The 43,959-nt window shown below is 60.7% G+C and carries 43 protein-coding genes (1 of these 43 only partly in view); 14 read left to right on the top strand and 29 right to left on the bottom strand.

Features of this window, described 5'->3' with window-relative positions:
• A protein-coding gene (locus QRN38_RS25270) for a C13 family peptidase (protein WP_057417915.1) crosses the window boundary here: on the bottom strand, positions 1 to 448 show its start. Its footprint begins 1,280 nt before the window's first position; the window shows 448 of its 1,728 coding nt (coding positions 1-448); the start codon lies at positions 446 to 448; its stop codon lies beyond the left edge, outside the window.
• Positions 449 to 588: 140 nt separating this feature from the next.
• The gene (locus QRN38_RS25275) at positions 589 to 1,044 is read right to left on the bottom strand and encodes a MaoC family dehydratase (protein WP_057417914.1); all 456 of its coding nucleotides are present in this window, start codon (positions 1,042 to 1,044) and stop codon (positions 589 to 591) included.
• Between the two features lie 197 nt (positions 1,045 to 1,241).
• Between QRN38_RS25275 and QRN38_RS25280 the strand changes: the two genes are divergently transcribed.
• The 3 genes from QRN38_RS25280 to QRN38_RS25290 are packed head-to-tail and all read left to right on the top strand — an operon-like array spanning position 1,242 to position 2,921.
• Entirely contained in the window at positions 1,242 to 1,604 is a 363-nt protein-coding gene (locus tag QRN38_RS25280; RefSeq protein WP_057417913.1) for a CidA/LrgA family protein, read from the top strand.
• A complete protein-coding gene (locus tag QRN38_RS25285) occupies positions 1,601 to 2,317 on the top strand; it encodes an LrgB family protein (protein WP_057417912.1) in 717 nt (238 codons plus the stop codon). The genes QRN38_RS25280 and QRN38_RS25285 overlap by 4 nt, the downstream gene beginning before the upstream one ends.
• A gap of 13 nt (positions 2,318 to 2,330) precedes the next feature.
• Positions 2,331 to 2,921, top strand: a complete 591-nt coding sequence (locus tag QRN38_RS25290; RefSeq protein WP_005770107.1) for an LON peptidase substrate-binding domain-containing protein — start codon at positions 2,331 to 2,333, stop codon at positions 2,919 to 2,921.
• 129 nt (positions 2,922 to 3,050) lie between these two features.
• On the opposite strand, the gene QRN38_RS25295 is transcribed toward QRN38_RS25290, so the two are convergent.
• The 6 genes from QRN38_RS25295 to QRN38_RS25320 all read right to left on the bottom strand — a co-directional run bounded on the left by QRN38_RS25295 (position 3,051) and on the right by QRN38_RS25320 (position 7,711).
• On the bottom strand, positions 3,051 to 3,614 hold the full coding sequence (locus tag QRN38_RS25295) for a DUF4136 domain-containing protein (protein WP_005770105.1): 564 nt from the start codon (positions 3,612 to 3,614) through the stop codon (positions 3,051 to 3,053).
• Between the two features lie 29 nt (positions 3,615 to 3,643).
• Positions 3,644 to 4,282 (bottom strand): DUF4136 domain-containing protein, encoded by a 639-nt coding sequence (locus QRN38_RS25300; protein WP_011103259.1) that lies wholly within the window; start codon positions 4,280 to 4,282, stop codon positions 3,644 to 3,646.
• Positions 4,283 to 4,301: 19 nt separating this feature from the next.
• Positions 4,302 to 5,051, bottom strand: a complete 750-nt coding sequence (locus QRN38_RS25305; RefSeq protein ID WP_007245519.1) for a methyltransferase domain-containing protein — start codon at positions 5,049 to 5,051, stop codon at positions 4,302 to 4,304.
• Positions 5,048 to 5,353, bottom strand: coding sequence for a MazG-like family protein (locus QRN38_RS25310; RefSeq protein WP_005770099.1), 306 nt, complete (start codon positions 5,351 to 5,353; stop codon positions 5,048 to 5,050). The genes QRN38_RS25305 and QRN38_RS25310 overlap by 4 nt, the downstream gene beginning before the upstream one ends.
• A gap of 114 nt (positions 5,354 to 5,467) precedes the next feature.
• Positions 5,468 to 6,325 (bottom strand): MaoC family dehydratase, encoded by an 858-nt coding sequence (locus QRN38_RS25315; protein ID WP_057417911.1) that lies wholly within the window; start codon positions 6,323 to 6,325, stop codon positions 5,468 to 5,470.
• 30 nt (positions 6,326 to 6,355) lie between these two features.
• Positions 6,356 to 7,711 carry a 3-oxoacyl-ACP reductase gene (locus tag QRN38_RS25320; RefSeq protein WP_005770094.1) on the bottom strand — a complete coding sequence of 452 codons (1,356 nt, stop codon included), beginning with the start codon at positions 7,709 to 7,711 and terminating at the stop codon, positions 6,356 to 6,358.
• 108 nt (positions 7,712 to 7,819) lie between these two features.
• Here QRN38_RS25320 and QRN38_RS25325 point away from each other — a divergent pair, with 108 nt between their 5' ends.
• The 3 genes from QRN38_RS25325 to QRN38_RS25335 all read left to right on the top strand — a co-directional run bounded on the left by QRN38_RS25325 (position 7,820) and on the right by QRN38_RS25335 (position 10,938).
• Positions 7,820 to 9,097: an acetyl-CoA C-acetyltransferase gene (locus tag QRN38_RS25325; RefSeq protein ID WP_057417910.1), complete on the top strand. Its 1,278-nt coding sequence runs from the start codon at positions 7,820 to 7,822 to the stop codon at positions 9,095 to 9,097.
• A 132-nt stretch (positions 9,098 to 9,229) separates the two neighbouring features.
• Positions 9,230 to 9,508, top strand: a complete 279-nt coding sequence (locus QRN38_RS25330; protein WP_005614458.1) for a hypothetical protein — start codon at positions 9,230 to 9,232, stop codon at positions 9,506 to 9,508.
• Between the two features lie 32 nt (positions 9,509 to 9,540).
• The gene (locus QRN38_RS25335) at positions 9,541 to 10,938 is read left to right on the top strand and encodes a DUF726 domain-containing protein (RefSeq protein ID WP_044391333.1); all 1,398 of its coding nucleotides are present in this window, start codon (positions 9,541 to 9,543) and stop codon (positions 10,936 to 10,938) included.
• A gap of 7 nt (positions 10,939 to 10,945) precedes the next feature.
• Here QRN38_RS25335 and QRN38_RS25340 read toward each other — a convergent pair whose 3' ends face one another.
• A complete protein-coding gene (locus tag QRN38_RS25340; RefSeq protein ID WP_057417918.1) occupies positions 10,946 to 12,046 on the bottom strand; it encodes a bile acid:sodium symporter family protein in 1,101 nt (366 codons plus the stop codon).
• Between the two features lie 371 nt (positions 12,047 to 12,417).
• Here QRN38_RS25340 and QRN38_RS25345 point away from each other — a divergent pair, with 371 nt between their 5' ends.
• Entirely contained in the window at positions 12,418 to 13,314 is an 897-nt protein-coding gene (locus tag QRN38_RS25345) for a PA4780 family RIO1-like protein kinase (protein WP_005770085.1), read from the top strand.
• A 119-nt stretch (positions 13,315 to 13,433) separates the two neighbouring features.
• Here the strand turns inward: QRN38_RS25345 and cueR are convergent, their stop codons facing one another.
• The 3 genes from cueR to QRN38_RS25360 form a co-directional block, all read right to left on the bottom strand.
• Positions 13,434 to 13,835, bottom strand: a complete 402-nt coding sequence (gene cueR, locus QRN38_RS25350) for a Cu(I)-responsive transcriptional regulator (protein ID WP_024666459.1) — start codon at positions 13,833 to 13,835, stop codon at positions 13,434 to 13,436.
• Positions 13,832 to 16,030, bottom strand: coding sequence for a heavy metal translocating P-type ATPase (locus tag QRN38_RS25355; protein WP_057417909.1), 2,199 nt, complete (start codon positions 16,028 to 16,030; stop codon positions 13,832 to 13,834). The genes cueR and QRN38_RS25355 overlap by 4 nt, the downstream gene beginning before the upstream one ends.
• A gap of 69 nt (positions 16,031 to 16,099) precedes the next feature.
• Positions 16,100 to 16,480 (bottom strand): hypothetical protein, encoded by a 381-nt coding sequence (locus QRN38_RS25360; protein WP_005770079.1) that lies wholly within the window; start codon positions 16,478 to 16,480, stop codon positions 16,100 to 16,102.
• 146 nt (positions 16,481 to 16,626) lie between these two features.
• Between QRN38_RS25360 and QRN38_RS25365 the strand changes: the two genes are divergently transcribed.
• Both QRN38_RS25365 and QRN38_RS25370 read left to right on the top strand, forming a co-directional pair.
• Complete coding sequence (locus QRN38_RS25365; protein ID WP_024666461.1) at positions 16,627 to 16,824, top strand: heavy-metal-associated domain-containing protein; 198 nt, start codon at positions 16,627 to 16,629, stop codon at positions 16,822 to 16,824.
• A gap of 146 nt (positions 16,825 to 16,970) precedes the next feature.
• Complete coding sequence (locus QRN38_RS25370; RefSeq protein WP_005770075.1) at positions 16,971 to 18,167, top strand: multidrug effflux MFS transporter; 1,197 nt, start codon at positions 16,971 to 16,973, stop codon at positions 18,165 to 18,167.
• 52 nt (positions 18,168 to 18,219) lie between these two features.
• Here QRN38_RS25370 and QRN38_RS25375 read toward each other — a convergent pair whose 3' ends face one another.
• The gene (locus QRN38_RS25375) at positions 18,220 to 19,233 is read right to left on the bottom strand and encodes a zinc-binding alcohol dehydrogenase family protein (protein WP_057417917.1); all 1,014 of its coding nucleotides are present in this window, start codon (positions 19,231 to 19,233) and stop codon (positions 18,220 to 18,222) included.
• A gap of 112 nt (positions 19,234 to 19,345) precedes the next feature.
• On the opposite strand from QRN38_RS25375, the gene vimR reads away from it, so the two are divergent.
• Both vimR and QRN38_RS25385 read left to right on the top strand, forming a co-directional pair.
• Entirely contained in the window at positions 19,346 to 20,269 is a 924-nt protein-coding gene (vimR, locus tag QRN38_RS25380; protein WP_005770071.1) for a transcription regulator VimR, read from the top strand.
• 436 nt (positions 20,270 to 20,705) lie between these two features.
• Positions 20,706 to 21,398, top strand: a complete 693-nt coding sequence (locus tag QRN38_RS25385) for an ArsR/SmtB family transcription factor (protein WP_005770069.1) — start codon at positions 20,706 to 20,708, stop codon at positions 21,396 to 21,398.
• 304 nt (positions 21,399 to 21,702) lie between these two features.
• Here QRN38_RS25385 and QRN38_RS25390 read toward each other — a convergent pair whose 3' ends face one another.
• From QRN38_RS25390 to QRN38_RS25420, 7 genes are all read right to left on the bottom strand, one after another.
• A complete protein-coding gene (locus QRN38_RS25390; RefSeq protein ID WP_005614495.1) occupies positions 21,703 to 22,656 on the bottom strand; it encodes an adenosine deaminase in 954 nt (317 codons plus the stop codon).
• 78 nt (positions 22,657 to 22,734) lie between these two features.
• Positions 22,735 to 23,700: a 2-oxoglutarate and iron-dependent oxygenase domain-containing protein gene (locus QRN38_RS25395; RefSeq protein WP_011103268.1), complete on the bottom strand. Its 966-nt coding sequence runs from the start codon at positions 23,698 to 23,700 to the stop codon at positions 22,735 to 22,737.
• 77 nt (positions 23,701 to 23,777) lie between these two features.
• Positions 23,778 to 24,872: a BMP family ABC transporter substrate-binding protein gene (locus tag QRN38_RS25400; protein WP_005614499.1), complete on the bottom strand. Its 1,095-nt coding sequence runs from the start codon at positions 24,870 to 24,872 to the stop codon at positions 23,778 to 23,780.
• A 229-nt stretch (positions 24,873 to 25,101) separates the two neighbouring features.
• Positions 25,102 to 25,893, bottom strand: coding sequence for a Fe(3+) dicitrate ABC transporter ATP-binding protein FecE (gene fecE, locus QRN38_RS25405; RefSeq protein WP_057417908.1), 792 nt, complete (start codon positions 25,891 to 25,893; stop codon positions 25,102 to 25,104).
• A gap of 3 nt (positions 25,894 to 25,896) precedes the next feature.
• Positions 25,897 to 26,865, bottom strand: coding sequence for an iron chelate uptake ABC transporter family permease subunit (locus QRN38_RS25410; RefSeq protein ID WP_007245537.1), 969 nt, complete (start codon positions 26,863 to 26,865; stop codon positions 25,897 to 25,899).
• Positions 26,862 to 27,851, bottom strand: a complete 990-nt coding sequence (gene fecC / locus QRN38_RS25415) for an iron-dicitrate ABC transporter permease FecC (RefSeq protein ID WP_057417907.1) — start codon at positions 27,849 to 27,851, stop codon at positions 26,862 to 26,864. Before fecC ends, QRN38_RS25410 begins: the two co-directional genes overlap by 4 nt.
• Positions 27,852 to 28,772, bottom strand: coding sequence for a Fe(3+) dicitrate ABC transporter substrate-binding protein FecB (locus QRN38_RS25420; protein ID WP_057417906.1), 921 nt, complete (start codon positions 28,770 to 28,772; stop codon positions 27,852 to 27,854).
• A gap of 246 nt (positions 28,773 to 29,018) precedes the next feature.
• Here QRN38_RS25420 and QRN38_RS25425 point away from each other — a divergent pair, with 246 nt between their 5' ends.
• Positions 29,019 to 30,116: a calcium:cation antiporter gene (locus QRN38_RS25425; RefSeq protein WP_007245540.1), complete on the top strand. Its 1,098-nt coding sequence runs from the start codon at positions 29,019 to 29,021 to the stop codon at positions 30,114 to 30,116.
• Positions 30,117 to 30,282: 166 nt separating this feature from the next.
• On the opposite strand, the gene QRN38_RS25430 is transcribed toward QRN38_RS25425, so the two are convergent.
• The 9 genes from QRN38_RS25430 to QRN38_RS25470 form a co-directional block, all read right to left on the bottom strand.
• Complete coding sequence (locus tag QRN38_RS25430; protein WP_057417905.1) at positions 30,283 to 31,638, bottom strand: 8-oxoguanine deaminase; 1,356 nt, start codon at positions 31,636 to 31,638, stop codon at positions 30,283 to 30,285.
• Positions 31,639 to 31,761: 123 nt separating this feature from the next.
• The gene (locus QRN38_RS25435; protein ID WP_046463381.1) at positions 31,762 to 32,451 is read right to left on the bottom strand and encodes an SDR family oxidoreductase; all 690 of its coding nucleotides are present in this window, start codon (positions 32,449 to 32,451) and stop codon (positions 31,762 to 31,764) included.
• Positions 32,452 to 32,737: 286 nt separating this feature from the next.
• On the bottom strand, positions 32,738 to 33,664 hold the full coding sequence (locus tag QRN38_RS25440) for an ABC transporter permease (protein WP_005770049.1): 927 nt from the start codon (positions 33,662 to 33,664) through the stop codon (positions 32,738 to 32,740).
• On the bottom strand, positions 33,664 to 34,764 hold the full coding sequence (locus QRN38_RS25445) for an ABC transporter permease (RefSeq protein ID WP_007245542.1): 1,101 nt from the start codon (positions 34,762 to 34,764) through the stop codon (positions 33,664 to 33,666). Before QRN38_RS25445 ends, QRN38_RS25440 begins: the two co-directional genes overlap by 1 nt.
• A gap of 11 nt (positions 34,765 to 34,775) precedes the next feature.
• Entirely contained in the window at positions 34,776 to 36,329 is a 1,554-nt protein-coding gene (locus QRN38_RS25450) for an ABC transporter ATP-binding protein (RefSeq protein WP_057417904.1), read from the bottom strand.
• Between the two features lie 523 nt (positions 36,330 to 36,852).
• Positions 36,853 to 37,446 carry an IMPACT family protein gene (locus QRN38_RS25455; RefSeq protein ID WP_057417903.1) on the bottom strand — a complete coding sequence of 198 codons (594 nt, stop codon included), beginning with the start codon at positions 37,444 to 37,446 and terminating at the stop codon, positions 36,853 to 36,855.
• A 32-nt stretch (positions 37,447 to 37,478) separates the two neighbouring features.
• Complete coding sequence (locus QRN38_RS25460; protein ID WP_005770041.1) at positions 37,479 to 38,135, bottom strand: TetR/AcrR family transcriptional regulator; 657 nt, start codon at positions 38,133 to 38,135, stop codon at positions 37,479 to 37,481.
• 98 nt (positions 38,136 to 38,233) lie between these two features.
• Complete coding sequence (locus QRN38_RS25465) at positions 38,234 to 39,631, bottom strand: uracil-xanthine permease family protein (protein ID WP_007245545.1); 1,398 nt, start codon at positions 39,629 to 39,631, stop codon at positions 38,234 to 38,236.
• Between the two features lie 185 nt (positions 39,632 to 39,816).
• A complete protein-coding gene (locus tag QRN38_RS25470) occupies positions 39,817 to 40,737 on the bottom strand; it encodes a LysR family transcriptional regulator (protein ID WP_007245546.1) in 921 nt (306 codons plus the stop codon).
• Positions 40,738 to 40,864: 127 nt separating this feature from the next.
• Between QRN38_RS25470 and aptA the strand changes: the two genes are divergently transcribed.
• Complete coding sequence (gene aptA, locus QRN38_RS25475) at positions 40,865 to 42,211, top strand: omega-aminotransferase AptA (RefSeq protein WP_003383172.1); 1,347 nt, start codon at positions 40,865 to 40,867, stop codon at positions 42,209 to 42,211.
• Between the two features lie 93 nt (positions 42,212 to 42,304).
• The gene (locus QRN38_RS25480) at positions 42,305 to 43,798 is read left to right on the top strand and encodes a CoA-acylating methylmalonate-semialdehyde dehydrogenase (RefSeq protein WP_057416435.1); all 1,494 of its coding nucleotides are present in this window, start codon (positions 42,305 to 42,307) and stop codon (positions 43,796 to 43,798) included.
• Positions 43,799 to 43,959 lie beyond the last annotated feature (161 nt).

Raw genomic sequence — 43,959 nt, forward strand, 5'->3', positions numbered from 1 at the left:
GGTGCTGGCTGCCGTCTTCCAGTTCCAGACGTCCGGGGCCGTCGTACTGGCCTGCCTTGAACTGGCCACGGTAAAGCACGCCCTTGTCTTTTTGCGTCCCTTCGCCGTCACGCAGCCCGAGTTTGAAGTTGCCGACATAACTCGCGCCATTGCGCGTGGTCAGTCGACCCTGGCCTTGATACAGGCCCTGCTCGAAGCTGCCTTTATAGACGTCGCCATTGCTGGCGTGCCATTCCCCCTGACCTTGCCACAGCCCGTTTACAAACTGGCCGGCGTACCACCTGCCGTTGGGGTAGTCGATCCGCCCCTCGCCTTGCAACAGTCCGTTGACCACGTCGCCACGGTAGCGTCCGCCATCGGGCAGGCGGCCGTCTGGCGGCAAAAGTGATTCGCCATCACCGCAGCCTGCGATCAAGAGTGTCAAAGCCAATGGAGCAAGCGCGCGCATGTGAGATCCCGGAAGAGTGATTCAGTGGCGAGCCCGGCTCTGCTTGAGCAGATGTTATGGGTCACGACTGCAGGGGAGTATGCCGCAGCGAGTAAGCGGGATGAAACAGTCTGTTACGACTGTTTCATGTTTTAAACGTGTTACACGAAACACAAGGTCAGGGGGTCGGCCACAAAAGCGGGTTTTGCCTGGCCTTCGATCTCAAGCGTAGCGGTTGCCTTGAGCAACCACTGGCCCGGTTTCTTCTCGGTTACTTCCGTCAACTCGACCTTGAGGCGCACGCGCGAGTTGACCACCACCGGCTGCACGAAACGCACGCTGTCCATGCCATAGTTCACCGCCATCTTCAGCCCTTCGGGCAGCACCATGATGCCTTCCATGAGCTTGGGGATCAGCGATAACGACAGAAAACCGTGGGCGATGGTCGCGCCAAACGGGGTTTGCGCCGCTTTGACCGGGTCGATGTGAATGAATTGATGATCACCCGTGGCTTCGGCGAACAGGTTGATGCGTTCCTGGTCAATTAACAGCCAGTCGGAACATCCCGGTTCCTTGCCAATGTAGTCCTTGAGCTCTGTAACAGGTACAAAAGGCATGTCGCGCTCCTTGTCAGGTCTGGTTTTGCAGCATTGGCCGCAGCGGCTTTCCCCGCCAGGCGAACCTCAAGATCAGCAGACGGTTGCCGGTTGGTCAAGCGACTGCATGGATGCGAATACCCACGCATAGTCTCTGGCGCGGCGTGTTTATAATGGCGCGGTGAATTCGCCGGATTCGTTTATTTGCTGGAGTCCTCATGTTGTTACGGGGTTTGACATGGCTGGTGCTGTTCCAATTGTTGGGCACGGCGCTCAACCATCTGTTTCTATCGATATTGCCGGGGCCGATCATTGGCCTGGTGCTGCTGATGGCTTACCTGATGCTGCGCGGTGAAGTCAGCGAGCCAATCAGCGTGGCCGCCAGCAGCCTGTTGCGCTATCTGCCACTGTTACTGGTGCCGCCAGCCGTCGGCGTGATGGTGTATGCGTCGGCCATTGCCCAGGACTTCTGGGCGATCTTTGGCACCCTGGCCCTGTCGCTGATGATTTCCCTGACCTTCGTCGGCTGGCTGATGCAGAAGCTCGTCAGGCGTCAGGCTCGCCGCCAGGAGTTGTCATGACTCTGGACTGGCACGGCGCATGGATGTCGGTGATTCATCACCCGCTTTTCGGCATCGCGGTCACGCTCGGTGCCTATCAGATGGCGATGGCCGCTTACGAAAAAACCCGCTGGCTGTTTCTCCAGCCGGTACTGGTTTCAATGGTGGTGGTGATCGGCGTGGTACTGGTCTGCGACCTGGAATACACCGAGTACCGCAAAAGCACCGAGATTCTCAGCACACTGCTGGGGCCGGCGACGGTTGCGCTGGCCGTGCCGCTTTATCTGAATATGCGGCGCATTCGGCAGTTGTTCTGGCCTGTATTGACTACGCTGGTGATCGGCGGAGTATTTGCCACCGGGCTGTGCGTGGGCCTCGGGGTGCTGTTTGGGGCCGATCACATGATTTTGATGACGATGGCACCGAAGTCGGTGACATCACCCATCGCCATGCTGGTCGCCGAGCAGATTGGCGGAGTGGCGGCGCTGGCGGCGGTTTTTGTATTGATTACAGGTGTATTCGGTGCCATTTTCGGCCCGTGCCTGCTGTCGCTGGCCGGCGTGGACAATCCTGCGGCGCGGGGCATGGCCCTGGGCCTGACCGCCCATGCGGTGGGAACGTCCGTGGCGTTGCAAGAAGGTGAGGAATCGGGGGCTTTTGCTGCGTTGGCAATGAGTCTGATGGGCGTTGCAACGGCACTGTTTCTGCCGCTGGCAATGTCGCTGGCCATTTAAAGGAGGCTTTTCTATGACGTTGCCTTTGTTTCCACTGAACGCTGTGCTGTTTCCGGGTTGTGTGCTTGATCTGCAACTGTTTGAAGCCCGGTATCTGGACATGATTGGCCGCTGCATGAAGCAGGGCGAAGGGTTTGGCGTGGTGTGCATCACCCAGGGCAGTGAGGTCGGCATCGTGCCGGACGGCTACTCGCGAATCGGCTGTGAAGCGCTGGTCGAGGATTTTCAGCAGCAGGACAACGGTTTGCTGGGCATTCGTGTTGTGGGTGGGCGCCGCTTCCGCGTTATTGCAACCGAGGTCCAGCGCGATCAACTGCTGGTGGCCGAGGTTGAATGGCTGCAAGAGCCTGAGGAACGGCCGTTACAGGAAGAAGACGCCGACCTCGTTGCGCTGCTGGAAGCCCTGGCCGAACACCCGATGGTCGCCTCCTTGAACATGGGCGTGTCCGCCGAGGGGCAGTATTCGCTGTCCAACCAGTTGGCCTATTTGCTGCCATTTACCGAGAAAGACAAAGTCGAACTGCTGGAAATCGACGACCCTGAAGAACGCCTCGACGCGATTCAGGAATTGCTCGATGAAATGCAGGGCGATATGCAGGCTTGAGCACGGGATTCTGCTTTACGCCATTCATTGTGCACGACTGAACATCTGTGACGCGGAGCGTCACTCAATGCATGCCACCGCGGAGCACTGGCACGATAGTCAGTGCTGCCACATCACGGCCAGGCTCAATCAGCGCGGCGGGTACTGCTCCAGGATTTTCGCAACGGTGCTGCGCATGGCCTGGTCGCGTTCAGCGGGGTTGCCGGCGTTGTCGTTGAGGATGCGCTCGGTGCTGCCGCGCCAGACCAGTTTGCCGTCCTTGCCGTCAAACAGGTCGATCTGCAGGGTGCTGACCTTGTAGTCAACACTGCGGGTTTCGGTGTTCATCGGCCCGTTCCAGTAGCCATAACCGCCCCACGGGTTCCAGCCGCCGCCATAGTTGGTGCTAACCGTCTGCTGGCGATTTTCGACGATCAGCCAGGCCTGCACGTTCAAGTCCGCACGCGCACCGCCCGCGGCCATGCGCAAGCCGCGCTGGTCCAGTTGTTCGCCGATCGACTGGCGAATGCGTTGCTCGGTCAGGTCACTCCTGAGCCGTGGATCATCCGGCTGGTACTGCACGCCGGGCTCTTTCCAGCTCCAGCTTCGATAGCCTGCGAAATCGCGCTTGGCATCGAAATCGCGGTTGATCGAGTTGCTCTGGCAGGCGGCCAGCAGCAGGGCACAGGACAGCAGGGCGATACGGCGGAACATGGCAGTTCTCCGAAGGAGTTACAGACGAGCTAAGAAGGAGGATAAGCGCTCAGCGCCTGTTGCACGGCCTGACGCAATGCGCTGCTGCGGTCTGCCAGATTGTTGCTGGCGCGTGCATCGGCACTGGCGCTCCAGACCGGCTGGCCGGTGCGCGCATCAATCAGGTTGATCTGCACCACCATCACGTTTTCCTGATAAGTGCGCACCACCGGTACGCTGGCGTAGCCGCCGTAACCGGGTCGATAGCCATCGTAACGGCCATAGCCCGAGCCGCCTCCATAATACGGATCGTAATCCTCACGCACCTGGCGCAGCCGGGTTTCCTGCCGGGTAGTGGCGCTTACGTAAAGGTCGGCAGGCTGATTACTACGAGCCGGGCGCAAGCCGCGCTGATCCAGGCCATTGCTCAACGCTTCGACCACTTGCGCCGAGTCCACCCAGGCTGTACCCGGCGGCAGTTGGCCGTTGAGCCAGCCCCAGGTCCGGTACTTGCCATAGTCGCGTGGCGGCGCAGGATAAGCGCTCAAGTCCAGCGTTTTGGCTGCCTGCGGCGGCGCAGGCGGCATGGGCAGCGAGCTGGCCACGTAAGGGTTATCGCTCTGGCAGGCGCTCAGCCCGATAACGCTCAGGCCGAGCAACAGGACAAACGAGGCAGCACGGTAGGTCATGTGGGTCTCCGCAATGATGTCAGACCGGACGGCACATCCAGTGCAGGTATCGACCCAGCCCGGCAAACGCCGGATGACGTCGATGCGCCAGCTCCATTTCCAGCAGGTCCGTCAGCTCGGCCCGGGCCTGGAATTCAAGCGGCATGTAATCGTGAAACACCCGCACGCCGCTACGGGTTTCGACTTGCCACAGCCCTTCAAGTTGCGTCGCCAGTTCCCGAGGGTCGAGCGGTTGCTGGGGCGTCAGGCTCTGCTTTTCTCCGGCCATGTCGTTTTTACGCATCTTGCGGAAATGGCCCTTGAGCAAGTTGCGATAAATCAGCGCATCGCGGTTGTAAAACGCCAGCGACAGCCAGCCATCGTCCTGGGTGAGCCTGCGCAGCACCGGAAGAATCGAGTACGGCTCGGCCAGCCATTCCAGCACGGCGTGGCACAGCACCACATCGTAAGTGTCGCTCAGTAAGTCGGGCAGCGCCTGCCACGGGGCCTGAATGAAGGTTGCCGTCTGTCCGGCGTCGGCAAAACGCTGACGTGCGCCTTCAAGCATGGGCTCGGCGGGCTCGGCCAGCGTCACCTCATGACCTTGCTCGGCCAGCCACAGCGACATATGCCCCAACCCTGCGCCGATATCCAGCACGCGCAACGGCCGCTTGGGCAGCGTCTCGGTCAGATCGGCCTGCAACACGGCCAGACGAATGGCCCCTTTGGCCCCGCCGTAGATCTTTTCCGCAAAGCGCGTCGCCAACTGGTCGAAATGGCGATCACTCACTTGGCAAATCTCCGCTCGCTGTCTGCCAGCTTGTTGCGCACGACCGTTTCCATGTCCAGCCCCAGTTCGCTGCACAGCAGCAACAGGTAGAGGATGATATCGCCGACTTCCTGCCCTGCATGCTCAAGCTGATCGGCAGGCAGCTCGCGTGACTGGTCTTCGCGCAGCCACTGGAATATCTCCACCAGCTCGGCCATTTCCACGCTGGCAGCCATGGCCAGGTTTTTCGGGCTGTGAAATTGCTTCCAGTCGTTCTGGTCGCGGATGCGGTGCAGGCGTTGGGTCAACTCGTCGAGGTTCATCGTGCTCTCCTGAAGACGCATAGCTTCAGGGGGATCGGGTCGCCAGGCAAGTGGGCGTTGCAGTTTGTTCAGACGTTGAGGGGAGCAGCGCTCCCGACACAGTACGCAATGACATCAATCCGTAGCCGGTTGCCAGCTACCGATCATGTGCACGATACCTTCCTGGCCTTCGACACGAAACTCACCGTGGGAACCGGCGGCGCTGGCCGACAGCGTGACATCGGCGGGCAGGCGTACCGGCTTCTGGAACTGCACGCTGATCTGGACGTTCGAGGCGGGCAGGTGATCTTCCAGTGCTGCGAGCGCACGTGCCTTGAGCCACATGCCGTGGGCAATGGCGCGCGGGAAGCCGAATAGCTTGGCGCTGGCGGCGCTGAGGTGAATGGGGTTGTAGTCGCCAGACACCTTGGCGTACTCGCGGCCGATCTGTGCAGACGCCCGCCAGCGGTCCAGCTCGATGAGCGGTCGCAGGTACGCTTCGGGCATTGGAGCAGGCGCGTCCTCAAGATGAACGGCGGTGCACAGCAGGGTGCTTTCTTCTTCCCATAGCAGGCCCATTCCGTCCTCGGCCTGCGTGAGCAAGGTAAACGTCGCGCCTTTGGGGTGCGGGCGCAGGTCGGTGGCCTGCACGCTGATGTACAACTGGCTCACGCCGCCGAGCGGGCGAAGGGTGCGAATCTGATTGCCCAGATGAATGAGCCCCAGTAGCGGGAAGGGAAACTCCGGTGAGGTCATCAATTGCATCTGCAACGTAAAAGCCAGCGCATGCGGGTAAGTCGGCGGCAGCAGGCTGCTGTCTGCAAACCCACAGACCTTGCGGTACGCTTCAAGCTTGTCGTTATCGACCGCGATCCAGCTGCGCAACCCAAGATCGGGTAGCTGTGTGCCGGTTACCTTGCGCCTGAGCGCCGCCTGAATGAACAGGTTGGACAGCGGTTGCAGCGAATTGAGGTAGCGCCAATGAGCCGTCATCATCCATCTCCTTGAACTCAGTGCGGGACCTCAGGCCCCGATCACGTTTTGACCACATACGCGTAAAACCTGGCCACTGACGGCGCCGCTGCCCGGCTGGCTGAACCACGCCACCGCTTCTGCGACATCCTGTGGCGTACCGCCCTGGCCCAGCGAACTCATGCGCCGGCCCGCTTCACGCAAGGTGAACGGCATGTGGGCGGTCATTTTCGTTTCGATGAAACCCGGCGCAACAGCGTTGATGCTGATGCCGCGGGCCTTGAGCCCTGGCGCCATGGCCTTGGCAAAGCCGATCAGGCCGGCCTTGCTGGTGGTGTAGTTGGTTTGCCCGCGATTACCGGCGATGCCGCTGATCGAGGCCATGAGCACGATTCGGGCGTTGTCTTTCAGCGCGCCGCCATCAAGCAGCACCTGAGTGAGCACTTGCGGCGCGCCAAGGTTGACGGCCAGCACCGAGTCCCAGAAATCTTCCGGCATATTGGCCAGCGTCTTGTCGCGGGTGATGCCTGCGTTGTGCACCAGAATGTCGACGCCATCGGGCAGGTGTTCAAGCAGTTGCGCAGGTGCATCCGCCGCGCAGATATCCAGCGCCAGGGCCTGACCACCGAGCCGCGAGGCCAGTGCTTCCAGTTCTTTGCGGGTTTGCGGCACGTCCAGCAAAATGACCTGTGCGCCATCGCGGGTCAGGGTTTCGGCAATCGAGGCGCCGATGCCCCGCGCGGCACCGGTCACGACGGCTTTGCGCCCGGCCAGTGGGCGCGTCCAGTCCTGCACTTTGCTCGGGCAGGCGCTCAAATGGACAAACTGACCGGAGATGAATGCCGCCTTGGGGGTCAGGAAAAAGCGCAATGCGCCCTCCAGTTGGTCCTGCGCGTCTTCGTCCACCTGCAACAGCTTGACCGTCGCACCGTTGCGCACTTCCTTGGCCAGCGAGCGGCTGAAGCCCACGATGGCTTGCTGCGTGCTGGCCGCCAGCGGGTCGTCGAGCGTCTCCGGTGCGCGGCCAAGAATCACCACGTGTGCACAGTGGTCGAGGTTGCGCAGCAACGGTTGAAAGAAATCCCGGAGCTGTCTGAGCTGCTCGGTACGCAGAATCTGACTGGCGTCAAAGACCACTGCTTTCAGGCGCGGCCCCTGATTGGCGACCCAGGCGGTTGCGCCGGGCATCTCGCTGCCGAAGCTGTAAAGCGAGTCGGTCAGGCGGCTGGCGAACTGCCTGACCTGATCGCCCAGCGGCCCGGCGCTGATCAGCAGGGTGCCTTCGACCGGGCGCAAACGCCCGGCCTGCCAGCGCTCCAGGTGGGTGGGGGCGGGCAGACCGACGGCGTTCACCAGACGCCGACCCATGTCGGAATTGGCGAAATCAATATAGCGATCTGACGGCATGGAACACTCTCCTGAAGTCGGGGTTCAAAGGAATGGACCACGGTGGCATGACGTTTGTTCTTGCGATCGACACGGCTCATCCATTCGTATGCATAAAGGGAGTTTTCCATGACGCAACCTCGTCGGGTCGCCATCGTTGGCGGTAACCGCATTCCGTTCGCCCGCTCCAATGGCCCGTACGCCAATGCCAGCAATCAGGACATGCTCACCGCAGCACTTGAAGGTCTGATCGAGCGCTTCAACCTGCACGGGCTGCGCATGGGTGAAGTCGCGACGGGCGCGGTGCTCAAGCACTCCAGAGACTTCAACCTGACCCGCGAATGCGTGCTCGGCTCGCGGCTGTCCGCGCAGACTCCCGCTTACGACATTCAGCAGGCCTGCGGCACGGGGCTGGAAGCCGCATTGCTGGTGGCCAACAAGATCGCGCTAGGGCAGATCGAGTGCGGCATTGCCGGCGGCGTGGACACTACGTCGGATGCGCCAATCGGCGTCAATGAAGGTCTGCGCGCCATTCTGTTGCAGGTCAACCGCTGCAAGACCCCCGCTGACAAGTTCAAGGCGTTGCTGCAGTTGCGCCCGCATCACCTCAAGCCGGAGCTGCCGCGCAACGGTGAGCCGCGCACGGGGTTGTCGATGGGCCAGCATTGCGAACTGATGGCACAGACTTGGGGCATCGAGCGTTCAACGCAGGATCAACTGGCGCTGGAAAGCCATTTGAAAATGGCCGCCGCTTACGCCGAGGGCTGGCAGGATGATCTGATGACGCCGTACCTGGGGCTGATCCGCGACAACAACCTGCGCCCGGACCTGACGCTGGAGAAACTGGCCAGCCTCAAACCGGCCTTCGAGCGCAGCGCCAAAGGCACGTTGTCGGCAGGCAATTCGACACCGCTGACCGATGGTGCGTCGGTGGTGTTGCTGGCCAGTGAAGACTGGGCTCGCGAACGTGGTTTGCCGGTGCTGGCTTACTGGCGCGATGGCGAGGCAGCAGCGGTGGACTTCGTCAAAGGCACGGAAGGCTTGCTGATGGCGCCGGTCTACGCCGTTCCGCGTCTGCTGGCCCGCAACGGGCTTACGCTTCAGGATTTTGATTACTACGAAATCCACGAAGCGTTCGCCGCGCAAGTGCTGTGCACGCTCAAGGCCTGGGAAGACGCCGATTACTGCAAGACCCGCCTGGGGCTTGATGCGCCGCTTGGGTCGATTGACCGCAGCAAAATGAACGTCAAAGGCAGCTCACTGGCCGCGGGCCACCCGTTTGCTGCTACCGGAGGCCGCATCGTCGCCAACCTGGCCAAACTGCTGGCGGCGGCAGGCAGCGGACGTGGCCTGGTCTCGATCTGCGCAGCAGGCGGACAGGGCGTGACGGCGATTCTTGAGCGTTAGGCAAATGGCGGCGGTCATGGGCATAATCCGCTGCCAGCGCAGTCAAGATCGGACGCAGAGCTTCCAGGACGGCGCTACCACGGCCTTCGGCCAGAATCAAAAGCGGATTTTTTTGTAACGTCGAGGTAAAACATGGGGCTCATCATTGGGATATCGGTCCTTCTGATTCTGATCGGCACTGTGCTCTATCTGTTCGATAAAGGCGCGCGAACCCGCTGGTTGCGGCCTTACATTGGCCTGGCGCTGATCGGTTTGCTGATCTTCGGCATGGGGCTGCTGGTGGGGCTGGTTTCCGATGAGATCGAAGGTTATTTTGTGCTGGTTGCCAAATGGGTGATCGCCGTGACCGGTATCATGTTTTGCCTGCGGCTGATCATGCTGATCGCCAAACGCTTCATCGTCAGAAATTGAGCGCGCAACCCGCCCGTGCGTGACAGGACAACGTGGAAAATCATTTCAAATTTCTGACCTTGCCCAAGACCTCGGGCGAGGTCGCCAACGTCTTCATTCATGGCTACTCCTCAGGGCACGATCTGGATGACCGGCGCATGCTGGCCAGCAGCATTCCCGCAGCCTTGCGCCACAGCGTGAATATCCTCGCTTTCTGGCCGTCGAGCCATTTCACCCAGATGGATAACCGCTCCCGTGGCCTGCTGATGGCCGCCGCTCGTGTGCATCCGCTGGCCGGTGCGGCGGCGCTGGCGGGGGACCGTGTGGTTCATTTCGCGCGCATCCGCAATCGTGCCCGCGACATGGGCAAGGTGCTGCTGACGCAACTGGACCGCTACCTGTTCGAGCATCATCCGCAGGTAAAGCGCGTCAACCTGATCGGCCATTCACTGGGCGGTCGGCTGTTGGTCAGCGCACTCAAAAACGCCGAGCAACCCCTGGAACACGGCCTGGTCGTGGGTGATGTGCTGCTGATGGCCGCAGCGGTGCGCCTCGATGCCACCGAGGCCGAGCAGCTCAAACAAAGCATCAGCGGGCGGCTGATCAACGCTTATTCCAGCGAAGACCACGTGTTGCTGCTGAACCTGGGCGAGAAAAGCCTGGGGCGCACGCCGGTCGAGCATTTTGAAAATGTGCGCATGGCGGGGTATCGCCATCACCATTACTGGCGCCGTTTGCAGGAAGTGCTGATCGCGACCGGTTTCAGTGGGTGTGAAGGGTTGGAAACGGGTGTCGCGGTTTTGCCCGTGGCGACCCGCGACCCGATCTTGCAGGACGCATTGCTGCACGACGTGCTGGCGCGCTCGCCGGATCACTTGCTGGACGCAGCGATCAGGCATTTGCGCAGCAGCCGCTGGACCCGCCTGCACGATGCCGAAGCAGACCGTGCCTATGCATTCGTGCGCGAATTCCAACTGGTCGCCGGACATTTTCTGGTCAACGCCGCACGTCGTCGAGGCGTGCCCTATACCCGAGCGCTGGGCATGCTGGCGCGGCAATACGGCCTGGACGACGCGCTGCACCAGTGCGCCACGGTGGTCGAGGTGGAAGAACTGCTGCTCAGAACGTTCTTTCGCCATGCGTTCAACAGTGCGCACCCGCTGGTGCAGATGCCCCGCGCCAGTGTCAGAGCGATGAGTTGGGAGGTGTACGCCGCGCATGTCGATACGCTGGCCGAGCGCCTGACCGTTGCTGCGTTTTTCAAGCCGGCGCAGTCCGAAAAAGCCCCCGGCAGGCTCAAAGGGTTATTGGGTGCCATTCGCCAGGCGCCGGTGCAGCGCTTGCTGACGCATTTTGGTACGGCGCTCAGGCCAGGTTATTCGGCGTTGATCCCAACCGTGGCCATCGTCTTTTACGCGCGCGTCATGCTGGACGATGACGCGCTGATGTAAGCCGCGCTCAGGCGGCGCGAGCCTCTTCCAGTGCGGCTTGCGAGAGCTGCTGGCGATGACGACTGGCGTAGCTCTCGGCGATGATCGAACAGACGATCAACTGCATCGGGTGATAAATCATGATCGGCAGCAGAATCAGCCCCATCCCCGGATTGCTGCCGAAGATCAAGGCCGCCATCGGCGCGCCGGCCGCGAGGGACTTCTTGGTGGCGCAGAACACCGCAGCAACCTTGTCGGCGTGATCGAACTTGAGCGCCCGTGCGGTGCGGGTGGTCAGCAGCAGAATCAACGCCAGCAACAGCGCGGTGCCGATAAATGCGGTGAGGATCACGCTGTTGCCCTGGCTTTGCCACATGCCGGAGATCATCGAGTTGCAGAACGCCGCATAGACGAGCAGCAGAATCACCATTTTGTCGATCAGGTTGGTGTACTTCTTGTGTCGCGCAAAGAACTTGCCCAGCAGCGGACGCAACAGTTGGCCCAGCACCAGTGGCAGCAGCAACATGGCGCAGAGGTTCAGTAGCGTATCGCCCAGATCGATACCGCCTGCGCCAGTGCCGACCAGCAGGCTCACCAGCCACGGCGTGATGAAAATCCCGATGACGCTGGACATGCTGGCGTTGAGAATCGCCGCCGGAACGTTACCGCCCGCGCTTGCGGTCAGCGCCACCGAAGACGAAATGGTCGAGGGCAGGGCGCACAGATAGAAAAAGCCCAGCATCAGTAGCGCAGGCACATGCGAGCCCAGCAGCTTATTGCACGCCAGCCAGATCAGCGGGAACACGACGAAGGTGAACACCTGAATCATCACGTGCAGGCGCCAGTTGCTCAGGCCCTTTTTGATCTGCTCGCTGGACAGGTTGACCCCGTGCAGGAAGAACACCACGAACACGCCGATGTTAATGACGTATTCGGCATGCATGCTGCCGCCCGTGGCACCGAAGTGGGGGAGGAAGTAGGCAAGAACCGTCGCCAGGACCATGCCCCAGAGGAACCAGTCGGTGGCAACGCGCTTGAAGTGTTTGAGTGATTGCATGGCAGGCTCGGACAACTTTTTAATCAGGAATATCAGCAGGGTACTGTGCCCGATGGCCGTCTGGCGACACAAGGCCGTAGGGTAAGTCAGCGCCACTGTCGTTGTGCGTTCTGCACTGGAACAGGGCGTAAGTGTAACCAATCCCGCGCAGGCGGGTAGTTGCTGAGTTCGGGAGATTGCCCGATGGGGTTTCATGTTGTGGCCAAGTTGCGCCGGGAGTTAACAAGACGCCAGGTGCTGTCTTTTTCTGCGACTGTACATTTTGTCCCGGAATATCTTTCACCTGCCGTGCGGCACGAAAGGTGCTTTAAACCGGGGTGTTGCGTGGTTTTTGCTTAAAAACCTTTCAATCCACAAGGCCCTACCCCTACTCGCTGGCGGAGGATTGCCGTATAACGGCAACAATCGCGTATCTGGCAACAAAGGACCCTTAATAAAAGCTGATGAAAACTCCTAAACGCATTGAACCCCTGATCGAAGACGGTCTGGTCGACGAGGTGCTGCGCCCGCTCATGAGTGGTAAAGAGGCAGCTGTTTATGTGGTGCGCTGTGGCAATGAGCTGCGGTGTGCCAAGGTTTACAAGGAGGCCAACAAACGCAGTTTCCGTCAGGCGGCCGAGTATCAGGAAGGTCGCAAGGTACGCAACAGCCGACAGGCCCGGGCAATGGCCAAGGGCTCGAAGTTCGGGCGCAAGGAAACCGAAGACGCCTGGCAGAACGCTGAAGTGGCGGCGCTGTTTCGTCTGGCCAGTGCAGGTGTCCGGGTGCCCAAGCCGTACGACTTCCTGGAAGGCGTGCTGCTCATGGAACTGGTGGCCGACGAGTATGGCGATGCGGCGCCGCGTCTGAACGACGTGGTGCTGGAGCCGGACCAGGCGCGCGAGTATCACGCTTTCCTGATCGAGCAGATCGTGCTGATGCTGTGTGCCGGTCTGGTGCACGGTGACCTGTCCGAGTTCAATGTGCTGCTGGCGCCGTCTGGCCCGGTGATCATCGACCTGCCGCAAGCGGTCGATGCGGCGGGCAACAACCACGCATTCAGCATGCTGGAGCGCGACGTCGGCAACATGGCCCTGTACTTCGGTCGCTTTGCGCCGGAGCTCAGGAGCACCAAGTACGCCAAGGAGATGTGGTCGTACTACGAGGCTGGCACGCTGTCGCCCACCACGGTGCTGACCGGTGAGTTTGATGAGCCGGAGGACGAAGCCGATGTGGGCGGCGTACTGCGCGAGATCGAAGCCGCGCGTCTGGACGAAGCCCGCCGCCAGGCAGCCCGCGCCGCAGACGACGCACCTCCGGGCAAATCCGCCGAAGAACCGCCGCCGCCGTGGCTGCAGTAGAGTCTGACGCCAGGCAGTCCCACTGGAGCGTTCGCAACGATATTTCAACTATCGTGCGACGCTCCGCGTCGTCATGCCGTTCTGGACGCTCTGCGTCCTCTGTTGAGCGGCGGGAATACCTATGAACAACACCCACCCGACGCCAGGTCCTTGAGGATCGGGCAGTCGGGGCGGTCGTTGCCCTGGCAGTGTTCCACCAGTTCCTCAAGCGTGTCGCGCAGGCTGGCCAGCTCGTCGATTTTCTGGTTCAGCTGGACGATGTGCTGACGGGCCAGAGCCTTGACGTCGGCGCTGGCGCGTTGGCGGTCTTGCCAGAGGGTCAGCAGTTTGCTGACTTCTTCCAGCGAAAACCCCAGGTCCCGTGAGCGCTTGATGAACGCCAGGGTGTGCAGGTCTTCGGCGCCGTACAACCGATAACCGCTGTCGCTGCGATGCGCGGCTTTCAGCAGGCCGATGGACTCGTAATAGCGAATCATCTTCGCGCTCAAGCCGCTGCTCCTGGCTGCCTGGCCGATGTTCATGGTTTGTCCTCCAGATCACGCGGCTTCCAGGTTTTCAACAGCAGGGCGTTGCCCACCACGCTGACGCTGGACAGTGCCATGGCCGCGCCCGCCAGTACCGGGTTGAGATAGCCCAGCGCCGCAAGCGGGATGCCGATCAGGTTATAGACGAACGCCCAGAACAGGTTCTGGCGGATCTTCGCGTAGGTTCGTCGGCTGATGTCCAGAGCAGCGGGCACCAGTCGCGGGTCGCCGCGCATCAATGTAATGCCGGCGGCATGCATCGCGACATCAGTCCCGCCGCCCATCGCAATGCCCACGTCAGCCGCCGCCAGCGCCGGTGCATCGTTGATGCCGTCACCGACCATGGCCACCACATGGTTGCTTTTCAGCCGCATCACGGTATTGGCCTTGTCGGCAGGCAGCACCTCGGCGTGTACGTCGTGTATCCCCAGCGCCCTGGCAACCATCTGCGCGCTGCCGCGGTTATCGCCGGTCAGCAAATGGCTGGTGATGCCGCGCGCGTTCAGCGCCTTGATTGCCTGATCAGTGCCGGGCTTGAGCGTGTCCCCAAACGCAAACATGCCGATCACTTTCGGCTCCGGAGCCTGCTCGATCAGCCAGGACAGCGTGCGCCCGTCGGTTTCCCAGATGCGTGCGGATTCGGCCAGCTCGCCCATTGGCAGGCCGCTTTCGTCCAGCAAGCGCCGATTGCCCAGCGCCAGTTCGCGGCCCTGAACCGTGCCGGCGATCCCTCGGCCACTCAGGGCGTGGCTGTTTTCGACCGGGTCGAGTGTCAGTTGCCATTCATCGCAGACGTCCAGTACGGCCTTGGCTAACGGATGTTCGCTGCCGCATTGCAGTGCGCCCGCCAGTTGCAGCAAGTGCTCTTCATTGCCCAGCACGGCGCTCATGTTGGTGATGCGCGGGGTGCCGGACGTCAGCGTGCCGGTCTTGTCGAACACCACGGCGTCCACATCATGGGCGCGCTCCAGGGCTTCTGCGTCCTTGATCAGAATGCCGTAGCGCGCCGCCACTCCGGTTCCGGCCATGATTGCTGTCGGCGTCGCGAGGCCCAGCGAGCAGGGGCAGGCGATCACCAGCACCGCGACGGCGTTGATCAGTGCCACTTCCAGCGATGCACCGACCAGCAGCCAGCCCGCCAATGTGAAGAAGGCGATAACCAGCACGGTCGGCACAAACACCTGGCTGACTTTATCCACCAGTTTCTGGATCGGTGCCTTGCCTGCCTGTGCGTCTTCGACCAGACGAATGATGCGCGCCAGCACCGTTTCCGCACCCAGCGCGGCAGTACGAATCAGCAAGCGACCTTCGCCATTGATTGCACCGCCAGTGACCTTGTCACCCGGCTGTTTGGCCACCGGGAGACTTTCACCGGTAATCAACGCTTCGTCGGCGTGGCTGCGGCCCTCGAGCACTTCGCCGTCCACTGGAAAGCGTTCACCTGGCTTGACCAGCACCGCGTCGCCAAGCCGAAGCTCGCTGATCGCGACGTCTTGCTCAATGCCGTCAATCAGCCGCAGGGCGCGGTCCGGGCGCAATGCTTCCAGGGCGCGAATGGCGCTGGCGGTCTGGCGTTTGGCGCGGCTTTCCAGGTACTTGCCCAGCAGCACCAGGGCGATGACCACCGCCGATGCTTCAAAATACAGATGCGGCGTAGTGCCCGGTGCGGCATGCAGCCATTGATAGACGCTCAGGCCATAACCCGCGCTGGTGCCGATGGCGACCAGCAGGTCCATGTTACCTGCGCCCGCGCGCACTGCTTTCCATGCGGCCAGATAAAACCGCGCGCCCAGAATGAACTGCACCGGTGTCGCCAGTGCGAACTGCGCCCATGCGGGCAGCATCCAGTGCAAGCCCAGCGGCGTCAGGAGCATCGGCGCGATCAGTGGTAACGCCAGCGCAATGGCCAGCAGCAAGGCCCAGCGCTCGCGGTGCAGATGCTGGATTTTTTTCTCGGCGTCGGCCTGCCGGTCCTGAATCAGCGTTGCGCCATAGCCGGCGCGGGTGACGGCTGAAATCAGGGTGTGCGGATCGGTTTGCGGCGCAACGCTGACGTGCGCGCGTTCATTGGCGAGGTTGACCGTCACACTGTTGACCCCCGGCACTTTGGCCAGGGCACGCTCGACCCGACCTGCGCAACTGGCACAGGTCATACCGCTGATCGGCAGGTCGAAGGTGGTGATGTCTTGCATCTGTAACACTCCCTGAGACTGAATGCCTGCAAGGATCAACCTTGCCACATGGGCAAGGTCAAGCGCGAATCAATAGTTGAGGTCGGCTTTCTTGAGGTACAGCCCGTTCAGGTCGGTGGCGATGCGGTACTTGAGGATATCCCCGGCATGCAGCTGGATCTTGGTGTTGCGCGCAGCTTCCATCCCGCCCTCGCAGCCGCCCACGGTGCCGCGCAGTGTGGTCAGGCGCACGGACACTTCGCCGGGCGGCAGGTTGAAAGACACCGAGTCCTCCTGAAACAGCCTTCCGGCCAGGCGGTCCTGAACGTAGATGCCGATTTCGCAGGAGGTCGCCACTTCCAGCCGCTCTCGGGAAATAATCAGAATGCCGTAGTCCTGAGCAGCCTGAGTGGCCGGTGCGATAGCCAAGAAACCGAGAATGCTGAAGAGGCTCACTGCTGACCAGCGCATCGCTGATACTCCTGATGTAAACGTTGATGAGTCAGCTTGGCTCACGATCAGTCCGAATACCAGCCCGGCAGCGATAACAGAAACTTGACCTTGACATGATGGCAAGGTTGAAGATGAGCGCCATCCATCATTGAAGGAGTGACAACATGCAGTTATTCACTGTTCAAGGCATGACCTGCGGGCACTGTGTTCGCGCCGTGACCGAAGCGATCAAAAATGACGACCCTGCCGCCGAGGTACAGGTCGAACTGGCCAGTAAACAGGTGAAGGTACAGAGCTGCCTGTCGCCGGAGCAGATCATCGGGCTGATCGGCGAAGAGGGTTATCAGGCGCAATTGGCATGATTCAAAGCGGGGAAGTCAGTTGATTTCCCCATTCATGTATCCAAAGTCATGCTGAAAAATTTTGAATTAATTCTCCCGTCCGTCGTTCTCTTTCAGGTAAGCCGGTTAAACTTGCCCGTTGCTCTGTACCCGTTAATGGACACCCGATGAATCTACGAACGATCCTTATCCTCGGCTCACTGAGCGCTTTTGGCCCTCTGGCCATCGACTTTTATCTTCCCGGCTTTCCGGCCATGGCCTCGTATTTCGGCACCGATGAAAAACACGTGCAGTTGACCCTGGCCGCCTATTTTCTGGGGCTGTCGCTGGGGCAATTGGCTTACGGTCCAGTGGCTGACCGCTTTGGCCGGCGGATCCCGATGCTGGTCGGCGTGACGCTGTTCATGCTCGCATCAGTGGCTTGCGCCTTTGCGCCGAGCCTCGAATGGCTGATCGGTGCACGCTTCATTCAGGCGCTGGGAGGCTGTGCCGGGATGGTTCTGTCGCGGGCGATCGTCAGCGACAAGTGCAATGCGGTCGAGTCCGCCAAGGTCTTTTCGCAACTGATGCTGGTCATGGGGCTTGCGCCGATTCTGGCGCCGATGCTGGGCGGTGTACTGGTCAGCACCTTCGGCTGGCAATCGATCTTTGCCAGCCTCGCGCTGTTCAGTGCTGCCTGTCTGACTGCGGTTGCGCTGTGGCTGCCGGAAAGCATGCCGGCCAGCACGCCTCGCCAACCGTTGAACGGCGCGTTGCGCCAGTACGTCAATCTGCTGCAAGACCGCGTTTTCATCGGTCATGCCCTGACGGGCGGCATCGCGATGGCAGGTATGTTCGCTTACGTCGCCGGGTCGCCGTTCGTGTTCATCAAGCTGTACGGCGTGCCGGCCGAGCATTACGGCTGGCTGTTCGGGATGAATGCGGCGGGCTTCATTCTGGTTGCGCAGATCAACGCCCGTATTCTGCGCAAGACGGGCCCTGCGTTTTTGCTGTCACGCACGGTCTGGATCTACCTGGCGGCAGCGCTGGTTTTGCTCGCGATCACCGGGCTGCGTACCGAAGCACTGTGGCCGCTGCTGGTGCCGCTGTTCATTTGTGTGGCGAGCCTGGGTTGCATCATCCCCAATGCGTCTGCCTGTGCCATGAATGGCCAGTGGGCTCGCGCCGGCAGTGCGTCGGCTTTGTTGGGTTGCCTGCAATTCAGCGTCGCCGCCGTGGCGGCCAGTCTGGTCGGCGTGCTGCATGACGGCACCGCCACACCGATGGCGCTGGTGATCAGCCTGTGCGGCGTGCTGACCGTGAGCATTTCGGTGCTGACACGCCGTGCCCAGGCCAGGCGCGATGTTCTGGCCCAGACCGCCTGATCAGTTGCAGTGGTGGTGTCAGTGCAAAGTGCACTGACACCACAGCAGCGTTTCAGAACCCTTCAAGCACAACCTTGCCTTTGGCCTTGCCGCTTTCCAGCATGGCGTGAGCACGACGCAGGTTTTCGGCGTTGATGGTGCCGAAGTGTTCACCGAACGTGGTTTTCAGCGTACCGGCGTCAATCAGCTCGGCCACCCGGTTGAGCAGGTTGTGTTGTTCGATCATGTCCTCGGTTTCAAACATCGACCGCGTGTACATGAACTCCCAGTGCAGCGACAGGCTCTTGCGCTTGAGCTTTGACACGTCAAGCGCCTTCGGATCATCAATCAGGCCCAGCTTGCCTTGTGGCCTGAGCGCCTCGACCAATTGGTCCAGATGCTGCTCGGTCTGGGTCAGGCTGGCCACATGGGTCACCTGGTCAAGGCCGACGCGTTTGAGCTCTTCGCTCAACGGCTTGCTGTGGTCCAGTACCTCATGCGCGCCCAGTTCGCGAACCCAGCTTTCGGTTTCGGCTCGCGACGCGGTGCCGATGACTTTCAGCGAGGTCAGTTGTCGCGCCAGTTGCGTCAGGATCGACCCCACGCCACCGGCCGCGCCGACAATCAGCAGGCTTTGCGAACCTTCGCCTTTGCGCTGCGCAACCTGCAGGCGCTCGAACAACAGCTCCCAGGCCGTGATCGCGGTCAACGGCAGCGCCGCCGCATGAGCAAAACTCAGGGTCTTGGGCATGTGGCCGACGATGCGCTCGTCCACCACATGCAGCTCGCTGTTGCCACCCGGTCGGGTCAGCGACCCGGCATAGAACACCTTGTCGCCTGGCTTGAACAGTGTGACCTGACTGCCGACCGCTTTCACGACGCCCGCCACATCCCAGCCCAACACCTTGGCTGCGCCGTCTTCCGGCTGGACGTTCTGACGGATCTTGGTGTCCACCGGGTTGACGGAGATCGCCTTGACCTCGACCAGCAGATCACGAGCGCCAGCCACTGGATCGGGCAGTTCGATGTCCTGCAATGCCTGGGCGTCGCTGATCGGCAGAGACTGGTAGTACGCGATGGCTTTCATGTCAGTGACCTCAAAGGAAAATGATGGACGGATCATTGGCTATTTCCAGTAAAGATAAAACCCGCTAAAACGGCAGTCTCTTTCAATCTTATTTTGATAATACGAGGCGTTGATGCTGCGTTTTGATGACCTGCAGTTGTTCGTGCGTGCAGCAGACCTGGGCAGTCTTTCTGCCGCGGCGCGGGTGATGGACCTGTCGGCGGCCGTTGCCAGTGCGGCCCTCAAGCGTATCGAGCGGCAACTGGGCGCGCGCTTGCTGGCGCGTTCGACCCGCAGCCTGCGCCTGACCGCCGAAGGTGAAGGGTTTCTGGAATACGCGCGCGCGGCACTCGGCAGCCTGGAAGAAGGGCGGCGCCTGCTGGCCAGCAGTCAGGACCGTTGCGAGGGTGTGCTGCAACTCTCCGCACCGTCGGACTTTGGCCGCAACGTCCTTTTGCCCTGGCTGGACGAATTTCAGCAGCAACATCCGCAGTTGACCGTGCGTCTGTTGCTGGGCGACCGTATTGCCGATCTGTTCCGCCAGCCTGTCGATGTCGCGCTGCGTTACGGTGCGCCTGAGGACTCCAGCCTGGTTGCGCTGCCGGTGTTGCCTGACAACCGGCGGGTGCTCTGTGCAGCGCCGGGTTATCTGCAGCGTCATGGTGAGCCGCAGCAGGTCGAGCAACTGGTACACCATAACTGCCTGCTGTTCATGCTGGGTGATCGCATCCATGACCGCTGGACGCTGGAGGACGGCAAGCGCGAGATCAGCGTGACGGTCAGCGGCACCCGCGTCAGCGACGATGCTGATGTGGTGCGTCGTTGGGCCGTTGCAGGTGAAGGTGTCGCGTACAAGTCCTGGCTGGACGTTGCCGCCGATGTAAGGGCCGGGCACCTGAAAGTGTTAATGCCTGACCTGATGGGCGAGCGTGCACCACTGAACTTGCTGTGCGCGCACCGTGCTCAACTCAGCAAGCCCGTCATTCTGTTATTGGAAATGCTCAGGTCGCGTTGTAAGCAACATGTTGTAGGCCAGTCGCCTGTTGGTTTGTTGTAATGGCCGGCTTGAAGTAGGAAACGGCTTACGGAAGTGTCGGAAAATAAAGTATTTAAATTTACTTAAAAAATGAAAGATTCCGGTGCCAGAACAAAGTTGAAACTGACTGTTGTGAAGTGGTTTTGGCATTTTTGTCATAGGCATTGCGCTTGTCTTTTCGGGTCGTGCTTGGAGTGAGGGCTGAGAGCCCCATTCCAGAGCGGTTACAGCGTTATAACAGGATGCCCTTCAATCGGCCTGATCGCTACAGCGTCGGGCTATTTTCCCTGCCTGTGCGCGACAACAGTTTGTACGAAAAGTTTTTCACTTCCTTAGGCCAGAGGGCATAGAGTTTATACTTGTCATTTCAGATAAGAGCCGCGTTGAACTTTACGGCGGCGTGATCGCTTTCATTAAGTCATCGCGATAGATGAATGTTTCAACAGGGAGGGAACACATGGAATACGGACCTGGCATCAGCCAGATTGCGACATTGCTGGCCGACCCCAAGCGCAGCGCAATGCTCTGGGCACTGATGGACGGTACGGCTCGCCCTGCCGACGAGCTGGCCATTCTGGCGGGGGTTTCGGCAGCGTCTGCGGGCGCGCATCTGGCACGCCTTACCAGTGGTGGTCTGTTGAGGCAGGAGGCGCGAGGGCGCAAGCGTTTTTTTCGTCTGGCCGCGCCGGAGGTGGGCGCTGCGGTGGAAGCGCTGGCTTGTGCGTCGGTGGCCAGTGCTGATCAGATCAATCGTCGTTTTGCCCAACCCATGCCACTCTTGCCGCTACGTCGCGCGCGGGTCTGCTCCGATCATCTGGGGGGTGAAATAGCCGCCGAACTGTATCAGCGCCTGCTGGAGGCGGGCTGGATAGAACGGCATGAGAAGCGCATCGAGGTCACCAGCAGGGGAGTGGCCCTGTTTGCCGAGCGCGGCATCTACATACCTGCACTGGCGCAGCGCAAACGCGAAACGGTCTGCGCCTGCCCCAAATGGAACGACCGCAGCCCGCATTTGGGGGGCGCGCTGGGGGCAGGGCTGCTACAACTGTTCATCCAGATGGGCTGGCTGCGCACAACAGAAGAGTCCAGCACCCTGCAGGTTTCGTCCAGCGGGCAGCGGGAAATCAACAGCATCGCGGCGGCGGCCTGAGTCGCATCTGCACCGTAAAAGCGGACGCAGAGCGTGCAGAGCTGCACTCCCACGCGGTCAGCGCTACATGCAGGCCCGCTTTTGATTCTGGCCGAAGGCCGCGGGAGCAGACCGGGCGACGCTTCACTTGTCCGCTATCTCCTGTAGGAGCGGACTTGTCCGCGAACTGTCGGGAACCGGCAGCAAAACCAGCCGCCTCGGCGCACCAGATACAACCAAGGTGGCCTGTTTTGGGGCCGCTTCGCAGCCCTTCGCGGACAAGTCCGCTCCTACGCCATACGAGCAGAGGCTGTTTTCGGGGTTTTCAGGGCTTGACCAGTCGTGCATCCAGGCTGTTTTGCGCCAGGCGGCGTGCCTGATCTTCGGTCATGCCCAGGTGGGTGTGCAGCGCGTGGAAGTTTTCGGTCACGTAGCCGCCGAAGTAGGCCGGGTCGTCCGAGTTCACGGTGACTTTCACGCCGCGCTCGAGCATGTCGAGAATATTGTGCTGGGCCATGTCATCGAACACGCACAGTTTGGTGTTGGACAGCGGGCAGACGGTCAGCGGGATCTGTTCGTCGATGATGCGCTGCATCAGCCGCTCGTCTTCGATGGCGCGTACGCCGTGGTCGATGCGCTGGATTTTCAACAGATCCAGGGCTTCCCAGATGTATTCCGGCGGGCCTTCTTCGCCAGCGTGGGCGACGGTCAGGAAGCCTTCGTTGCGCGCACGGTCAAAGACGCGCTGGAATTTGCTCGGCGGATGGCCCATCTCGGAGCTGTCGAGGCCGACGGCGACGAACGCATCACGAAACGGCAGCGCCTGGTCGAGGGTCTTTTCGGCTTCGTCTTCGGACAGATGACGCAGAAAGCTCAGGATCAAACCACTGTCGACGCCCAGCTTCGACTTGCCGTCTTTCAAGGCCCCGGTAATCCCGGCCAGTACCACTTCAAAGGCAATGCCACGGTCGGTATGGGTTTGCGGGTCGAAGAACGGCTCGGTGTGGATAACGTTCTGTTCCTTGCAGCGCAGCAGGTACGCCCAGGTCAGGTCGTAGAAATCCTGCTCGGTGCGCAACACATCTGCGCCGCGGTAATACAGGTCGAGGAATTCCTGCAAATTATTGAAGGCATACGCCTTGCGCAGCGCTTCGACGTCATTCCACGGCAGGGCAATCCTGTTGCGTTCGGCCAGGGCGAACAGCAGCTCGGGTTCCAGCGAGCCTTCGAGGTGCAAGTGCAGTTCTGCCTTGGGCAGGGCGTTCAACCAGTCGTACATATTCTTTTCTCATCAGGTGCAGATCGCGTGCATTCTACAGATGCATGTCGCTGCGCAGGGTAAAACCTGACCGAGCGTTCAACTTGCCTCCTGTTCGCGACGGTAAGCGTAGGTGTCAGCGAAGCGTGACAGCAGAAATTCGGCACAGGTCGTGACAGGGTAGCGGGCCGGATGAGTTTCGCTCTGGCAACCGGGCAGGCATTCGATTCGGGTATCGGGATGCGGCTCGGCAAAAAACGGCATCGAGTAGCGATCAACGCCCAGCGGGCTGACGACCCGGTGCGGTGTGGAGAGGTAACGGTCATTGCTCCAGCGCGCCATCATGTCGCCAAGGTTGACCACGAAGGTGCCGTCTATCGGCGGCGCGTCGATCCATTCGCCGCGTACGTCGCGAACCTGCAAACCGCCCGCCGTGTCCTGATACAGCAACGTGATGCAGCCGTAGTCGGTGTGTGCGCCCGCGCCCTGTTGCTCGCTTGAAGTCGCCGTATGGCGCGGCGGGTAATGGATCATGCGCAGCACGCTGACCGGGTCTTGGAAGCGCTGATCGAAGAAGTCACGCTCGATGCCCAATGCCAGGGTCATGGCGCGCAGCAGGGTTTGCGCCAGAGCCTGCATGTCCAGGTAATGCTGCTCCATCAGGTCTTTCCAGCCGGGAATTGCCGGGTGCCGGTTGGGGCCGCGTAACGGTTTGCCGGCCAGCACGTCGGGATGATTGGTATCCAGGTGCAGGCCCATGTCGAAGGTTTCTTTCAGGTCGCTCGGCAGGCCAGGGTCCAGTTGCTCGGTGGCAATGGCGCCGTAGCCGCGATGGTGCGTGCTTTGCGTGATGTCGATGCGCAGTTTTTCGGCAGCATCGCGGGCGAAGAAGTCTTTGGCTGCCGATTGCACCTGTTCGATGCGCTCGGCAGTGATCGGGTGGCCCTTGATGTAGAAAAAGCCCCATTCCCGACAGGCGCTGTCTATCTGCGTGGCGACAGCCTGCCAGGCTTGGGTGTCAGTGCCGTAAAGCGGGCTGATGTCGATGATGGGAAGCTGGTCCATTAACCGGTCCTGGAAATCATTGTGGTGTAGCGTGTCGATGAGCGTGCCCGCCGAAACGGGCACGTGACGCCAGGCGGTTATTTAGGCAGTTCGGCCTTGATGCCTTCGACGTAGTAGTTCATCGATGCCAGCTCGGCATTGGTCGCGACCACGCCGTCAGCAATTTTGATCGTACCGTTCTGGTCCTTGATCGGGCCGGTGAACGGGTGGAACTCGCCGCTTTCGATGCTGGCGATGAGCTTCTGCGCTTCGGCTTTCACGTCAGCAGGCACCACGTCGCTGATCGGCAGTTCGACCGTGCCTTCTTTCAGGCCGCCCCAATAATCCTGCGGCTTCCAGGTGCCGGCAATCACGCCCTCGGCGGCCTGAATGTAATGCGGGCCCCAGTTGTTGACGATGGAGGCCAGCACCGCTTTGGGCCCGAAGTGCGCCATGTCTGAAGCGTAGCCCACGGCATACACGCCACGACGCTCGGCGGTCTGGATCGGTGCCGGGCTGTCGGTGTGCTGGAACACCACGTCCACACCCTGATCGATCAGGGCGTTGGCGGCATCGGCTTCCTTGCCCGGATCGAACCAGGAGTTGACCCACACCACTTTGATCTCGGTGCCGGGGTTGTATTTGTTCAGCGCCAGCTGGATGGCGTCGATGTCGCGCAGCACTTCAGGGATCGGGAAGGAGGCGACGTAACCGATCTTCTTGGTCTTGGTCATCTTCGCCGCGATGTAACCACTGACGTAGCGGCCTTCATACGTGCGGGCCAGATAGGTGCCCATGTTCTTGTCCTGCTTGTAGCCCGTCGCGTGTTCGAATTTCACTTTGGGGAATTGCTTGGCAACTTTCAGGGTCGGGTTCATGTAACCGAAGGAGGTGCTGAAAATCAGGTCATAGCCGCCCTTGGCCATGTTGCGAATCACCCGCTCGGCGTCTGCACCTTCCGGGACGTTTTCCACGTAGCTGCTGCTGACTTTGTCACCCAGCGCCGCGACCATCGCCTTGCGGCCCTGCTCGTGCTGATAGGTCCAGCCGTGGTCGCCGATGGGGCCGATATAGACGAATCCGACTTTCAACGGATCGGCTGCCGAGGCGAGCAGGCTGGAGCCGATGCCGACGACAGCGGCCATGGCGCACAGCAGTTTTTTCAGAGGACGACGTGGGTTGGTCAGGTGCATCGGGTCTAGCTCCTTACGGTCTTGTTGGAGTGCATACCCCGACAATGCAAATAACTGACCAACAGGACAACTATGCTGCCCGCGCGCCTTTGATTCTGCCCAAAGGGCGTTGGAGCGGACTTGTCCGAAAACAATGCTGATCGCCGCCCCGGTCGCTCCAACGGCCTTCGGCCAGAATCAAGGGCAACGCGAGTGCAGCGCGACGGTGCAGCTGTGAGCGCCAGCGCTGTCAACTGGTGCAGCGGGTGCTGCGTTCGACAATGCACATCGGCGTGCCGGCCACCGGCTCGCGCATGATCTGCACGTGCACGTCGAACACCTGACACACCAGCTCGGCGGTCAGCACATCACCCGGCGCGCCGCAGGTCACCAGACGTCCGCCCTGCATCACCGCCAGATGGTCGGCGTAGCGGCAGGCCTGATTGATGTCATGGAGCACGGTAATCACGGTTTTGCCTTCAGCGCTAAGCTCGCGCATCAGGTCCAGCAGTTCGACCTGATGGCTGATGTCCAGGTAGGTGGTCGGTTCATCGAGCAAAACGATGGCTGCGTCCTGCGCGAGAATCATCGCCAGCCAGGCGCGCTGCCGCTGCCCTCCGGACAAATCGGACAGCGGGCGTTCGGCCAGGGTAGCCAGTTCCATGCGCTGCAACGCCTGATCGACACTGTGCTGATCGGCCCCGCTCAAACGCCCCCACAAGCTGTTGTGCGGGCTGCGGCCGTAAGCCACCAGTTGGCGCACGTTGACGCCTTCGGGAATCGGCAGCACTTGCGGCAAAAACGCCACCTTGCAGGCCAGCTCCCTGGCCGACAGCTGGCTGTAGCCTTTACCGTCCAGGCTCAGGCTGCCCGACTGCGGGGTGAGGATCCGCGCGAACGCCTTGATCAGCGTGGATTTGCCGCAGCCGTTGGGGCCGATCAGCGCCGTGACCTGCCCTGCGGGCGGGCTGAATGACAGGTCCTGCACGATCCGCGTTGCGCCGTAGCCGATGTCGAGGTGCTGCGCCTTCAGAATGCTCATGGGTCAACCTTTGAATCGGGCCAGCAGCCAGAGAAAATACGGAGCGCCGATCACGGCGGTGAGAATCCCGGCAGGGATCTCGCTGGGCGCGATCAGCGTGCGGCCCAGCGTATCGGCCAGCACCAGCAATAGCGCGCCCAGCACCATCGACGCGGGCAGCAGGTATTGATGATGACCGCCAACCAGACGGCGAGCCATGTGCGGTGCGACCAGCCCGACAAAACTCACCGGCCCGATAATGCCCACGCCCAGGCTGGTCAGCAGCACGGCACTGCCCATCGCCAGCCAGCGAATACGTTTCAGGCTTGTGCCCAGGCTCTGTGCTGCCTCATCGCCAAGGCCGATCAGGTTCAGTGGTTTGGCCAGCAGCATACTGAGCGGGATCAGCAGCAAAAGCGGTGTGGCCAGCAAGACGTGGTGCCAGTTGCGGCTCCACAAACTGCCGGTCAAGGCCAGCAGCGCGGTGTTGATGTCCAGTGGATTGGACAGGATCAGGAACTCGGTGATGCTCGACAGCGTGACCGCAATCGCCACCCCGGACAGCGCAAAACGCACCCCGGAAAACTGCACGCCGGTGTTGTACAAAGCCAGCAGCAATGCGCCCGCCGCACCGCCCAGACATGCCACAAACGGCAGCGCAGCCACGGGCAATTGCGGCAGGCCGATAATGGCGATGGTCAGCGCCAGCCCTGCGCCCTGGGTCACACCCAGGATTTCCGGCGAGGCCAGCGGGTTGCGAATCACGCCTTGCACGATGGCGCCCGCCAGGCCGAGCGCACAGCCGGTCATGATCGCGATCAGGCCGCGTGGCAGGCGATGATTCCATACTTCAAAGTCTTTGCTGTCGTGAGCAATCAAGTGATCAAGCACCGCGCCAGGCTTAAGCCACACGGTACCCGCGCTGAGGCTCAACAACAGCGCCAGTGCCAGCAACATGATCAGCAATAACAGCCGGGAACGAGGCTGGTTCATAGCGCACGCCTCGCCAGAAACAGAAAGAACGGCGCGCCGATCAACGCCGTCACCACGCCAGCCGGTGTTTCAACGGGGAACGCCACGGCGCGGCTGATCAGGTCGGAAGCCAATACAATGGCCGCGCCCAGACCGGCACTGATCGGGACCAGCCAGCGGTAGTCATTGCCCAGCCATTGGCGAGCGATGTTTGGTGCGATCAGGCCGACAAAGGCAATCGGCCCGACTGCACAGACGCTGGCACCGACCAGCAGCAGGCTGACCACAAACACCAACAGCCGCAGGGCGCCGATACGCACGCCCAGCGAACGGGCGGCGTCTTCACCCAGGTTGATCAGGTTCAGACGTGGCGCACAGGCAATCGCCAACACCAGGCCGATCAGTGTGCAGGGCCAGAGCAGTTGCAGTTGCTCGGCACCGACATTGGCCAGTGAGCCGGCCAGCCAGTTGAGGACACTCTGCGCCTGGGCTTCGACCAGAATCACCGTGAGGCGAGTCAATGCTGCGCACAGCGCCGCAACGGCGACACCCGCCAGCACCAGTCGCCCTCGCGCGGTGGTCGGCGACCATGCGCCACCGAGGCTGAACACGGTAATCCACGCCAGTGCGCCGCCGATGCAGGTCATCAACAGTGCGCCACCGGCAAAGGGCAGCGCGACCAGCCCGGTGGAAAACAGCGCCAGACCCAACGCCGCGCCTGCCGTGACGCCAAACAAGGACGGCGAGGCCAGACGGTTGCGCGTGATGCCTTGCATCAACGCCCCGGCGACACCGAGGCACGCGCCCACCAATGCTGCGCACAAGGCACGCGGCACCCGCAGTTGCGCGACGATATACGCGATATTGCCACCCTCGCGACCCTGCGTGAACAGCCCGTTCCAGGCATCTATCTGGCGAATGCTGAACGACGACAAGGCGAACAGCGACACCCAGAACAGTCCCAGGCAGGTCGCGGCAATCACGCCCGCCATCAGCCAGCGGCGCATTTAAGGGTTCAGCACGGCCTTGCCGCCCTTGAGTACGGCAAGCGCATCGTCAGCGATCTGCTCGGACGCCATGATTCCGCGATTGCGCGCCCAGCTGTCACCGTCGACTTCGGCCACCTGTTTATTACGTACAGCGCCGAGCACCTGCCACAGCGGCTGCTTGCTCCAGGTGTCGACAATGCTCGGGCGACGATAATGGCCGACCAGCAACCAGTTGGGGTCCAGGGCGAGCAGTTGCTCCAGGCTGACGAACTCGGTGGGCGCGGCGTTGTTGCGCACTTCCGGTACTTGCAAACCGATGGCTTGCAGCACGCTGCCTGCGTAGGAGTGCGGGCCGTGGACCGAGAAACTGTCTTCACGGGCAACGCCGAACAGCACGTTGCTGTCGGCAGGAATCTGCTCGGCAACGTTTTTCAGGTGCTGACGGTTTTCTGCGATTCGCGCTTGCATCTCCGGGCCTTTGCCCAGCGCCATGCCGATCAGCCCGGCAGATTTCAGGCTGCCCTGATAGTCCTCGCCGCGTGACGGCAACATCAGCGTCGGAGCCAGGCTGGCCAGGTCGTTATAAAGAGCCTGATGACGACCGAGGTCAGCGATGATCAGGTCCGGCTTGAGCCGTGCGATCACTTCAATATTGGGTTGCGAGCGCAGCCCCACCGACTGCCATTCACCCACGGCCTTGCGCACCTTGGGCAGCACACGACTGGCGTCGCCATCATCTGCGGCGCCGACCGGTGTCACGCCAACCGAAGCAAGCCCGTCGAGAAACGAAAATTCCAGTACCACCACGCGCTTGGGGGTGTCTGGCAGATGGACCTTGTGCTGGCCGTCATCGATGTCGATGGGCGCAGCCTGAGCGGCGCTCGCCAGCAGCGTGAGCAGGCCGCAAGCCAATAAATGCGGAAGTCGAAAAGCACGCACGGCGAATGTCCTTTCTAAACAGAAGCTGAATCGTGAAAAACAGACGCACCAGAAAAGGCGCGAAGAAAACGGCGGGCACTATTTCACATCGTGACGGCGGGATCAAAAGTCATTTACGCGTGGGTGCAGTTCTCATTCAGGTCATTTGTTGAAACCTTTTGTCACACACCGCACTCTCAACCGCTTCAATGACAGGCACGGTCATGAGCATCCGCGACGATGTGTCGCAAGGTTTTGGAGGAAGTTATGGGCGCATTGCTCAAGCAAGAAAAGTTTCTGCTGCTGGCAATCATCGCCATGTTTGTCGCCTATCCGCTGGAGCATGTGTTGCTGGGCAACGGCCAGGTCGTCGCACTGGTCTCCGGGCTGGCGCTGGTCGGCTTCATCGTCTGCGCGTCGATGCGCGTTGCCCACCACGCCGAGATGCTCGCGGAAAAGGTCGGTGACCCCTACGGCACGATGATCCTCACGCTCTCGGCGGTGCTGGTCGAAGTGGTGATCCTGGCGATCATGATGAGCAACGAGCCATCGCCGACGCTGGTGCGTGACACGATTTACTCGGCGGTAATGCTCGACATCAACGGCATCCTCGGCCTGGCCGCGCTGATGGGCGGCATCAAGCACGGCGAGCAGTCGTACAACGATGATTCGGCACGGACCTACAGCGTGATGATCCTCACCGCGATGGGCGTGTCGATGGTGGTGCCCGAGTTCATTCCCAAGGGTGACTGGAAGATCTATTCGGCGTTCACCATCGGCGCAATGATTCTGCTCTACACCTTGTTCCTGCGTATGCAGGTCGGCCCGCACAGCTACTTTTTCAGCTACAGCTACCCGGAAAAGAAAAAACGTCAGGGCTCGGATCAGACTGAAGAACATGCCGAGCCAGTCAACCTGACCCGCTCCATTGCCACGTTGATCACCGGCGTCGTGGTAATCGGCGCGCTGGCCGAGGTGATGTCCAAGACCGTTGATCTGGGGCTGGAGGGCACGGGCGCGCCACCGGTCATGACCGCTATTCTGGTCGCCGCCATTTCTGCTGCGCCGGAGATTCTGACCGCCTTGCGCGCAGCACTCGCCAACCGCATGCAGTCGGTGGTCAATATCGCGTTGGGTGCGTCGCTCTCCACCGTGATCCTGACCGTTCCGGTCATGGAAGCGATGGCGCTTTACAGTGGCCAGCCGTTCCAGATGGCCATGACCCCGGTGCAGACCGTGATGATTTTCATCACCCTGCTGGTGTCCGCCATCAACCTTAATGACGGCGAAACCAACGCCATCGAAGGCATGACCCACTTCGTGCTGTTCGCGACGTTTATCATGCTGTCGTGTCTGGGGCTTTGAGGTTTCAGGTGAAATTCTGAACGCACAAATCCGGCTCACTCCTACAAAGATCTATGTCTAGCCGTCTAATGCGGCTCTTAGCCCCGTTTTTCGGGCTTGTCGGGACTTGCTTATAACGATGAGCGCGGAGCATGGGCATGGCACGTTCAACTCTCGCTGCGCACTGTCAGCCCTGAATCAACTCTCGCGCAGCCTGGCTGTGGTCGGCAATCAGCTGCTTGATATCCAGGCCTTCAACCTGTCCGTCAATCACTCGCCACTGACCGCCAACCATCACTCGATCGGCACGGTCTGCCCCGCACAGCAACAGCGCTGAAAGCGGATCGTGGCTGCCGGAGAAGCGCAGTTCATCGAGTTTGAAAAATGCCAGATCAGCCTGTTTGCCCACCGCCAGTTCACCTATATCAGTGCGGCCCAACAACTGCGCCGAGCCTTTGGTCGCCCAGCCAAGCACCAACTGCGGGGTGATTTTTTCCGCGCCGTAGCGCAGGCGTTGCAGGTACAGCGCCTGGCGGGTTTCGAGGATCATGTTCGAGGCATCATTGGACGCCGAGCCGTCCACGCCGAGGCCAAGCGGCGCGCCTGCAGCAATCAGGTCCAGGGTCGGGCAAATGCCAGAGGCCAGGCGCATGTTCGAGCTGGGGCAGTGACAGACGCCGGTGCCCGCAGCGCCGAGGCGGGCGATTTCATCAGGGTTGAAGTGGATACCATGGGCCAGCCAGGTGCGCGGGCCGAGCCAGCCGACGCTGTCCAGGTAATCCACGGTACGCAGGCCGAAGCGTTGCAGGCAGAAGTCCTCTTCATCGAGGGTTTCGGCCAAATGAGTGTGCAGGCGCACGTCGAGTTTTTCTGCCAGGGCTGCGCTCTCGGCCATGATCTGCGGTGTGACCGAGAAGGGCGAGCAGGGCGCCAGCGCGATTTGAATCTGCGCCCCGTCGCCGCGCTCGTGATACGTCTCGATCAGGCGCTGGCTGTCGGCCAGAATCACCTCGCCCTGTTGCACGGTTTGCTGGGGTGGCAAACCTCCATCGGCTTCGCCAAGGCTCATCGAACCGCGCGTCAGCATCGCGCGCATGCCCAGTTCGCGCACGCTTTGCACCTGAACATCGATGGCGTGTTCCAGCCCGTCGGGGAACAGGTAGTGGTGGTCGGCAGCCGTCGTGCAGCCCGACAGCAGCAACTCAGCCAACGCAACCTTGCTGGCCACGGCCAGTTTTTCCGGCGTCAGGCGCGCCCAGACCGGATACAGCGTCTTGAGCCACGGGAACAAAGGCTGATTGACCACCGGCGCCCAGGCGCGGGTCAGGGTTTGATAGAAATGGTGATGGGTGTTGATCAAGCCTGGCAGCAACACATGCTCGCGAGCATCGAACGACTGTGTGCAGGGCAATGAAGGTTGCTGCCCGGCAGCCAGCAGTTCGGTGATGACGCCATCTTCGATGACCAGACCGCCACGGGCGTCCAGGTCATTGGCGGTAAATAAAGCAAGAGGGTTTTTCAACCAGATACGGGTCGCAGGCACGGGCCGGCTCCTCTGAAAGACAGGTTCAGGGTTAGCCAGCTCAGTGTTGCCCTGTCTGCTGATCCAGGGTGGCCGGGGCTTGTGCGCCCCGGCGAAGGGCAGTGATTTTAGTTGAGCTGCCGGTTACCAGGCAATCGCCTTGCCTTGGTAATCGATAAAGTGATGCCCGCCTTTGCCTGCGTAGGTGTTGAGTTGCTCTACAAGGCCGGTGGTACTGGTCAGCACGTCGATGGCCGCGTTATCGCCGCCCATGTCGGTCTTCACCCAACCCGGATGCATCGACAACACGGTCGGACGGTTTTCACCCAACTGGCTGACAAAGGTGTTGGTCATCGAGTTGAGTGCCGCCTTGCTGGCTTTGTACAGCGCCAGTTCTGCGCCATCCGGGCAGGCAACGCTGCCCAGCCACGAACTCATGAACGCCAGCACGCCGGTACCCGGACGGATCTGCCCGATGAAACGCTCGGCCAGACGAATCGGCGCGACCGCGTTGGTCAGGAACAATTGCCCAAGCTCGGCCGCAGTCGACTGCGCCGCGCTCTGATGTTTGGGGCCGGTGATCCCGGCATTGACGAATAGCACGTCGAACACCTCGCCGCGCAGCTTCTGGACCAGTACTTCCAGCGAAGCGGTGTCGTCCATATCCACCGTCTCGATCCGCACGCCGTCAACGGCCCTGAGGTTTTCAGCGTTCTGCGGATCACGCACGGTGGCGGTAACTTGCCAGCCCTGTTCAGTCAGGCGTTGAACCAGCCCGAGCCCCAGGCCACGCGAAGCACCGATGATGAGGGCGGTTTTTTTGGTAGTGGTCATGAAGGATTCCTTGGCAGATTGAGAGACAGATTCCATGGCAGGGCTAGCACGCCTCTCGACAGTTTCGACCTTGCAGCGTACTCCTGCCTATAAATTGTTGGAATCTCTGTCAGCCAGAAACGTTCATAGTTTGGATTATCGTTGCGCACGCTCCAGCGTCGGAACGCCTTGGGTGACACTCCGCGTCACAGATCTGCGCCGCGCCGCTCATCAGGGATAGGACGCAGAGCGTCCAGAACGGCATGCGACGCAGAGCGTCGCACGCTAGTCAAAAGTTGAAGCCCCCTCAATGCCCCGCCCGCCACGGCTGGCCCAGCGAAACCGGCGCGTACAGCCGGGTGCGCAGGGCGTCGCGGGAGAGCAGGACAAGGACGATGATGGTGGCCACGTAAGGCAGCATCGCCAGCAGGTTGGACGGGATCGCCAGGCCGATGCCTTGTGCCACCAGGTGCAGGATGCTGGCGAGGCCGAACAGGTAGGCGCCGAGCAGCAGGCGCCAGACTCGCCAGCTGGCAAATACCACCAGCGCCAGGGCGATCCAGCCACGTCCAGCGCTCATGTTTTCCGCCCACATCGGTGTATAGGCCAGCGACAGGTAAGCCCCGGCCAGCCCGGCCATTGCACCGCCGAACAACACCGCCAGGGTTCGCACCCGCAATACCGGCAAGCCCATGGCACTGGCGGCGTCCGGGTTTTCGCCGACCGCCTGGATGATCAGCCCAACGCGGCTTTTCAGCAGCGCCCAGGCCACCAGCGCGAACAGTGCAAAAGACAGGTAGACCAGCAGGTCCTGGGCAAACAGCATGCGGCCGATCAGCGGTATATCGCTGAGGAAGGGGATGGCCACCGGCTCGAAACCACTGAGCGGTTTGCCAACCCAGGCGGCACCCACGAAGCTTGAAAGCCCGACACCAAAAATAGTCAGCGCCAGCCCGGTCGCAACCTGATTGGCGTTGAATACCAGCGCCACCAGCGCGAACAAGGCCGAGAGCAACATGCCCGCCAGCATCGCCAGCAAGACGCCCAGCCACAGATTGCCGGTGCTCAGCGCAACGATGAAACCGATCACCGCCCCGAACAGCATCATGCCTTCCTGGCCCAGATTGATGACGCCGCTTTTTTCGCAAATGAGTTCGCCCAGTGCGACCAGCAGCAACGGCGTGCCACAACGGACCATTGCATAGAAAATATTGCTCAGCAGGTCGATATCCATCATGCGGCTCCTGTGACGGGTGTCATCTGGCGCTTGGCCCAGTGCAGTTTCAGGCGCGGCCGGTAGAGGATCAGCACATCGCAGGCGAGCAGGAAGAACAGCATCATCCCTTGAAACAACTGGGTGATGGCCAACGGCAGGTTCAGGGTCATTTGCGCGCTTTCGCCCCCCAGATACAGCAGGGCGATCAGCAGGCTGGAGAACAGAATGCCGATGGGGTTGAGGCGACCGAGAAAGGCCACGGTGATTGCGGCATAGCCGTAACCCGGCGAAACCTGCGGCACCAGTTGGCCAATCGGGCCGGCGACTTCCGACACACCCGCCAGACCGGCCAGCGCGCCACTGATCAACAGCGCCAGCCACACCAGGCGTTTCTCGCGAAAGCCGACGAATCCAGCCGCTCGCTTGTCCAGGCCCAGCACCTTGATCTGGAAGCCGACAAAGCTGCGTTGCAGCAACACCCAGACCGCGACCAGCGCGAACAGGGCAAAGTACACCCCGATGTGCGCGCGGCCATCTTCCATCAATAGCGGCAGACGGCTCGCGTCGCCAAAGGTCGCGGACTCCGGGAAGTTCATGCCGGCAGGGTCTTTCAGCGGGCCATGCACGAAATACAGCAGCAGGTTGAGGGCGATGTAGTTGAGCATGATGCTGGTGAGAATTTCATTGGCGTTGAATTGAGTACGCAACCATGCCGTCACGCCTGCCCAGGCCGCCCCGGCCAGCGTCCCGGCCAACAGCACCATCACCAGCGCCCAACGGCTTTCCATCTCGATGATATTCACCGCCACGGCACTGCCCGCCAGCGCACCGAGCAACAATTGGCCTTCGGCGCCGATGTTCCAGATGCGTGCCTGATAGGCAACCGCCAGCCCCAGTGCACACAGTAGAATCGGCAACGTCTTGACCATCAGCTCCGACAGCCCATAAAGATCGCTGACCGGTGCGATCAACAGGGTGTGCAGCGTCACCCACGGGTTCAGCCCCAGGCCGATGAACAGCAGCGAGCCGCAGATCAGGGTCAGGACGGCAGCCAGCAGCGGCGAGCACCACAACATGGCGCGCGATTGCTGGCCACGCGGTTCCAGAGAAAGCAGCATGTTTTGCTCCGTTAACCCGGCGTGTGGGCCTGGGTTTGAGAATGATCGAACTGTCCCGCCATCCAGCCGCCGATCTGTACGGTGCTGGTCTGTTCAGTGGGGATCAGGTCGGAAAGCTGGCCGCCGCTCAAGGCAGCGAGTCGGTCGCTGATCTGGAACAACTCGTCCAGGTCCTCGGAAATCACCAGAATCGCCGCCCCCGCATCGCGCAAGGCGATCAGCGCCCGGTGGATCGCCGCTGCTGCCCCTACGTCCACGCCCCAGGTCGGGTGCGCCGCGATCAGCAGCTTCGGGTTTTGTAGAATTTCCCGACCGAGAATGAATTTCTGCAGGTTGCCGCCCGACAGGCTGCGCGCCGGGGCCTGTGCGTCGGGCGTCTTGACGGCAAAGCGGCGAATGATTTCGTCGGCCAGGGCACGGACCTTGCCGCGTTGAATCAGCCCGTTGCTCACCAGCCCCTGTTGGAAGGCGGTGAGCAGGGCGTTATCCGCCAGGCTCAATTCCGGCACTGCGCCATGCCCCAGGCGTTCGGCCGGGACAAACGCCAGACCGCGCTTGCGGCGGGCATCCGGGCGCAGGTGGCCGACCGGTGTGTTTGCGAAACGCAGGGTCGCCGCCTGCGCATGAGGCAGCGTTTGTTCGCCGCTCAGCAGCGCGAGTAATTCATCCTGACCGTTACCGGCCACGCCCGCGATGCCGACGATCTCGCCGCTGCACACCTCAAGGCTAAGGTCTTTGAGGGAGCAGCCGAACGGGTCCGGGTTGTGCCAGGACAGTCTGTCCACTTGCAGAAAGGCCGCGCCGCCGCTGACTTTTTCGTAGTGCGCGGTCAGGCCCTCGGCATCGCCGACCATCAATCGTGCCAGCTCCAGATCGGAGCATTCGGCCGGAATACAGTGCCCGGAGACCTTGCCGTTACGCAGCACGGTTGCGCTGTGGCACAAGGCGCGAACTTCGCCCAGCTTATGGCTGATGAACAGAATGCTGCAGCCTTCGCTGGCCAGATGCCGGAGGGTGACGAACAGTTCTTCTGCTTCCTGAGGTGTGAGGACCGAGGTGGGTTCGTCGAGAATCAACAGGTGAATGTCCTGCATCAGGCAGCGAATGATTTCGACTTTCTGCCGCTCGCCGATCGACAGGCTGTGCACCAGACGCTGGGGCTCCACGGCCATGCCGTAGCGTTGCGAGACCTCGCGAATACGCGGTTCAAGTTGCTTGGGCGTGCCTGCCGCCGCGCCCATCGCCAGCGCAATGTTCTGCGCCACGCTCAAGGTCTCGAACAGTGAGAAATGCTGGAACACCATGCCAATCCCCAGGCTTCTGGCCTGCGCCGGATTGCGCATGATCTGCGCCTGGCCTTGCCAGATGATCGACCCGGCATCTGGCTGGGTAACGCCATAGATGATCTTCATCAGGGTACTTTTGCCAGCACCGTTCTCACCCAGCAGGGCATGAATTTCGCCTGGCTGAATGGTCAGGTCGACAGCATCGTTGGCCAGGCAACCGGGATACCGTTTGGTGATATGGCGCAACTGGAGACGCGCAGGTATCGCGTGGTTTGACATGAAAGGCTCTGAGGCAAAGTGGGTCGCCTGTGGATAAAGCAAAATCCTGGCCAATGGGTCAGGTTTCAGACGCGATACGCTGAATCAAGCCAGAACGAGGATTTTGTACTTTCGCAGATCGCATCAGCGGCGGTCGGTTTTGCCATTTCAGCACCAGTTCGGGGCGCGCTGATAACGCGAAGGTGCAAAACATGGCTTATTGATTTGAGTAAAAAATGTACAGCGCGCGGCGAGGGAGATGCAGTGAACCGATGCGCGAACGTTGCACCTGTTATCCACAGGTTATTCCACAGTTACTGTGCGCAAGCCGAAATGTGAAGAATAACGTCACACGGGTTAGCGCCCAAAGGTGCTAAAGCGCGCTAACAGACTGTTTTTGCGCCGTTTTTGCGGTTTCCGCAACAGATTGTACAAAAAATGATCATTCTTCTGAAAGCCGCGTCCAGCAAGGCGCGCAGTGGAGTGTGCTCAGCTTATCCACAGTCGGATGCACAGTAGATGTGGGCAATTGCCGTTGTGCTGTCTACTCCGTTGCGGCCTTGTGCAAAAGGATTCTGCCGCGACTCAGATCGGCCAGTTGCCGTTGCAGCGTATCGACATGTTCAGGGCCGATGGCAATTGCCATTTGCACACCATTGGCGGTGAATTCTTCGTTTTCCACCAGGCCGTTCAGCTCCGCCAAGCGCAGCTTGACCAGCGTCAGTTCACTGAAACTGCATTCGAGGTGGAATGCAGCGCGCTGTATCAGCGGCAGACGCTCGGCCTGCTGCAGGCATTTGTTGGCGCCGCCGCCGTAAGCGCGGGCCAGGCCGCCGGTGCCCAGTTGAATGCCGCCGTACCAGCGAATCACCAGTACCACCACCTGATCGAATTCCTGCGCTTCGATGGCGGCCAGAATCGGTCTGCCTGCTGTGCCGCCCGGTTCGCCATCGTCGTTGCTGCGGTACTGGCTGCCCAGTTTCCAGGCCCAGCAATTGTGGGTGGCGTTCAAGTCGCTGTGCTGCTCAATGAACGCTTGTGCGTCGGCCGGGCTGGCGATGGGCGCGGCGAGGGTGATGAAGCGGCTCTTGCGGATTTCTTCACGAAATTCGCAAGGGCCGGCAAGGGTAAAAGGCATGCGTGTGTCCAGCTGGCGTCAAGGTGCCGATTCTACAAGGCTGGCGGTGTCAGCCCACAACCTTTGAGGATGATCCGGATCAGATTGTTGCTGGCCTGATCCATGTCCTGCCGGGTCAGGCGAGAGCGGCCGGTGACACGACAGATCTGCGAGGCGAAGTCGGCATAGTGCTGGGTGCTGCCCCACAGCAGAAAGATCAGGTGCACTGGATCGACCGGGTCCATCTTTCCGGCATCGATCCAGGCTTGAAAGACCGCTGCCCGCCCCTGAAACCAGAGGCGGTAATCCTGGCTGAAATATTCGCTCATGCATTCGCCGCCGCTGATGATCTCCATGGCGAAGATTCGTGATGCCTGCGGTTGCCGGCGCGAGAACTCCATCTTGGCGCGAATATAGCGGGCCAGCGCTTCTGCCGGGTCGTCGTCGACGCTGAGGTTGTTGAACGTGCTGTCCCACAAATCAATGATATTGCTCAGCACCGCGACATACAGGCCCAGCTTGTTGGTGAAGTAATAATGAAGGTTGGCTTTCGGCAGTCCGGCTTTCAGCGCAATAGTGTTCATGCTGGTGCCCTTGAAACCGTGGCGGGCAAATTCGTCTTCGGCGGCCTGGATGATCGTTTCTTCGTTCTTCTGACGAATACGGCTCGCAGGCTTGGTGGCGCTGTGTGCTGGAACTTCAAGGGTCATGGGCTATTCCGGACAGGTCGTAGGGCGCGACGATTGAGCTGATGATGACTGAATAGGTAATGCACCGGCGACTATCTCGCAAGTGCGGCTATGGAAACCTATCGTGGTTGTTCAAGGGGTTTGCGTTCCGTCGCAGCCTGGGTCGTCGTCACGGCGACTTTACCCTCCGGAATCAGCAGGCACATGACAATGGCTGTAATGCCGCCGCTGGTGATTGCCGAATCGAACAGGTTCTGGACCAGCTTGGGCATCTGATGCAGCAGCGCCGGCTGCGCCGCAATGCCCAGGCCGACACCAAATGAGGTGGCGATGATCAGCATGCTACGCCGATCCAGTGGCGACTGGGCGAGGATGCGAACGCCTGCCGCCGCAACGCTGCCGAACATCACCAGCGTTGCGCCGCCCAGCACCGGTTTGGGGATCTGCTGGACGATGGCGCCGATATGCGGAAACAGTCCGAGGATGAACAGCACGGCACCGATGTACAGGCCGACATAGCGGCTGGCAACGCCGGTCAACTGAATCACTCCGTTGTTCTGCGCGAACGTGGTGTTGGGAAAGGCACTGAACGTCGCGGCAATCATGCAGCTCACACCGTCGCCGAGCACGCCACCCTTGAGCCGCGCCACATAGCTCGGCCCGCTGATCGGCTGGCGGGCCAGCATGCAGTTGGCGGTCAGGTCGCCGACGGTTTCGATACTGCTGATCAGATAAATCAGCGCGACCGGCAGGAAAGCGGTCCAGTCAAAATTGAAACCGAAGCGGAACGGCACTGGCACGCTGATCAGCGGCAGATCGTGAATCGGCTGCGGGATCAGCTTGCCGCTGAACCATGCGGCCAGGCTGCCGACAGCCAGGCCGATGATGATCGCCGACAAGCGCACCCATGGAGTGTTGGAGCGATTGAGCACAATGATCACTGCGAGTACGAACACCCCCAGCGCCAGGTTCAGCGGTGCGCCGAAGTCCGGTGCATTGAAGCCGCCACCCAGGTCAGTCACGCCGACCTTGATCAGGCTCACGCCGATCAGGGTAATCACGATCCCGGTGACCAGCGGGGTGATGACACGCCGCAACTGACCGATGCAACGACTGAGCACTATCTGCACCAGTGCACCGAAAAAGCAGACGCCGAAGATCATCGCCATGATGTCCTCCGGGCTACCGCCGCGCTGCTTGACCAGAAAGCCTGCCGACAACACTGCGCCTAAAAACGCAAAACTGGTGCCTTGCAGACAGATCATGCCTGCACCGATGCCGAACGGCCTGCGCGCCTGAATGAACGTGCCGGTTCCGGACACCATCAACGCCATGCTGATCAGGTAAGGCAGGTATTCGGTCAGCCCCAGGGTTGATCCGATAATCAGCGGCGGCGTGATTATCCCGACGAAACTGGCGAGCACGTGTTGGAATGCAGCCAGTATGGCCGTCAGCGGTTTGGGACGGTCATTCAGGCCGTAGATCAGGTCGTCGTTGTCAGAAGTTTCGGGCTGCATGGCGAAGTCTCGAAATGGGAAGTGCCATGTGCTGGCGCATTGGTATTCACGATCACTGCAAAAAACTGTCCACCTGCTCAGGTTATTTCCCAGTAAGCCCCTCTATTGCCTGCTATATCAGACGGATAGCGTTTTCAGGCTGCTCTCCTGACCGGGCGAATACGGCGGGTGCTGGCAAGAATGTGTCATCGGGTAGCAGCAAGCGCTTCCAGAAAGCCTTCGAGCACCAAATGAGGGCGTCGGCCTTTGCGGGTGACGGTGACCAGATTGAGGTCGTAAAATTTCGCGTCCGGTTTCAATGCGCGCAACCTGCCTTCCTGCACCCAGGCGTTGGCGTAATGATCCGGCAGATAGCCGATGTAGCGCCCGGTCAGAATGAGGAACGCGATGCCTTCCCGGTCGGAGGCACTGGCGGTGCATGTCAATGCCTTGTAGTGCTCCTGAATATCGTTCGGCAGGCGGAAGGTTGGAGCAACGGCTTCCTGTAGCGCGAGACGCTGGTCGTCGAGCATTGTGTTTTCTGCATAGAACAACGGATGACCCACCGCGCAATAAAGCAGCGAGCGCTCGCTGTACAGCGAATGATATTCCAGCCCCGGCAGCGCGCTGGCCTGCGGCACCACGCCAACATGCAGGCCGCCGTCGAGTACGCCTTGCTCGACCTCGGCGGGCGCGATCATGCGGATATTGATATGCACGCCAGGCCCACGTTCTTTAAGGCGCGACAGTGCATGGGTTATGCGCATGTGGGGGAGGGTGACGAGGTTATCGGTCAGGCCTATGTTCAACTCGCCGCGCAGGTTCTGGTGCAGGCCGTTGACCTCAGTGCGAAAGCTCTCCAGCGCACTGAGCAGTTGCAGCGATGACTGATAAACTTCGCGCCCCTCATCGGTCAGTGAAAACCCTGCTCGCCCCCGCTGACACAGACGCAAACCAAGGCGTTGTTCCAGATCGCTCATCTGCTGGCTGATCGCCGATCTGCCGATGCCAAGCGCACTTTCTGCAGCTGAAAAGCCCCCAGCCTCGACTACGCTCTTGAAGATGCGCAGCAAGCGAATGTCAAAATCACTGACCTGGGCCAACGGGTCGGAGCGGCGGATGCTCATTGTTTAGTTGCTCATTGTTTAGTGAAAGACAAACTAAAGATCATAAAAATCATGTTTTATGAACTTTAGCCGCGTGTCACTTTGGCTGCAATCACCGTTAGCTCAAGCGCCTGCGAGGCTCGCTCCCATGAATATGTTCGAATTGTCTGATGTGCCGGTCACAAGTCAGTTGAAGCTGGATGCTCACTGGATGCCTTACACCGCGAACCGCAATTTCCACAGCGATCCGCGCATGATCGTCGCCGCGCATGGCAGCTATCTGACAGACGACAAGGGCCGCAAGATTTACGATGGGCTTTCCGGTCTGTGGACCTGCGGCGCTGGGCATACGCGCAAGGAAATTCAGGAAGCCGTTTCCCGCCAACTGGGCGTGCTGGATTACGCGCCGGGCTTTCAGTTCGGGCATCCGTTGTCGTTTCAACTGGCAGAAAAGATTACCGAACTGACGCCGGGCAATCTCAATCACGTGTTCTATACCAACTCGGGCTCTGAGTGTGCAGATACCGCAGTGAAGATGGTGCGTGCCTACTGGCGGCTGAAAGGGCAGGCGACCAAGACCAAGATGATCGGTCGGGCGCGCGGCTATCATGGCGTGAATGTCGGTGGTACCAGCCTGGGTGGAGTAAACGGCAACCGCAAGATGTTCGGGCAACTGATGGATGTCGATCACCTGCCGCATACCCTGCTGGCCAGCAATGCGTACTCCAAGGGCATGCCTGAAGCAGGCGGTATCGCGCTGGCCGACGAAATGCTGAAACTGATCGAACTGCACGATGCGTCGAACATTGCGGCAGTCATCGTAGAGCCGATGGCAGGTTCTGCCGGCGTGATCGTTCCGCCGCAAGGCTACCTCAAGCGGCTGCGTGAGATTTGCGATCAACATAATATTCTGCTGATCTTCGATGAAGTCATCACCGGTTTCGGGCGCACCGGCTCGATGTTTGGTGCTGACAGTTTCGGCGTGACACCTGACCTGATGTGCATCGCCAAACAAATCACCAACGGCGCGATACCCATGGGCGCGGTGATTGCCAGCAGCGAGATTTACCAGACCTTCATGAATCAACCGACGCCGGATTACGCCGTTGAATTCCCCCACGGTTATACCTATTCGGCGCATCCGGTGGCGTGTGCTGCCGGGCTTGCAGCGCTGGAGCTGTTGCAGCGTGAGAATCTGGTGCAGCAGGTGGCAGAGATTGCCCCGCATTTTGAAAGCGCTTTGCACGGTATCAAAGGGGCGAAGAACGTTGTCGATATCCGCAATTACGGGCTGGCGGGTGCCATCCAGATTGCGCCCCGTGATGGCGATGCGATCGTGAGGCCGTTCGAGGCGGGCATGAAACTCTGGAAGGCCGGCTTCTATGTACGCTTTGGTGGCGACACCCTGCAGTTTGGTCCGACTTTCAATAGCCAGGCGCAGGATCTGGACCGGATGTTCGACGCGGTTGGCGAGGCGTTGAACCTGATCGATTGATCGTGCCGACAGGCGCTCTTCTTATGTAGGTATTTTTTACAGCGTCGGGCGCGAAGTGATTCGCACCTGATGCTGTTCTTTGGAGTTTTTCCCATGAGCAGCATCCAGCATCTGATTCACGGCAAGTTTGTAGCCGATGATGGCCGTACCGCCGATGTCTTCAATCCATCGACCGGGCAGGTTATCCACCAAGTGGCGCTCGCCAGTCGCGAAACAGTGCAAAAGGCCATCGAATCGGCCAAGTCGGCTTTCCCGGCCTGGCGTAATACACCGCCGGCCAAACGTGCGCAGGTAATGTTTCGCTTCAAGCAATTGCTGGAGCAGAACGAAGCGCGCATTGCCCAACTGATCAGCGAAGAGCATGGCAAGACACTGGAAGACGCTGCGGGCGAGCTGAAACGCGGTATCGAAAATGTCGAGTACGCCTGCGCTGCGCCGGAAATCCTCAAGGGCGAGTACAGCCGCAACGTCGGGCCGAACATTGATGCGTGGTCCGACTTCCAGCCGCTGGGTATCGTTGCTGGTATTACACCGTTCAACTTCCCGGCGATGGTGCCGCTGTGGATGTACCCGCTGGCCATCGCTTGTGGTAACTGCTTTATCCTCAAGCCTTCCGAGCGTGATCCGAGCTCTACGCTTTTGATTGCCGAGTTGTTGCACGAAGCCGGGCTGCCGAAGGGCGTATTGAATGTGGTGCATGGCGACAAGGTTGCGGTTGATGCGCTGATCGAAGCGCCTGAGGTCAAGGCGCTGAGTTTTGTCGGATCAACACCGATTGCCGAGTACATCTATAAGGAAGGCGCAGCACGGGGCAAGCGCGTTCAGGCCTTGGGCGGGGCCAAGAATCATGCTGTGCTGATGCCGGATGCCGACCTGGACAACGCTGTCAGTGCCTTGATGGGCGCCGCTTATGGTTCCTGCGGTGAGCGCTGCATGGCGATCTCGGTCGCGGTCTGCGTCGGTGATCAGATTGCCGATGCGATGGTGGCCAAACTGGTTCCACACATTCAGAGCCTCAAGATCGGTGCGGGCACCACCTGCGGGCTGGACATGGGGCCGCTGGTCACCGGTCAGCATCGCGACAAGGTCAGTGGTTACATTGCCGATGGCGTGGCGTCGGGCGCTACCCTGGTGGTGGACGGGCGAGACCTTCAGGTGGCCGGGCACGAACAGGGCTTCTTTATGGGTGGCTGCCTGTTTGATCGTGTGACGCCGCAAATGCGCATCTATAAAGAGGAGATCTTCGGGCCGGTGCTGTGCATCGTGCGCGTCGATAGCCTTGAGCAGGCCATGCAGCTCATCAACGACCACGAATACGGCAACGGTACGTGCATCTTTACCCGGGATGGCGAAGCGGCGCGGCTGTTCTGTGACGAGATTGAAGTGGGGATGGTCGGGGTCAATGTGCCGCTGCCGGTGCCGGTGGCGTACCACAGCTTCGGCGGCTGGAAGCGTTCTCTGTTTGGCGACCTGCATGCGTATGGGCCGGATGGTGTGCGCTTCTATACGCGCCGCAAGGCGATTACCCAGCGCTGGCCGCAGCGTGCCAGCCATGAAGCATCGCAATTTGCGTTCCCCAGCCTGTAAATTCCGAGGAGGGGAGATCGTCTTTATAGAACGATCTCCCGTGTTTACCGGGGTTCAGGAAATAGATTGCAGGTTTTTGAAATTAACGGTTGACGCCCTCTGTGATGTGTCTATAATTCGCCCCACTTCCGGCGCAGACGGAAACGAAAAAGCCTTGTAGA

This window comes from Pseudomonas sp. CFBP2511 (genome assembly GCF_030209255.1).
In the GTDB taxonomy this organism is placed as follows: Bacteria; Pseudomonadota; Gammaproteobacteria; order Pseudomonadales; family Pseudomonadaceae; genus Aquipseudomonas; species Aquipseudomonas avellanae.

Excerpts from the sequence above, each read along its gene's own strand:
- QRN38_RS25275 (WP_057417914.1), bottom strand. The coding sequence starts at position 1,044 with ATGCCTTTTGTACCTGTTACAGAGCTCAAGGACTACATTGGCAAGGAA.
- QRN38_RS25280 (WP_057417913.1), top strand. The coding sequence starts at position 1,242 with ATGTTGTTACGGGGTTTGACATGGCTGGTGCTGTTCCAATTGTTGGGC.
- QRN38_RS25285 (WP_057417912.1), top strand. The coding sequence starts at position 1,601 with ATGACTCTGGACTGGCACGGCGCATGGATGTCGGTGATTCATCACCCG.
- QRN38_RS25290 (WP_005770107.1), top strand. The coding sequence starts at position 2,331 with ATGACGTTGCCTTTGTTTCCACTGAACGCTGTGCTGTTTCCGGGTTGT.
- QRN38_RS25295 (WP_005770105.1), bottom strand. The coding sequence starts at position 3,614 with ATGTTCCGCCGTATCGCCCTGCTGTCCTGTGCCCTGCTGCTGGCCGCC.
- QRN38_RS25300 (WP_011103259.1), bottom strand. The coding sequence starts at position 4,282 with ATGACCTACCGTGCTGCCTCGTTTGTCCTGTTGCTCGGCCTGAGCGTT.
- QRN38_RS25310 (WP_005770099.1), bottom strand. The coding sequence starts at position 5,353 with ATGAACCTCGACGAGTTGACCCAACGCCTGCACCGCATCCGCGACCAG.
- QRN38_RS25315 (WP_057417911.1), bottom strand. The coding sequence starts at position 6,325 with ATGACGGCTCATTGGCGCTACCTCAATTCGCTGCAACCGCTGTCCAAC.
- QRN38_RS25320 (WP_005770094.1), bottom strand. The coding sequence starts at position 7,711 with ATGCCGTCAGATCGCTATATTGATTTCGCCAATTCCGACATGGGTCGG.
- QRN38_RS25325 (WP_057417910.1), top strand. The coding sequence starts at position 7,820 with ATGACGCAACCTCGTCGGGTCGCCATCGTTGGCGGTAACCGCATTCCG.
- QRN38_RS25330 (WP_005614458.1), top strand. The coding sequence starts at position 9,230 with ATGGGGCTCATCATTGGGATATCGGTCCTTCTGATTCTGATCGGCACT.
- QRN38_RS25345 (WP_005770085.1), top strand. The coding sequence starts at position 12,418 with ATGAAAACTCCTAAACGCATTGAACCCCTGATCGAAGACGGTCTGGTC.
- cueR (WP_024666459.1), bottom strand. The coding sequence starts at position 13,835 with ATGAACATCGGCCAGGCAGCCAGGAGCAGCGGCTTGAGCGCGAAGATG.
- QRN38_RS25355 (WP_057417909.1), bottom strand. The coding sequence starts at position 16,030 with ATGCAAGACATCACCACCTTCGACCTGCCGATCAGCGGTATGACCTGT.
- QRN38_RS25360 (WP_005770079.1), bottom strand. The coding sequence starts at position 16,480 with ATGCGCTGGTCAGCAGTGAGCCTCTTCAGCATTCTCGGTTTCTTGGCT.
- QRN38_RS25365 (WP_024666461.1), top strand. The coding sequence starts at position 16,627 with ATGCAGTTATTCACTGTTCAAGGCATGACCTGCGGGCACTGTGTTCGC.
- QRN38_RS25370 (WP_005770075.1), top strand. The coding sequence starts at position 16,971 with ATGAATCTACGAACGATCCTTATCCTCGGCTCACTGAGCGCTTTTGGC.
- QRN38_RS25375 (WP_057417917.1), bottom strand. The coding sequence starts at position 19,233 with ATGAAAGCCATCGCGTACTACCAGTCTCTGCCGATCAGCGACGCCCAG.
- vimR (WP_005770071.1), top strand. The coding sequence starts at position 19,346 with ATGCTGCGTTTTGATGACCTGCAGTTGTTCGTGCGTGCAGCAGACCTG.
- QRN38_RS25385 (WP_005770069.1), top strand. The coding sequence starts at position 20,706 with ATGGAATACGGACCTGGCATCAGCCAGATTGCGACATTGCTGGCCGAC.
- QRN38_RS25390 (WP_005614495.1), bottom strand. The coding sequence starts at position 22,656 with ATGTACGACTGGTTGAACGCCCTGCCCAAGGCAGAACTGCACTTGCAC.
- QRN38_RS25395 (WP_011103268.1), bottom strand. The coding sequence starts at position 23,700 with ATGGACCAGCTTCCCATCATCGACATCAGCCCGCTTTACGGCACTGAC.
- QRN38_RS25400 (WP_005614499.1), bottom strand. The coding sequence starts at position 24,872 with ATGCACCTGACCAACCCACGTCGTCCTCTGAAAAAACTGCTGTGCGCC.
- fecE (WP_057417908.1), bottom strand. The coding sequence starts at position 25,893 with ATGAGCATTCTGAAGGCGCAGCACCTCGACATCGGCTACGGCGCAACG.
- QRN38_RS25410 (WP_007245537.1), bottom strand. The coding sequence starts at position 26,865 with ATGAACCAGCCTCGTTCCCGGCTGTTATTGCTGATCATGTTGCTGGCA.
- fecC (WP_057417907.1), bottom strand. The coding sequence starts at position 27,851 with ATGCGCCGCTGGCTGATGGCGGGCGTGATTGCCGCGACCTGCCTGGGA.
- QRN38_RS25425 (WP_007245540.1), top strand. The coding sequence starts at position 29,019 with ATGGGCGCATTGCTCAAGCAAGAAAAGTTTCTGCTGCTGGCAATCATC.
- QRN38_RS25435 (WP_046463381.1), bottom strand. The coding sequence starts at position 32,451 with ATGACCACTACCAAAAAAACCGCCCTCATCATCGGTGCTTCGCGTGGC.
- QRN38_RS25440 (WP_005770049.1), bottom strand. The coding sequence starts at position 33,664 with ATGGATATCGACCTGCTGAGCAATATTTTCTATGCAATGGTCCGTTGT.
- QRN38_RS25445 (WP_007245542.1), bottom strand. The coding sequence starts at position 34,764 with ATGCTGCTTTCTCTGGAACCGCGTGGCCAGCAATCGCGCGCCATGTTG.
- QRN38_RS25450 (WP_057417904.1), bottom strand. The coding sequence starts at position 36,329 with ATGTCAAACCACGCGATACCTGCGCGTCTCCAGTTGCGCCATATCACC.
- QRN38_RS25455 (WP_057417903.1), bottom strand. The coding sequence starts at position 37,446 with ATGCCTTTTACCCTTGCCGGCCCTTGCGAATTTCGTGAAGAAATCCGC.
- QRN38_RS25460 (WP_005770041.1), bottom strand. The coding sequence starts at position 38,135 with ATGACCCTTGAAGTTCCAGCACACAGCGCCACCAAGCCTGCGAGCCGT.
- QRN38_RS25465 (WP_007245545.1), bottom strand. The coding sequence starts at position 39,631 with ATGCAGCCCGAAACTTCTGACAACGACGACCTGATCTACGGCCTGAAT.
- QRN38_RS25470 (WP_007245546.1), bottom strand. The coding sequence starts at position 40,737 with ATGAGCATCCGCCGCTCCGACCCGTTGGCCCAGGTCAGTGATTTTGAC.
- aptA (WP_003383172.1), top strand. The coding sequence starts at position 40,865 with ATGAATATGTTCGAATTGTCTGATGTGCCGGTCACAAGTCAGTTGAAG.
- QRN38_RS25480 (WP_057416435.1), top strand. The coding sequence starts at position 42,305 with ATGAGCAGCATCCAGCATCTGATTCACGGCAAGTTTGTAGCCGATGAT.